The 57671-nt window shown below is 41.1% G+C and carries 54 protein-coding genes and 1 pseudogene (1 of these 55 only partly in view); 19 read left to right on the top strand and 36 right to left on the bottom strand.

Annotation, left to right across the window (positions count from 1 at the left end; translation table 11 throughout):
• From B9T33_RS08680 to B9T33_RS08715, 8 genes are all read right to left on the bottom strand, one after another.
• A protein-coding gene (locus B9T33_RS08680; RefSeq protein WP_086178637.1) for a hypothetical protein crosses the window boundary here: on the bottom strand, positions 1-1046 show its 5' portion. Its footprint begins 40 nt before the window's first position; only the first 1046 of its 1086 coding nucleotides appear in the window; the start codon lies at positions 1044-1046; the stop codon falls past the left edge of the window.
• A 141-nt stretch (positions 1047-1187) separates the two neighbouring features.
• On the bottom strand, positions 1188-1643 hold the full coding sequence (locus B9T33_RS08685) for a bacteriohemerythrin (protein WP_086178531.1): 456 nt from the start codon (positions 1641-1643) through the stop codon (positions 1188-1190).
• Positions 1644-1914: 271 nt separating this feature from the next.
• Positions 1915-2763, bottom strand: coding sequence for a class II glutamine amidotransferase (locus tag B9T33_RS08690; protein ID WP_086178532.1), 849 nt, complete (start codon positions 2761-2763; stop codon positions 1915-1917).
• Between the two features lie 200 nt (positions 2764-2963).
• On the bottom strand, positions 2964-3872 hold the full coding sequence (gene argB, locus B9T33_RS08695; protein ID WP_086178533.1) for an acetylglutamate kinase: 909 nt from the start codon (positions 3870-3872) through the stop codon (positions 2964-2966).
• 10 nt (positions 3873-3882) lie between these two features.
• Positions 3883-5307 carry a phosphomannomutase/phosphoglucomutase gene (locus tag B9T33_RS08700; RefSeq protein WP_086178534.1) on the bottom strand — a complete coding sequence of 475 codons (1425 nt, stop codon included), beginning with the start codon at positions 5305-5307 and terminating at the stop codon, positions 3883-3885.
• Positions 5308-5845: 538 nt separating this feature from the next.
• Entirely contained in the window at positions 5846-6298 is a 453-nt protein-coding gene (dut, locus tag B9T33_RS08705) for a dUTP diphosphatase (protein ID WP_086178535.1), read from the bottom strand.
• A 42-nt stretch (positions 6299-6340) separates the two neighbouring features.
• Positions 6341-8380, bottom strand: coding sequence for a UvrD-helicase domain-containing protein (locus B9T33_RS08710; protein ID WP_067766191.1), 2040 nt, complete (start codon positions 8378-8380; stop codon positions 6341-6343).
• A 138-nt stretch (positions 8381-8518) separates the two neighbouring features.
• Positions 8519-9151: an OmpA family protein gene (locus B9T33_RS08715; RefSeq protein WP_086178536.1), complete on the bottom strand. Its 633-nt coding sequence runs from the start codon at positions 9149-9151 to the stop codon at positions 8519-8521.
• 248 nt (positions 9152-9399) lie between these two features.
• Between B9T33_RS08715 and B9T33_RS08720 the strand changes: the two genes are divergently transcribed.
• The 6 genes from B9T33_RS08720 to B9T33_RS08745 all read left to right on the top strand — a co-directional run bounded on the left by B9T33_RS08720 (position 9400) and on the right by B9T33_RS08745 (position 13876).
• Positions 9400-10323, top strand: a complete 924-nt coding sequence (locus B9T33_RS08720) for an acyltransferase (RefSeq protein ID WP_086178537.1) — start codon at positions 9400-9402, stop codon at positions 10321-10323.
• Positions 10324-10339: 16 nt separating this feature from the next.
• Positions 10340-11404 (top strand): hypothetical protein, encoded by a 1065-nt coding sequence (locus B9T33_RS08725; RefSeq protein WP_086178538.1) that lies wholly within the window; start codon positions 10340-10342, stop codon positions 11402-11404.
• Positions 11405-11529: 125 nt separating this feature from the next.
• The gene (gene minC / locus B9T33_RS08730) at positions 11530-12249 is read left to right on the top strand and encodes a septum site-determining protein MinC (RefSeq protein WP_086178539.1); all 720 of its coding nucleotides are present in this window, start codon (positions 11530-11532) and stop codon (positions 12247-12249) included.
• A 65-nt stretch (positions 12250-12314) separates the two neighbouring features.
• Entirely contained in the window at positions 12315-13127 is an 813-nt protein-coding gene (gene minD, locus B9T33_RS08735; RefSeq protein ID WP_067670152.1) for a septum site-determining protein MinD, read from the top strand.
• A 2-nt stretch (positions 13128-13129) separates the two neighbouring features.
• On the top strand, positions 13130-13402 hold the full coding sequence (gene minE, locus B9T33_RS08740; RefSeq protein ID WP_086178540.1) for a cell division topological specificity factor MinE: 273 nt from the start codon (positions 13130-13132) through the stop codon (positions 13400-13402).
• A 186-nt stretch (positions 13403-13588) separates the two neighbouring features.
• Positions 13589-13876 (top strand): PA4642 family protein, encoded by a 288-nt coding sequence (locus tag B9T33_RS08745; RefSeq protein ID WP_086178541.1) that lies wholly within the window; start codon positions 13589-13591, stop codon positions 13874-13876.
• Between the two features lie 65 nt (positions 13877-13941).
• Here B9T33_RS08745 and B9T33_RS08750 read toward each other — a convergent pair whose 3' ends face one another.
• Positions 13942-14844, bottom strand: a complete 903-nt coding sequence (locus B9T33_RS08750; RefSeq protein ID WP_086178542.1) for an AEC family transporter — start codon at positions 14842-14844, stop codon at positions 13942-13944.
• Positions 14845-14948: 104 nt separating this feature from the next.
• Between B9T33_RS08750 and B9T33_RS08755 the strand changes: the two genes are divergently transcribed.
• The gene (locus tag B9T33_RS08755; protein ID WP_086178638.1) at positions 14949-15839 is read left to right on the top strand and encodes a LysR family transcriptional regulator; all 891 of its coding nucleotides are present in this window, start codon (positions 14949-14951) and stop codon (positions 15837-15839) included.
• 58 nt (positions 15840-15897) lie between these two features.
• Here the strand turns inward: B9T33_RS08755 and B9T33_RS08760 are convergent, their stop codons facing one another.
• Complete coding sequence (locus B9T33_RS08760) at positions 15898-18999, bottom strand: DNA translocase FtsK (protein WP_086178543.1); 3102 nt, start codon at positions 18997-18999, stop codon at positions 15898-15900.
• A gap of 253 nt (positions 19000-19252) precedes the next feature.
• Here B9T33_RS08760 and trxB point away from each other — a divergent pair, with 253 nt between their 5' ends.
• The 3 genes from trxB (at position 19253) to B9T33_RS08775 (ending at position 21888) form a co-directional block, all read left to right on the top strand.
• Entirely contained in the window at positions 19253-20206 is a 954-nt protein-coding gene (gene trxB / locus B9T33_RS08765) for a thioredoxin-disulfide reductase (RefSeq protein WP_086178544.1), read from the top strand.
• A gap of 113 nt (positions 20207-20319) precedes the next feature.
• Positions 20320-21051, top strand: a complete 732-nt coding sequence (gene aat, locus B9T33_RS08770; RefSeq protein ID WP_086178545.1) for a leucyl/phenylalanyl-tRNA--protein transferase — start codon at positions 20320-20322, stop codon at positions 21049-21051.
• Between the two features lie 21 nt (positions 21052-21072).
• Positions 21073-21888, top strand: coding sequence for an arginyltransferase (locus B9T33_RS08775; protein WP_086178546.1), 816 nt, complete (start codon positions 21073-21075; stop codon positions 21886-21888).
• Between the two features lie 55 nt (positions 21889-21943).
• On the opposite strand, the gene rimI is transcribed toward B9T33_RS08775, so the two are convergent.
• From rimI to B9T33_RS08810, 7 genes are all read right to left on the bottom strand, one after another.
• On the bottom strand, positions 21944-22402 hold the full coding sequence (gene rimI / locus B9T33_RS08780; protein ID WP_086178547.1) for a ribosomal protein S18-alanine N-acetyltransferase: 459 nt from the start codon (positions 22400-22402) through the stop codon (positions 21944-21946).
• A gap of 166 nt (positions 22403-22568) precedes the next feature.
• A complete protein-coding gene (locus tag B9T33_RS08785) occupies positions 22569-23450 on the bottom strand; it encodes a metal-dependent hydrolase (protein ID WP_086178548.1) in 882 nt (293 codons plus the stop codon).
• Between the two features lie 213 nt (positions 23451-23663).
• Positions 23664-24854, bottom strand: coding sequence for an elongation factor Tu (tuf, locus tag B9T33_RS08790; protein ID WP_086178549.1), 1191 nt, complete (start codon positions 24852-24854; stop codon positions 23664-23666).
• Positions 24855-24947: 93 nt separating this feature from the next.
• Positions 24948-27086 (bottom strand): elongation factor G, encoded by a 2139-nt coding sequence (gene fusA, locus B9T33_RS08795; RefSeq protein WP_086178550.1) that lies wholly within the window; start codon positions 27084-27086, stop codon positions 24948-24950.
• Between the two features lie 130 nt (positions 27087-27216).
• A complete protein-coding gene (rpsG, locus tag B9T33_RS08800) occupies positions 27217-27687 on the bottom strand; it encodes a 30S ribosomal protein S7 (protein WP_067728659.1) in 471 nt (156 codons plus the stop codon).
• Between the two features lie 179 nt (positions 27688-27866).
• Entirely contained in the window at positions 27867-28241 is a 375-nt protein-coding gene (gene rpsL / locus B9T33_RS08805; RefSeq protein WP_000246374.1) for a 30S ribosomal protein S12, read from the bottom strand.
• Positions 28242-28396: 155 nt separating this feature from the next.
• A complete protein-coding gene (locus B9T33_RS08810) occupies positions 28397-29842 on the bottom strand; it encodes an EcsC family protein (RefSeq protein WP_086178551.1) in 1446 nt (481 codons plus the stop codon).
• A gap of 273 nt (positions 29843-30115) precedes the next feature.
• Here B9T33_RS08810 and B9T33_RS08815 point away from each other — a divergent pair, with 273 nt between their 5' ends.
• Both B9T33_RS08815 and hemJ read left to right on the top strand, forming a co-directional pair.
• On the top strand, positions 30116-31345 hold the full coding sequence (locus B9T33_RS08815; RefSeq protein ID WP_086178552.1) for a beta-ketoacyl synthase N-terminal-like domain-containing protein: 1230 nt from the start codon (positions 30116-30118) through the stop codon (positions 31343-31345).
• Positions 31346-31413: 68 nt separating this feature from the next.
• Positions 31414-31866: a protoporphyrinogen oxidase HemJ gene (gene hemJ / locus B9T33_RS08820; RefSeq protein ID WP_086178553.1), complete on the top strand. Its 453-nt coding sequence runs from the start codon at positions 31414-31416 to the stop codon at positions 31864-31866.
• 67 nt (positions 31867-31933) lie between these two features.
• Here hemJ and B9T33_RS08825 read toward each other — a convergent pair whose 3' ends face one another.
• The 5 genes from B9T33_RS08825 to B9T33_RS08845 all read right to left on the bottom strand — a co-directional run bounded on the left by B9T33_RS08825 (position 31934) and on the right by B9T33_RS08845 (position 37797).
• On the bottom strand, positions 31934-33040 hold the full coding sequence (locus B9T33_RS08825; RefSeq protein ID WP_086178554.1) for an acyltransferase family protein: 1107 nt from the start codon (positions 33038-33040) through the stop codon (positions 31934-31936).
• Positions 33041-33267: 227 nt separating this feature from the next.
• A complete protein-coding gene (locus B9T33_RS08830; RefSeq protein ID WP_086178555.1) occupies positions 33268-34695 on the bottom strand; it encodes an amino acid permease in 1428 nt (475 codons plus the stop codon).
• 129 nt (positions 34696-34824) lie between these two features.
• Positions 34825-35187, bottom strand: coding sequence for a RidA family protein (locus tag B9T33_RS08835; RefSeq protein ID WP_086178556.1), 363 nt, complete (start codon positions 35185-35187; stop codon positions 34825-34827).
• Positions 35188-35300: 113 nt separating this feature from the next.
• Positions 35301-36452, bottom strand: coding sequence for an alanine racemase (alr, locus tag B9T33_RS08840; RefSeq protein ID WP_086178557.1), 1152 nt, complete (start codon positions 36450-36452; stop codon positions 35301-35303).
• 85 nt (positions 36453-36537) lie between these two features.
• Positions 36538-37797, bottom strand: a complete 1260-nt coding sequence (locus B9T33_RS08845; protein WP_086178558.1) for a D-amino acid dehydrogenase — start codon at positions 37795-37797, stop codon at positions 36538-36540.
• Between the two features lie 134 nt (positions 37798-37931).
• Between B9T33_RS08845 and B9T33_RS08850 the strand changes: the two genes are divergently transcribed.
• A complete protein-coding gene (locus tag B9T33_RS08850; RefSeq protein ID WP_086178559.1) occupies positions 37932-38399 on the top strand; it encodes an Lrp/AsnC ligand binding domain-containing protein in 468 nt (155 codons plus the stop codon).
• A 63-nt stretch (positions 38400-38462) separates the two neighbouring features.
• On the opposite strand, the gene lysM is transcribed toward B9T33_RS08850, so the two are convergent.
• From lysM to B9T33_RS08880, 6 genes are all read right to left on the bottom strand, one after another.
• Positions 38463-38936 carry a peptidoglycan-binding protein LysM gene (lysM, locus tag B9T33_RS08855; protein ID WP_086178560.1) on the bottom strand — a complete coding sequence of 158 codons (474 nt, stop codon included), beginning with the start codon at positions 38934-38936 and terminating at the stop codon, positions 38463-38465.
• Positions 38937-39149: 213 nt separating this feature from the next.
• Positions 39150-39386 (bottom strand): acyl carrier protein, encoded by a 237-nt coding sequence (gene acpP, locus B9T33_RS08860; protein ID WP_078190054.1) that lies wholly within the window; start codon positions 39384-39386, stop codon positions 39150-39152.
• Between the two features lie 85 nt (positions 39387-39471).
• Complete coding sequence (gene fabG, locus B9T33_RS08865; RefSeq protein ID WP_086178561.1) at positions 39472-40206, bottom strand: 3-oxoacyl-ACP reductase FabG; 735 nt, start codon at positions 40204-40206, stop codon at positions 39472-39474.
• Positions 40203-41183 (bottom strand): ACP S-malonyltransferase, encoded by a 981-nt coding sequence (fabD, locus tag B9T33_RS08870; RefSeq protein WP_086178562.1) that lies wholly within the window; start codon positions 41181-41183, stop codon positions 40203-40205. Before fabD ends, fabG begins: the two co-directional genes overlap by 4 nt.
• A 205-nt stretch (positions 41184-41388) precedes the next feature.
• Complete coding sequence (gene rpmF, locus B9T33_RS08875) at positions 41389-41571, bottom strand: 50S ribosomal protein L32 (protein ID WP_004279227.1); 183 nt, start codon at positions 41569-41571, stop codon at positions 41389-41391.
• A gap of 77 nt (positions 41572-41648) precedes the next feature.
• Positions 41649-42206 carry a YceD family protein gene (locus B9T33_RS08880; RefSeq protein WP_086178563.1) on the bottom strand — a complete coding sequence of 186 codons (558 nt, stop codon included), beginning with the start codon at positions 42204-42206 and terminating at the stop codon, positions 41649-41651.
• Between the two features lie 97 nt (positions 42207-42303).
• On the opposite strand from B9T33_RS08880, the gene B9T33_RS08885 reads away from it, so the two are divergent.
• The 3 genes from B9T33_RS08885 (at position 42304) to B9T33_RS08895 (ending at position 44028) form a co-directional block, all read left to right on the top strand.
• Positions 42304-42966 (top strand): elongation factor P hydroxylase, encoded by a 663-nt coding sequence (locus tag B9T33_RS08885; protein WP_086178564.1) that lies wholly within the window; start codon positions 42304-42306, stop codon positions 42964-42966.
• A gap of 86 nt (positions 42967-43052) precedes the next feature.
• Positions 43053-43670 carry an L-threonylcarbamoyladenylate synthase gene (locus B9T33_RS08890; protein WP_086178565.1) on the top strand — a complete coding sequence of 206 codons (618 nt, stop codon included), beginning with the start codon at positions 43053-43055 and terminating at the stop codon, positions 43668-43670.
• An 88-nt stretch (positions 43671-43758) separates the two neighbouring features.
• On the top strand, positions 43759-44028 hold the full coding sequence (locus B9T33_RS08895) for a hypothetical protein (protein WP_086178566.1): 270 nt from the start codon (positions 43759-43761) through the stop codon (positions 44026-44028).
• A 32-nt stretch (positions 44029-44060) separates the two neighbouring features.
• Here the strand turns inward: B9T33_RS08895 and B9T33_RS16660 are convergent, their stop codons facing one another.
• Together B9T33_RS16660 and B9T33_RS08900 are read right to left on the bottom strand one after the other, a co-directional pair.
• On the bottom strand, positions 44061-44222 hold the full coding sequence (locus B9T33_RS16660) for a GNAT family acetyltransferase (RefSeq protein WP_322853479.1): 162 nt from the start codon (positions 44220-44222) through the stop codon (positions 44061-44063).
• Positions 44223-44301: 79 nt separating this feature from the next.
• Positions 44302-44784, bottom strand: coding sequence for a hypothetical protein (locus tag B9T33_RS08900; protein WP_322853480.1), 483 nt, complete (start codon positions 44782-44784; stop codon positions 44302-44304).
• Between the two features lie 305 nt (positions 44785-45089).
• On the opposite strand from B9T33_RS08900, the gene B9T33_RS08905 reads away from it, so the two are divergent.
• From B9T33_RS08905 to rluB, 3 genes and pseudogenes are all read left to right on the top strand, one after another.
• Positions 45090-45884: a segregation and condensation protein A gene (locus B9T33_RS08905; protein WP_086178567.1), complete on the top strand. Its 795-nt coding sequence runs from the start codon at positions 45090-45092 to the stop codon at positions 45882-45884.
• Positions 45881-46471: an SMC-Scp complex subunit ScpB gene (gene scpB, locus B9T33_RS08910; RefSeq protein WP_086178568.1), complete on the top strand. Its 591-nt coding sequence runs from the start codon at positions 45881-45883 to the stop codon at positions 46469-46471. The genes B9T33_RS08905 and scpB overlap by 4 nt, the downstream gene beginning before the upstream one ends.
• Before the next feature lie 41 nt (positions 46472-46512).
• A pseudogene (rluB, locus tag B9T33_RS08915) lies at positions 46513-47463 on the top strand (23S rRNA pseudouridine(2605) synthase RluB); the annotation flags it as partial.
• Between the two features lie 295 nt (positions 47464-47758).
• Here rluB and B9T33_RS08920 read toward each other — a convergent pair.
• The 6 genes from B9T33_RS08920 to B9T33_RS08945 are packed head-to-tail and all read right to left on the bottom strand — an operon-like array spanning position 47759 to position 57233.
• Positions 47759-49498: an ABC transporter ATP-binding protein gene (locus B9T33_RS08920; protein ID WP_086178570.1), complete on the bottom strand. Its 1740-nt coding sequence runs from the start codon at positions 49496-49498 to the stop codon at positions 47759-47761.
• Positions 49499-49511: 13 nt separating this feature from the next.
• Positions 49512-50654: an ABC transporter permease gene (locus B9T33_RS08925; protein ID WP_086178571.1), complete on the bottom strand. Its 1143-nt coding sequence runs from the start codon at positions 50652-50654 to the stop codon at positions 49512-49514.
• Between the two features lie 7 nt (positions 50655-50661).
• Entirely contained in the window at positions 50662-51600 is a 939-nt protein-coding gene (locus B9T33_RS08930) for an ABC transporter permease (protein WP_086178572.1), read from the bottom strand.
• 10 nt (positions 51601-51610) lie between these two features.
• Positions 51611-53626 carry a M3 family metallopeptidase gene (locus B9T33_RS08935; protein ID WP_086178573.1) on the bottom strand — a complete coding sequence of 672 codons (2016 nt, stop codon included), beginning with the start codon at positions 53624-53626 and terminating at the stop codon, positions 51611-51613.
• A 24-nt stretch (positions 53627-53650) separates the two neighbouring features.
• The gene (locus B9T33_RS08940) at positions 53651-55459 is read right to left on the bottom strand and encodes an ABC transporter substrate-binding protein (protein WP_086178574.1); all 1809 of its coding nucleotides are present in this window, start codon (positions 55457-55459) and stop codon (positions 53651-53653) included.
• Between the two features lie 16 nt (positions 55460-55475).
• A complete protein-coding gene (locus B9T33_RS08945) occupies positions 55476-57233 on the bottom strand; it encodes an ABC transporter substrate-binding protein (RefSeq protein WP_416202592.1) in 1758 nt (585 codons plus the stop codon).
• Positions 57234-57671 lie beyond the last annotated feature (438 nt).

Below are 57671 nucleotides of genomic sequence, written 5' to 3' on the forward strand. Positions count from 1 at the left end.
ATGGATAAGGGCAAGACAATACGTACTGCAATACGCCAAATGTTATAAAACGCTTCATTACTAAAATTCATGGATTTGCGTAAATGGCTGATCTTCATAATCCAACCTGCGAAAATCGCATAAATTAAGCAAATCATCAGGCCCCAAATCAATAATGCAATATTGAACACTGGTACCATGACATGAGCTGCCCACACAAACACAGCAATCAACGTGATCAACCATTGCACCACAACCGCCAATTGGCGCTGTTGAAGCTGCTCACGGGCCATTTGAATCAATAATGCAGCACCTGTGACTAAACTCAGCGCTAAAGCCAATGCAGGCACTTGTGCTTTTGCAGCAAAGAAAGCAAAAGCTACAACCGCCAACAATTGTGCAATCCAAATTGGAAATACCGTCTTTGTCGCAATCTCTTGTTGCTTAACTGCCGCAATACTTGATTGCCAATACAAGCCCAGACCTAAGCCACTTGCCACCAATGCTAAAACCGTTGCATTTCCCCACTCGCTAAATTCGAGGGTGGTTATTTGCCATGCGGGTAAAGTTGTCCCCATGACATTGGCTAAAACCAATGCGGCAAGCACACCAACAGCAGTAATTAAAATTAAGACTTGTCGTGGAAGCAGTGAAAGTGCAAAAGCAACGACAGCAAGCACTGCCAAAATCACACTATAGGTAGTAGCACCATTAACAGCAAAGTTACCCACATATTGTGATGCAGCCGAAAGCATGCCACCTGCTAAAAAAGGAATAAATACGACTGCAAGCCAACCGACCAAACGCCATTTGGGTGAAGCATCGGCATCACGTGTCAGGGTTGAAAGGGCTTGAACAGCAGTAGTTTTAGAGCGCTTCGCTAATGCAATTTCTAGGTAACATACGGGTAAGGCTAAAATAAGCATTGTGCCTAGCCATAACAGCCAGAAATCAAGCTGACGTTCAATCTGAATACCTGTTACCGGTGCTAAAGTCGCAATAATGATAAAAGATACACAGAACGCCATCAGTGGCGATAACCATTTCGACATCGCATTGTCCTGCATGACAAATTCCTTTGAAAATTCTAGCGCTATTTTGCCTTGCTGAGCTTTGAAAATCAAAAACAAAAAGCAAATCACCTCGAGGGTGATTTGCTGCGCTAATTTTTTATAAGATTTTAATTCTTTTTATCTCGTTTTTCCGTGTTATGAAAAGAAACGAGCAAACCAGTTCTTACCTTTTTTCTTCTCTTTTTCTTTAATGATGCCCATCATATTTTCTTTCACAGCACCTACATAATCTGCATCATCGTGTTGAATATGGTTAATCAGCCATTTTGAAAGTACTTCATGTAATTCACTTTCAATCGCTTGACCTAATTCAAAACGGTCACGGTAAGATTCAATCTTTTTAATAAATAAATCATGTACGCGCTTATGGGGTACACGATATTTATAGCCCGCTTCTTCCTGAAGAGATTCTTCAAAAGTAAAATGCGACTGTGTGTAATCAATAATATTTTCTAAAATTTGTTTCACACGGTCACGTTCAGTAATTGCGTCAATGCCATCAATTTCGTTGATGTAGTCAAGAATCCGTTTGTGCTGATCGTCAATCACATCGATACCAGTATTATAATCTGGAACCCATTTCATTTTCATTACGACCACCTGTAAATATGAAAGACTTATCGCGTAAATTTGATCATATAATTAAAGGACTTAAATAAAAATCAAGTAAAAAGGTTGGTTTTATCCCCATTAATGATGTTTTGATTGTAGTTATTTGTTTTCATTATGTTAATTATTTTAAACCCGAGTATAAAACTCAGATATTATTTAACCAATTCAATATCTTATAAAAATACATATTGTGTATTTTTCAAACAAATTTATTTTAACGCATACTGAAAACTATCTGCCTTTTAACATTCTAGTATTGATCTGCACGGGATATACGCTTTAAGGATGGATCGAGTCGTTCTCGCTCTAAGCGTGCGACTTGAGTCATGGCGTGACGAATTGGACGACCATGTTGAAACAAAATCATTTCGCCTGGTTGGTAAGCTGTCCACACTTCATTTTGTGTTAATGGCTCAGTCGTGATGACTGCTACTCGGTCTTCAGCAGTAGTCACTTCGCTAAAATCGACTTCAACATCAATATCAATTAACTGTGCAGGTTTAAACGGATGCTCTCGCACTAACCAATGTAGTTTGGTAATCGCATAACTAAAGAGTGCCTGACCATTCGACAAACAAAAGTTAAAAGTACCGTGTTCCGCAATCTGAGGCGAGATTTCAAGCAAAACATCAAAGACCTGATCTAATGATGGCTCGGTATAACCAAAGCGTTTTACCAATTGCTCGAGTAAATAGCAAAATGCCAGTTCACTGTCGGTATTGCCTACTGGTGTAAATCGACCTGTGAGTTCAGGTTGAAAATCATGCAAGTCGCCATTATGTGCAAAAATCCATTGTCTCCCCCACAATTCACGACTAAATGGATGAGAATTTTCTAGATTGATTTTACCTTGAGTGGCTTTGCGTATATGCGCAATCACATTGCGTGATTTAATCGGATAATTCCGAATCAGTTCAGCAATGGGTGATTCAACTGCAGACTGATTATCAACAAAAAGACGGCATGCCTTGTCTTCAAAAAAAGCGATTCCAAAGCCATCGCAATGATCTGATGTGACGCCTGCTCGCTGTGAAAAGCCCCGAAATGAAAAAGTAATATCAGTGGGTGTCGCACAATTCATTCCGAGCAGCTGGCACATATCTATCATCAAGTCAGTAAATCTATGATTTCACTATTGTGCATGAGAGTTTTAGTTGTTGTAAATCGTTAAAATCATTGCTCAAAACATTTTTATGTTTTTTAGCTGGTATTGCTCTTTTGATTTTGAAACACAGCTATTTGATAAATAATAAAAAAGCCTCAAAAGAGACTTTTTTATATCAAAAAATGCTAAGCATCTCAGGCTTTTTTCACATTACTGCGGTTGGTAATAAGTGTTCCAACACCGTGATCGGTGAAAATTTCAAGCAATGTTGCATGAGGAACTCGACCATCCACAATATGCGCACTAATTACACCACCTTTTACGGCATCAAGTGCACAACCCACTTTGGGAATCATCCCACCATAAATCACACCTGTTTCAATCAAGCGATCAACTTCTTGCGTAGTTAAACCTGTCAGTAAGTTTTTATCTTCGTCCAATACACCCGTAATATTGGTCAACAAAATCAGTTTTTCTGCACCCAATGCTTCTGCGACTTTACCTGCAACAAGGTCAGCATTAATGTTGTAGGTATTGCCCTCTTCATCCACACCCAGTGGCGCAATAACAGGAATGAAGTCACTTTGGGTAAACATTTCAAGTACATCAGTTTTAACACCAACAACTTCACCAACAAGACCTAAATCAATTTCCTGCACAGAACCATCTTCTGCTGTTTTGTGCATCAATAATTTTTGCGCACGAATCAAATTGCCGTCTTTACCTGTTAAACCAATCGCACGTCCACCGTGTTTATTGATTAAGTTCACAATTGATTTATTGACGCTGCCGCCCAAGACCATCTCTACCACTTCCATGGTTGCAGGGTCAGTCACACGCATACCATCGATTCGGTCCGACTCACGACCAAGTTGTTTCAGGAATGAATCGACTTGTGGGCCGCCACCATGCACAACAATCGGATTTAAACCCACGGTTTTCAATAAAACGATGTCACGTGCAAATGAACTTTCAAGCTCAGGGTCGGTCATGGCATTGCCACCATACTTCACCACCAGCGTTTTACCCGAAAAACGTTGAATATACGGCAAAGCTTCCGTCAGGATTTGTGCTTTGTCGATGCCGGTGTGTTGATGTGACATTTACCTCTCCTTATTGAACATCTGGAATGTCTTGAGCAATGTCAGGATATTGCTCAATTAACATGGAAACAAACAGATCACGTATCTCTTTTAAACGCTTTGGCTGGTTAGCATCAAAACGTAAAGTAAAATACTCACCTGTATTCGATGCTCGAATGATGCCAAATCCATCATCAAAATCAAGGCGTATTCCATCGATTTTACTGATTTGTGCTGGAATCGCTTTAGATTTCACATCAACCCATTTTAAAACGTCCTTTGGATTGTGGTGATGCGTGTTCACATACAGATCTTCTGTACCGCAGCGCTCAGGATAACGTGACATCACTTGCGAAAGGCTTAAACCTTTCGCTTGCAGATATTCAATCACACGCAGTGCAGCATAGAGGCCATCATCATAACCCCCACCACGTCCATCATTAAACACATAATGCCCAGCATATTCGCCGCCAAATACAGCTTTACCTGCTGACTGTGAAATGTATTTACGTAAAAAACTACTGCCTGTACGAATCATCACAGGCTGACCATGCAACTGCTGTACAGTGTCCCGAATCATAGTCGAACACTTAACATCAAAAACCACTTCGGATTTTGGTTGTTGCTCAAGACAAATTTCTGCAAATAAGCACAATAATCGATCAGCAGAAACCACGTCACCCTTTTCATCAAGTAAAACTAAACGATCTCCGTCCCCATCTAATGCAATTCCAATATCTACGGCTTGGCCTTTCACCGCTTGTTGTAATTTTTGTAAATGCTGAAGTTGTGATGGATCGGGGGCATGATCAGGGAAATGTCCATCTGCTTGACACCGTAGTGCAATTACCTCGCAGCCCAATTTTTTTAGGAGCAATGCTGCACAATGACCCGCAGAACCATGCATACCATCAATGGCAACTTTTAAAGGATGCTGAATTTGAATATCATCTAAAATAAATTTCTGATATTGCAAACAATATTCAGGTTTTAATTCATGCGGTTCGAGTGCCGTCATGAGATGGGTGCGTTCAACTAAATAACTTTTTTGTGCATTCACCGCAACATGTTGAATCATTTCGGGACATGGTGGCTCACCTTGTACAATCCATTTAATACCATTGTCAGATTTAGGATTGTGACTTGCCGTCACCATAATGCCATTCCCGTCAAACTGACGTGCAATAAAATACAGCATGGGGCTCGAACAACAGCCGATGATTTCTGTATGAATACCTGATTCGCAACATACCTGCTGAATAATCTTGGCATACGTTGGACTGGTTAATCGCGCATCATAACCAATTACCAGTTTATTTTGGCCTGCTTCTAAATATTGTTTTACTAACCCACAAGCAATCGAATGCACCAAATCCGCATTTAAATGCGATATTTTTCCGCGAATATCATAAGCACGGAAAATGTGAATTGGAAACGTATTGAACAGTGAACCCATAGGATATTCTTCTAATCATCTAATGATTCATTGAATACTTGTAATTCTAAAAAGGAATGTAAAATATTCAATACAATGACAAAACCTTGAAAAAGGTATGGCTTTTTTATAACAATTTTACTTAAGAATCAATTCATAATATTTAACCAAATGATATAAAAACATTTTTTCAATGAGATTTGGCTTAATCAAAAATAATCATTTTTCTTAAAAAAATCTAAAATTTCAGATAATAGTATTCAAATATAAAAAGATTCAAAGAGCATTAAGTCACTGCTCGAATGCTTTATCTATTTGGTTTTAATTACAATATGTACAAATAAAGTAAATTCCAGCAAGATTGCACTTCTCATACATGCAAATAAAATTTAATTCAAAAAAATGAATCCCTAATAAGCATTTCTGATGAACTAAGACGATACATATTTTTGTATATGTGATCTTAACAAAGAAAAAAGCCATCAATTTGATGGCTTTTTTAAGCATGTCTTAACGCAAGAGTTTAATAGCAATCAGTTCATTCATTGCTCAGCAGCAATTAGTCTTTACCTGTATGACCAAAACCACCTGCACCACGTTCAGTAGCTTCAAACTCATTAACAATATCAAACTGCGCTTGTACAACTGGTACTAAGACATACTGAGCCAAACGCTCGCCCGGTTCTAAACTAAATGCAGTTTGACTACGGTTCCATACAGATACCATCAATTCACCTTGATAATCTGAATCAATCAAACCCACTAAGTTACCTAATACGATGCCATGCTTATGACCAAGACCTGAACGTGGCAAGATTAAACCTGCAAAGTTGGTATCTTCGATGTAAATCGATAAGCCTGTTTTTACCAGAACAGTTTGGCCGGGTTCAATGACTGTTGTTTCTTCTACACATGCGCGTAGATCTAGACCTGCTGAACCTGCTGTTGCATAGGTTGGCATTGGCCATTCTGAACCTAAACGTGTGTCGAGAACTTTAACTTGAACTTTCATGGTTCATTCCTGTTTCAATAAAACGAATTTCTAAATCAATGTTTAACGCTTAATCAGCGCACGTAAATTTTCTAAGTAATGCTGTGCTTGCTGTTTCGGGTCGATATCACCCGCCAACTTTTTCTTGCGCCCTAACCATTCAAGTTCATCTTGAGGTAGTTCATCTAAGAAACGGCTTGGCGTCATTTGGCGCATTTGACCACCAGCTTTACGTTGCTCTGCCAAAGTCATGGTCAAACCTTGTCGTGCACGGGTAATGCCCACGTACATCAAACGGCGTTCTTCCTCTACGGTATCTGCAGCAATTGAGTTCTTATGCGGCAGAATTTCTTCTTCCAGACCAATCAAATACACAAAAGGAAATTCCAAACCTTTTGATGCATGTAGCGTTAACAAGTTGACTTTATCGGTGTCTTCTTCTTCCTGCTGCTGCTCCAGCATATCGAGCAACACCATTTTACGAATCACGCTTTCAATGTTCTTTTCATCGACATCTTCAGCACGGTTTATCAAACTCTGAATACTGCTATACAGCACTTCAATATTATCCAGTTTGGTTTTTTCCTGTGCCGGTGTTGCCGCTGACTCTTTCACATAGTCGATATAACCTGCTTCAATCATCATGCGACGAATAATCGGCACTGGCTCATCGTCTTCTAACAACTCACGTGTAAAGGTTGAAATGAAGTCAGCAAACTCGGCCAATTGCGTGGTAGCTTTCTTTGGAATTGCCATACTCAAGCGTTGATCGCCTGCCGCACTGAGCAAAGATAAATTACTTTCTTGCGCAAAAAGTCCGAGTTTTTCTAAAGTCACAGGACCAATCGCACGTTTTGGCGTATTGATAATCCGTAAGAATGCACTGTCGTCTTCAGGGTTAATGATTAAGCGTAAATAGCTCATCAAATCCTTAATTTCTGCACGTGCGAAGAACGACTGACCACCCGATAATTTATACGGAATCTGCATTTGGCGGAGCTGTGTTTCCAGTGCGCGCGCTTGGAAATTACCACGGTATAGAATGGCGTAGTCTTTCCAATTTTTGCCGTTCATCAGCTTATGTGTGATCAAATCTTTCACCACGCGTTCAGATTCATCGTCATCATTACGACAGGTAATCACGCGGATCACTTCACCATGGCCTTTATCTGACCATAATTTTTTATCAAAAATATGTGGGTTATTGCCAATAACGGTATTCGCCGCTTTTAAAATACGACTGGTCGAGCGGTAGTTTTGCTCAAGCTTAATGACTTTTAAATTACGAAAATCTTCATTCAGCAAAGCCATGTTTTCAGGTTTTGCACCACGCCATGCATAGATGGATTGGTCATCATCACCTACTGCAGTGAATTGCCCCATGACTCCAACCAACAGCTTCACTAAAATATACTGCGCTGTATTGGTATCTTGATATTCGTCCACCAATAAATAGCGAATACGATTCTGCCAACGGTCACGAACTTCCGCATTTTCTTGTAAGAGTCGTGTCGGCATCACAATCAAGTCATCAAAATCCACTGCATTGTATGCACGTAAGTTACGCTCATACAGTTGATACAGATGTGCAAATTGAACGTCTTCAGCCGTTTCACACGTGGTGTGCGCTTGCTCAGGTGGAATCAGATCGTTTTTCCAATCTGAAATCATTTTCATGGCTTTGGCAATGAGCTCTTTACTCTCTGCACCCGATAAATTATCGCGGTGCATCAAATCCATCAAAATACGTTTGCAATCATCTGCATCTAAAATCGAAAAGTTATTTTTCAGTGGTGTGTTTTTCAATTCCAAACGGAGCATGTTTAGCCCGAAGTTATGGAAGGTAGAAACCGACAGTCCTTTTGCCTCTTCACGGCTCATCAACTTGGTCACACGCTCTTTCATTTCACGTGCAGCTTTGTTGGTAAATGTCATCGCGGTAATACGGTGAGCAGGAATACCACAATGCTTCACCAAATATGCAATTTTACGGGTAATGACCGATGTTTTACCTGAACCTGCCCCTGCAAGTACTAACAAGGGTCCTTGAGTATATTTCATTGCTTCAAGTTGCTTGTCGTTTAACTGACTTGCCAGTGACATAGTCTTTCCTCTTTTTAATCCGATGATGATTATAGTCATCTGAACCCATCTTGCCTAATGCAAAATGAGTTTTATCGGTCATTAAAAATCAGCATAAAAAAAGCCACCCGAAGGTGGCCTTTTAGCTACGCAACTAAATTATTTAGTTTCGTAAACTGAGATTTCTACGCGACGGTTTTGTTCACGACCTGCAGCAGTAGAGTTATCCGCTACTGGAGAAGTTGAACCATAACCACGTGCAGTAATACGAGTTGAAGAAATACCTTGAGAAGAAAGGTAGTTTTTCACAGAGTTTGCACGGTTTTGAGACAATGGGTTGTTGATTGCATCAGTACCTGTGTTATCAGTATGACCGTGTACAACGATTGCAAGTTTGTTTGCAGTACCATCTTCACGTAATACTTTAGCAACATCGTTCAACGCAGATTGGAATTGCGGTTGAATTGTAGAAGAGTTCGTAGCGAAAGTTACTGAAGGCATAACAAGGTTGATCGAACCATCTGGATTACGACCTACGTCAACACCAGTACCAGCCAATTCTTGTTTAAGACGTTGTTCTTTCTTATCAAGAAGAAGACCAGCACCCGCGCCAACGACTGCACCAATTGCTGCAGCTTGACCCATTTTATCTTTGTCAGCATTAGAATAAGCAATACCAGCGCCTAAAAGAGCACCTAAACCAGTACCGATCGCTGCTTTGTCATATTCCATGTTTTGACAACCAGTAAGTGCCATTGCCCCAACTACTGCCGAAATTACTAGTGCACGCATTGCATGCCTCCTTCTTTGTGTTTTGTTGTATGGTTGAAATGATGAAGTAAAACAAATGGATGAACCATTGATTTTTTGTTAATAATAAAACGTTTAGTTACAATTTGTAATATGAATAAGAGAAATAATTGTTAATTCCATCACAATTTCTTCACAGTTCAGCAGATGCCCTTTTTTATTTAATCAACTCGAACTATATTTGTCAGAATCAATCATTTATTTGGACAATTTCCGCTAGGGCTTTTTATATGTCATCTCAAACAAATAAGCAACCGACACTAAAAAAAATTAGCAAAGGTCTTACAGTCGGATCAGTTATGACAGGAAGCACATTTTTTCATGGCCCACCTGTTTTAGCTTTAGGTCTCACCAAACTATTTAAAAAATCTCGAAAAGTGGATGAAACCAACATTAAAATTACCAACAGTTGGCTCACCGTAAACAATTGGCTGATTGATCATGTATTACCAAATACCCAATGGGAAATCAGTATTGATGATGATCTAGATCTTAATATGCAAGGTCGTTATCTCATGACCTGCAACCATCAAAGTTGGGTCGATACAACGGTAAATCAATACTTTGGCTTAACACGTATGCCACTAACCCGTTTTTTCACGAAATGGGAACTGATCTTTATTCCATTTGTGGGACAAGCGTTTAAGATTTTAGGCTTCCCAATGATGAAACGTCATAGTAAGGAACAAATTGCCAAGAATCCTGAGCTGAAATATCGTGATATGGAAGAAGCACGAAAGTCGTGTGAACAGCTACTCAGCCAACCTTTTACTTTATTGAATTATTTAGAAGGTACACGCTTTAGCCCAGAAAAGCACGAACAGCAAAAGTCTCCATATAAACATCTACTCAAACCCAAGGCCGGTGGTTTAGCCTTGGCATTGAATATCTTGGGCGATCAAATTGACGCCCTCGTGGACATGACCATTGTTTATCCAAATGGTGCACCGGGTTATGGCGAATTTTGGTTAGGAGAAGTCCCACGTATTGCCGTTGACTTGCGTAAAATCGAAATTCCGACTTGGGTACATGGTGGAAACTATGAGGATGATCCCGAATTCCGTGAAAAATTCCAAAATTGGGTGGATGAGTTGTGGACTGAAAAAGACCAGCTTATTGACCAATTAAAAGCGAAATATACTGTCACTGAATAATTGAGAAGCATTTTATATGACGCAGAACTCTGAGCCACAAAACAAGAAATCTAAATATCAGCACCTTAACCCAAACAGTTGGTCATTTAAGCTGTTTTTGGTGTATGACATTTTCATGGTGTTTATTATTGTTTTTAACCTGTTCTGCCTCTGTATGAACTTCTTTTTAATGAGCAATTTGGGCAGTTGGTTCTTTAATAGTATTCATCTGTCCGACGTTTTAAGCTTCTATCGTGAGCAGTTACATCCGTGGGTGATTACAACTGAAGCTTGGTTCATTATCTTCTTAATTGTTGAGTTGCTCGTTCGCTGGGCAATTGCGATTATCAATAAACATCATCAACGCTGGTTTTTCTTTCCATTCATTCATTGGTATGAAATTTTAGCGATTATCCCTATTCTACGTTTTCTACGCTTATTTCGTGCAGGCATTATTGCTTATCGACTCTATGAAATGGGCTATCAAATCGTACCTTCTGCATGGCAGAAAAAGGCCTTATTCTACTATCGAGTCGTAATGGAAGAACTGTCAGATCGTGTTGTGCTTACTGTGTTAGATGGTGTTAAGCATGAGCTTAATACCAGTACAACCCATAAAGACCTGATCAGTAATCTTGTGCAGCATCACCGTGAGATGTTTACCCAAGTTTTAGCTGAGATTTTGCAGGAAAATTTAAGCAAAGAATTACGCGCAGATCGGGAAATGATTGCGAAAAATGTCGGTAAAATCGTCAGCCAAGCTGTTGAGGATACGCCTGAATTGACGCAGCTTCTTAGATTGGTTCCAATTGTGGGTAGCCGCATTGAACAGCAAATTCAAAGCATTGGTCAGCGCCTAGGGGAAAATATTACCCAAGGTTTAATTTCGCCTTTGGCCTACCCCTCTACATCAGAACCCAATAAACCGAATCTATATTTGGATATTTCAAGTCGAATTAGTCGCATAGAAATTGAAAATAATGCCCATTTAGATGCTTTGGTGAGTTCAGCGGTTTCTGAAAGTTTGGAAGCGATTCGTAAACAAGTGAAAGTAAAACAATGGCAACAAATTTTGCAGGAACGTGATCAAGCTACAGAATAAACATTCAGTCAAAAATAATTGCGCACATCGCTAGTGTATTGGCTGAAATTGTTCTAGGATTTGCTCTATTTACAACATAACTACTTCGGCACAAAAGTAATAGTTAGAAGTCTCAAGGATTCAATATGGCTGATATACGGATAAAAGGCAAAATGGTCAATGCGATACGCATTCACCTCGATACCAATGATCATGATGCGATCCGCCAGCAACTTACTCCAATGTTCCAAAAGGCTTTCCCGCCAGGCACGTTAGCCGTAATTGAAAGTACGGTTGACCAAGAACTTATTGCGTTAATTCAACTCTTAATTAGTTTGGAAATCCAGCCCATTGGTGTGACTGAAGGGCCTTTATCCGATCAAGCTCGTGCGATTCAATTTCCGGTAGTTCCTGCGGATCGAAATTTGCAACAAGTTAAACCGACACGTGAACAAGTGGTTGAAGCGCCTGTTGCAACTGAGCAAAGCACCGAAGATAAAGTAGCACCACTAGAGCCTGCAACGGTTCGTCATGCAACCTCATATCACAATGAAATTCTTCGCACGGGTCAATGTATCGTACAAGATCATGGCGATATTATTATTAATGCTGGCATCAACAGTGGTTCAGAAGCAATTGCTTCAGGAAATATACATATTTATGGCAGTGCTCGTGGTAGAGTCATTGCCGGAGCCGGTGGGAACAATGCTGCACGCATTTTTTGTCACTCATTAGAAGCTGAATTGGTTTCTATTTCAGGGACTTACTGTGTAGCAGATGACATTCCACCTCATGTGGTCAAACAGCCAGTACATATTTATTTAAATGACCAGCAAGAGCTAGTGTTTGAAGCTCTGCAATTTTAATGTATAAATAATCACCAAACCCCTATTCAAAAAAGGGGATTTAAACCATAACAGGAGTGGATTCGGTGGCGAAAATTGTTGTCGTAACATCAGGTAAAGGTGGCGTAGGTAAAACAACTACAAGCGCATCTTTTGCAACAGGTCTTGCCCTACGTGGCCACAAAACTGTTGTCATCGACTTTGATGTGGGTTTACGTAACCTTGACTTGATCATGGGCTGTGAACGCCGCGTTGTATATGACTTTGTAAATGTATTAAATAACGAAGCTCGATTACAGCAAGCGCTTATTCGCGATAAAGACATTGAAAATCTTTACATTTTACCTGCATCACAAACGCGCGATAAAGACGCGTTAACAGATGAAGGTGTTGCGCGTGTCATGGACGAACTTTCACAAGAATTCGATTACATCATCTGTGACTCACCTGCGGGGATCGAACGCGGTGCGATTTTAGCAATGTATCATGCAGATGAAGCGATTATTGTGACTAACCCTGAAATTTCTTCAGTACGTGACTCTGACCGTATCATTGGTATGCTAGATAGCAAAACCAAGAAAGTTGAACAAAACGAAGGTCGTATCCGTAAACATTTGTGTATTACACGCTTCAATCCAGAACGTGCTGATAAGCAAGAAATGTTGACGATTGATGACATTTCAAAAGATATTTTACGCGTACCAACACTTGGTGTAATTCCTGAATGTAAGAGCGTGCTTCAAGCATCAAACGAAGGTAAACCTGTTATTCTATTTACAGAAGAAGCAGCAGGCCAAGCTTATGATGACTTAGTGGCTCGCTTCTTAGGTGAAGAACGCCCTTACCGTCACATTACGGTAAAACCTAAAGGCTGGTTAGCACGTCTATTTGGAGCGTAATCATGGCAGGATTCTGGAGTAAACTTTTTAGCAACGACGAAAAACCATCGAGTGCACAAACTGCAAAAGATCGTTTAAAAGTAATCGTGGCTTCTGAAAATGGCTTGGGTAAACGCTTAAGCCAGGACAAAATTGACATGATGAAAAAAGAAATCATGCAGGTTGTTAACCGCTATGTTCGTGGTGTAGATGAACAACATATTCAAATGTCTGTTCGTTCAGAAGCAAATATTGAAATGCTTGAAATGAATATCAATTTGCCTGAAGAACGTTAATCTGAATTCTGATTAGTCAAGCAAATTGAATCAAGGCAAAATGTGAGAGTGGCAGAAATAGGATATTAGCTATATTCCGCCCACTTGAAGCACAGCTTCAAGTCTTGCGACTAGGCAAAGCACTGCTTTGCTCATCTAGTCTCATATTTTGTCTTTTTTTATGTATATACCAGCAAGGAGATTGCGATGGCATTATCTCAGCCAGCAACGTTCAATGAAGAATGGTCAGATGAGCGTGTATTTGCCTACTTAACTCAACTTCCTCCTGAAGGAGTGAATGGCGATTTTCACGTACTCTACCATGCATTCAAACATATGCGTCCAAATGACTACGAGCGTCTTTTGACTCAGTTTGTTGCCGATGGCCGTGATGTGAACGCAACGAATCCTGAAGGTCAGCGTATTCATGATGTGATTGCTCAATACCCACGTCAAAGTGAAGGTTTCTTAGAAGTATTGGCTAAATTCGCCTAAGCTTCTGCGACCTTGCAAAAAGCCTGCTAATTGCAGGCTTTTTTATTATTTTCGATCGCAAATTTTCATTTTAAAACGAGCATCAGAATAGGAAAAATCAGACCAAAGCCAATGGTTTGTAAACTAATGATGGCAGCCATCAGTTGTGAGTCACCCTGATAATATCTCGTCAAAATATAGGATGATGATGCTGTTGGTAATGCAAAAAATACCACAAGAATCATGCGTTCAAAATCAGTCAATCCAAGAGCACTACTGAGTAAATATGCCAACGTAGGCATTGCGACCAAACGTCCCAAAGTATTTAAACTTAAACGGGAAAGATCTAAACGCATTTGCTGAAACTGTAATGCCGCCCCTACTGATAATAATCCTAAGGGCAAACTCATTGCAGCCAAAATTTTCAACAGTTCAGGTAAGCCATTAAACAAGTTTAAACCAGATAAATTAAACAATACCCCAATAACACAACCCAAAATTAATGGATTCTTGGCAATCGAAATACAAGTTTGACCCAGTTGCTTTAAGCTTAAATTTGAAAAAGATAAAACAGAGATAATATTGACTAGGGGTACGGCAGCTGCAATCAACATCGCAAACATTTGCATGCCTTCAGAACCAAACAGCGCCCCCATTAAAGACAGACCAATATAGGTATTAAAGCGGATGTGGCTCTGGATATACACACCAAAGCGTTGCACTGAAATATGCGTAAATTGTTTAATTCCCCACAAAACTGCACTGGCGATAAGTGTGCCTGCAATCAGCACCGTAAGCATACGCGAGACGGTTGCCAAATCGAGTTGTACTGCTGATACATTCAAAAATAGCAACACGGGAAACATTATAAAATAATTTAGCTTTTCAGAATTTGCCCAGAATTCATCTTTGACAAACTGGGTTCGTTTAAACACATTGCCCATGGCAATCAATGCAACTAAGGGAAATAATGCCACCAAAATATTCATGCTGTATGCCTTGAAATAGCTTAACTATTTCATTGTCTGCTCGTATAAGTGCACAATATAATCCTCATCATTATTCATAACAAAATGAGTATAAGCTCATGGCAATGACCTTTACGCAGCTCGAAATTTTTGTCACCGTGGCAGAACATCATAGCTTTACCAATGCTGCTAAAAAATTGGGTATTACACAGTCTGCAGTGTCCCATGCATTAAAATGCTTAGAACAGCATTGGAAGGTTACGCTATTTAGCCGTGAACAAGGCGCTATTACTCTTACGCATATTGGTCAGCAACTCTTACTCCATGCCAAGGAAGTGCTCAATACCGCGCAAATCATGCAACAGGAAGTCAATGCCGCACATGGTATTCAGCAAGGAACCTTAAGAATTGGCTCTTTTGGCTCATCAAGCTCGATACACTTATTACCAAAACTATTACAAGCTTATCGTGAACGCTATCCACATATCGAAATTTATGTCGAAGAAGGTACAGATGCTGAAGTGTCGCAGTGGGTCGCTGAACGTCAAGTCGATGTTGGATTTGCCGTGTTACCTAAACCCCAACTAGTGACTTTCCCTTTAATCAAAGATATTTTTATTGCATTAATTCCCGACTCATATACGGTCGCGCAGCAGCCCAAACTGGATATTCAAAGCATTCAGGATTACCCCTTTATCATGACCCGTGCTGGTAGCCAATCGCATGTAGAAAAATTGCTAAAACAGCATCAAATACAACCCAAAATCACCTATCAAATGTCGCAGCTTCTCACCATTTTAAATATGGTCAATTTACAAGAAGGCATAGCCATTGTGGCGGATATGGCAATGCCCAAAAATTTACTTGCGTTACATCCGCACGTCGTTAAACGCCCGCTTTCGCCTAATACGCAGCGACAAATTGGACTCGCTGTTAAAAATCAGCAATTAATGAGCCCTGCCTGCAAAGCTTTTATTCAATTGGCGCAATCCATGTTTTATGATTCAAAGCCATAAATTAGCTCCATTTAAAAATAAAAAAACCTGCCGAAGCAGGTTTTTAAAGCTCAATGGTTTAGACCAAAATGTCACGCTTACCATTTGCGCCCATACTACTCACAATACCATTTTCTTCCATCTGATCGATGATACGTGCTGCACGGTTATACCCTAAGCTAAACTTACGTTGTAGCGACGAAGTTGAGGCTTTACGAGTTTCCAGTACGAACGATACACATTGATCATATAAGGCATCACGGTCTGAACCACCATCACCATCTTCAAAACCTCTAGACGTAGGCTCTTCATCATAAGGTGTCAAAATTTCGTCCACATAATTCGGTTCACCACGTTCACGCCAAGCGTCACAGATTCGGTTTACTTCATCATCGGAAATAAATGCACCATGCACACGTTCAGGTTCAATTTTACCCGGCCCAAGGAACAACATATCACCATGACCAAGTAAGTCCTCTGCACCACCCGCATCCAAAATGGTCCGTGAATCCAGTTTACTGTTTACACGCAAAGCTGCACGCGTTGGGATGTTGGCTTTAATCAACCCTGTCACTACATCTACGGTTGGGCGCTGTGTCGCCAACAGCAAATGAATCCCAGCTGCACGTGATTTTTGTGCAAGACGGGTAATCATTTCTTCTGCTTTTTTACCCACTTGCATGATCATGTCGGCAAATTCGTCGGCAACAATCACAATCAACGGCATCGTTTGTAAACGTGGTGCACGACTTTGTGTAGCAGAATCATCTGGCTTCCACGTTGGATCAATCAGATCTTCACCATTGGCAATCGCTTCTTCAATCTTACGGTTATAATCCGTCAGCTTACGCACTTTCATCAAAGACATTAGCTTATAACGACGCTCCATTTCATTGACACACCAATTCAATGCACTCACAGCATCTTTCATATCAGTAACCACTGGCGTCAACAAATGCGGAATATCGTTATAATTCGCAAGCTCAAGCTGTTTCGGGTCAATCATGATCAAACGTAGCTGTTCAGGCGTATATTTCAATAACATCGACAGCAACATTGCATTTACTGCAACTGATTTACCTGAACCTGTTGTACCTGCAACCAGCATATGCGGCGCTTTAGCCAAATCCGCCAAGACTGGATTACCGGAAATATCTTTACCCATCGCCATACTGAGTAAGGCATTTGGATCACGATAAGCAGGTGTTTCTAGTAGTTCAATGAGGCGAACCATTTCACGTGAGCTATTCGGTACTTCAATCCCGATATAAGGTTTACCCGGAATGACCTCAACCACACGCACAGAAGCCATAGACATTGAACGTGCCAAATCACGCGAAATATTGGTCACTTTAGAGGCTTTCACACCCGGTGCCAAATCAAGCTCAAATCGTGTCACGACAGGACCTGGCTGCGCTTCAACCACTTTGGCTTTGACATTAAATTCTTGTAATTTAATTTCTAAAAGTTCAGATAATCGTGCCAATTGTTCAGCGGTAAAATTCACTTTTTTATTTGGATCGACTTTATCTAGAATCTCAAGACCCGGCAAAGTTGGTAAATCCAAGCGTTTTTTCGCAACTTGCATGGCGCGTGACATCGGGCGACCTGCTGCATCCGTTAATGGTGCATCAAGATCAAAATCTTCTTCAAGATCAAATTCGTCAGGCTTACCCGCTGTTTCTTGCCATACTTCGCGGAAAACGTCTTTATTCGAGCTAATTAAGGCTTTTTCATCTTCAGTCACAAAAGTTTGAGGCTGAGTATTAATTTCCGCACGAACCAATGGCGTTGATTGCGCATAACTATTCGTCGTTCTAACAGGCTGTTCCATCGCTGGCTGTACAGCTGGAGTATTATCTACTTCCTCTTCAACCAACAAATCATCCAAGCCATCAAATTCAGTGTCTAAAGCTGTATTCTTTGGCATCGATGGATTAAATGTTACCGCTGGCGTCACTGCTGCGGCTACAGTCGAAGCCACAGGTGCTACAGCACTTGCAGAAGCAATTGCAGCTGATACATCGGTTTCAGGAGTATTGAAAGGACTATGTACATCCGTTGCTGTTTTACTATTTGGAACAGCAGCTAAAAGCTCATCAAAGATTTCATCATCATCCCAATCCAACGACTTTTTGGCAGCTACAGGTGCTTCATGTGCAGGTTCTGCATGAACGTCTGCAACATGTTGGAAATATTCATTTTGCGTAGATGCTTGATCTTCTTCGGCTGCTTTCAATAAAGCATCAATATCTTGTTTATGACGTTGATCTTCAGATGAATGTAATGCGCGCCAAACTTCGCCAGTGGCTACGACACGATGACTGTCTTTTTCTAATTGATGGGCTTTGGCAAGCGTCTGCTCAAATTCATCAATATCCTCAGGATCTTGTAATTCACTTACATCATGCGCTTTATGCTGGGCTTTGGATTCTTTATCTGCAATATCATCAAACAAACGCTCTGCAACACGATCACGTACCATCGGATCGACTTCGACTGCATGGTGTTCATCGGCAGGCGTAATGGCAGCAACAGATGATTTTGCTGTTGCTCCTGCTTTGTGCGGCTGAGGAACGGTACGATCGTAAGCCGTATCCCCTTCTGGAACATTGCGATAAAACAAATCTTGTAAATACGCGGGCGTTGCTTTTAAAGTTGCCCACGTTTTATTCCATTTTATGCCAAAGGCTAAAGTGAATAGCATGATCCAAAAAGCAAACAGGAAAATCGCTGCACCATAGACCGTGAGGATCTGCTGAAGACTTTCACCGAGTTCATAACCGATAATGCCACCCGATGCATTTTCCAGCGTATCTTCAGGTACATTCCAAAACAGGAACAATAAACTTGAAGTCGCCAATAAAATAAAGAATTGAGCTGCATAGCGGAATGGACGGTTTAAGAAACTACGTGGCCACCACACCTGAATCGCTTCAGCAAAAAGGTAAAGCGGTACAAGTAAACTTGCCCAACCTAAAAAACCAAAGAGAAGGTCAGCAATCCATGCACCTGCAACACCGCTGGCATTTGATACTTGCTGAGTATCACTGGATAAATGCATCCACCCTGGGTCAAATGGCGTATATGTCACTGTTGCGAGGAACAGATAGATGCCAAATGAAACCAGAAATAATGTCATTATTAAGCGCTGTGCATAAGCACCCGACACCGCTGTCATATACGATCCTGTAACCAATTCTTTGTGAATGTTCTTGTCATTACCCACAACAAATGTGGGCCAAATCTAAACCTGATATTATGCACCTGTTCCAAGAAAAAGATGCAAGATAATTTAAGTATAGTTGTTAACTCTCTTCTATATAGCTCAAAACGATTTGCATGATCAATAATATCGAATTTAATCTCACACAAACGCTTTAAACTTTGACGTATAATTCCACAAATTATCATATAAAAAAAGGATTCTACGGATGAGCGCTCGTCACTCACGTCTAATTATTTTAGGTTCTGGCCCAGCTGGCTACAGTGCTGCAGTTTATGCTGCGCGTGCGAACTTAAAACCGACACTCATCGCGGGCATTCAATTGGGTGGTCAGCTTACTACGACAACTGAAGTGGACAACTGGCCAGGCGGTGCAGAAGGCCTAACTGGTCCTGCCCTCATGGAGCAAATGCAAGCGCATGCTGAACGTTTCGGCACAGAAATTGTGTATGACCATATCAATGAAGTTGACTTAAATGTACGTCCATTTGTATTGAAAGGCGATATGGAAGAGTTTACTTGTGATGCACTGATTATCTGTACAGGTGCAACTGCGCAATATTTAGGTCTAGAATCTGAAGCTGCGTTCATGGGTCAAGGCGTAAGTGCATGTGCAACTTGTGATGGTTTCTTCTACAAAAACCAAAACGTGATGGTGGTCGGTGGTGGTAATACTGCTGTTGAAGAAGCACTATACCTGTCAAATATCGCATCACATGTAACTTTGGTTCACCGCCGTGACACATTACGCTCTGAGAAAATCCTTCAAGATCATCTTTTCGCCAAAGAAAAAGAAGGAAAAATCAGCATCATTTGGAATCATCAAGTGGACGAAGTGATTGGCGATAATACAGGTGTAACCTCTGTACGCATTAAATCAACCAAAGATGATTCAACTCAAAATGTTGATGTAACAGGTTTATTTGTTGCGATTGGTCATAAACCCAATAGCGGTATTTTCGAAGGTCAGTTGAACTTACGAGATGGCTATATCCAAGTTCAAAGTGGTACAGCAGGTAACGCAACTCAAACGTCTGTACAAGGTGTTTATGCTGCGGGCGATATTGCAGACAGTATTTACCGTCAAGCCATTACTTCAGCAGGTTCAGGCTGTATGGCTGCACTAGATGCTGAGAAATATCTTGATGCACTCGGTGAGTAAGTTCATGCAAATGCATGTACAGTCGCCTGTATAGTCTTTAGCACATTAAAGCCGACCTTATGGTCGGCTTTTTTATGTATGATAAAAATAAACCATCGTGACCAGTTATTCCCATGCAAATACTTCCCCCTTCGCAATATAGCTTTCCCGATCCGATTGAATTCGACCCTGAAGGTGAAGGTTTAATTTGTATAGGTGCAGACCTCTCCCCTTCCACACTTTTTGAAGCATACAGTACGGGGCTATTTCCTTGGTTTTCTGAAGGAGAACCCATTTGCTGGTGGAGCCCTGAACCTCGTTGCATCATCCGTCCGTATGATTATCTTCCAAGCAAATCCTTGCTCCGCAACATGAAAAAGATGGATTATAAAATTACCATCAATCATGCTTTTGAAACCGTTATTCGTTCTTGTTCACTGCCACGTAGTTATGCTGATGAAACATGGATTTCTGAAGATATTATTCAAGGCTATTGCGCGATGTTTGAAGCTGGCTATGGATACAGTGTAGAAGTTTGGGAAAATGATACGGTGGTGGGTGGTTTGTACGGCATTAGCATTGGACATGGCTGCTTTGGCGAATCTATGTTTAGCACGCGAACGGATGTTTCTAAAATGGCATTTTATACTTTAATGCTGATCGGACAGGAACATCATTTGCCATGGATTGATTGCCAATTGGTCAATGATCACCTATTAAGTTTGGGTGCATGTACACTTTCTCGCCAACAATATCTTAAATCGTTACAAGATGTTGTCAAACAACCACCTATTGATTGGAAAAAGTATCAGGACAGTGTATTTTCAAGTAAAACAATAGCGCAATGGGCTCAGCTCAGCGACTGAAAATAACAGAGGGATACTGAGATGAAATCATATCAACCGAAGTCCCTATTAAATGAATTACAGTACTACATCACGCCTCCGCATGATTGTAGCTACTTAGAAAATAAATCTGCTCGGATGGTCTTTTTGGACCCTGTCCATCGTATAGATGTGGTTACATTATCTGAACTTTCTCGTATGGGCTTTCGTCGTAGTGGTGATTTTGTCTATCGACCTGAATGCCATCTTTGTCGCCAATGCCTCTCTTCACGCGTACCTGTCAATGATTTCCAAATGAACAGCGTTCAAAAAAAGGCATGGAAGCGAAATACAGATCTGAGCATTAAAATTACTCGTCCTGAAGATGCCACTGAACTACACTATTCACTGTATGAACGTTATATCAATGAACGTCATGCAGATGGTGATATGTATCCGCCGAGCCAAGATCAATTTGAGAAATTTTTAATTCATAGCTGTACCGATAGTTTCTTTTTAGAGCTCTGGAAAGATGATCAATTAATTAGTGTTTCAACCTGTGATCCACTTGATGATGGAATATCTGCGGTTTATACCTTTTTTGATCCTGATGAAAGTAAGCGTTCTTTAGGTACTTTCGCGATTTTGAAACAAATCGAACATGCAAAGAAACTCGGACTACAATATATTTACTTAGGCTATTGGGTACCTGATTCTCATAAAATGAACTATAAATCGCAATATATTCCTCTGGAGTTATTATTGGATGGGCAATGGCGTCGCCTCAACCGCCCACTCACTCAAGAAGAGATTAGCCAGCTTGGCGATTCACTCATGACAACCTTGCCTTCAGGTTGGAATAACCCAATTATCAAATAAAAAAAGCATAGGCTCTAAATTAAGCAATATGCTTATATTTTTAAATCCTTAAATTTTATTTAAATAAGGCTGCAAAATCATCACTACATGCTTTCACCATAATGATTGCATGTTCTCGTGTCCCATCAGGTTTTGGGTAATAATTTTTACGTAAATCAATTTGATGAAAATCTGATTTTTCATACAACTTAATTGCGGCAGTATTTCCTTCACGTACTTCTAAAAAGATTTGTATTGGATTATTTTTCAGCATGGCAATAGATGCTTCTAGCAATTGATAGCCCAAGCCCTTTCCTTGCTGACTCGGATGTACCGCCATCAAGAGTAAATTCGCCTCATCTAATACAGGTTGTAAAATACAAAACCCCTGCACTTTCCCATTAAGCTCAATTACCGTACTTTGGTAGCTGCTCACAGCTTCTTCAAATTGTTTGGTACTCCACGGATGGCTTTGTACACGTCTTTCAATTTCAGCCACAGACATCACATCTGCTGCATTCATCAAACGAATCATCTTCGTTTATCTTTTTTCATAATAGGAATGAGGAATTATAGAAACTTTGCTAAAAAAATCGAGTAAAAAAAAGAGCGATTTTCACCGCTCAGGAGTTTAAACATTGAATAGCGCATTTCGATGCATTTGATTTAATGTATGCTTACAGCATCATTGAACGTCTTGATTAGAAACCAAGTTTCTCTTTCCACTGCATCAACAATTGATCTGTATCTAGGTCATTTGGATGGAAGCCTGGTCGGAAATATTCAACCATTTCTTTCCACATGCCTGTAATCACCCCTTTTGAAGGGCTATAAGCGTAGGTATAGATATCTTTTAAGCTTTCAAATGTCAGTTGTTTATCATCATGTAATAACCGAAGTACAAAATAACTTTGAACAAAAAAAAGCGTTACCATTGCCCCTACTAAGGAACCTGTGCGTAATGCATAAGCTTTAAGTCCTTTACCGAATACGCCCTCAAACACGTCATAAGCAACGGCCTTATGTTCATTTTCTTCAATTGCATGCCAAAGCCACATGGTTTTCATGGTTTCATCGGTCATCAGTTCTTGAATATGCTTATTCGTGAGTAATTGGGATGCAATGGTCGCAGTAAAATGTTCAAGTGCTGTCGTAGCCGTTAAATCCACCATTTCTTGGGTAATACCCACTGGTTTACCAATTAATGCAAATATCTTACGGGTACGCTGAATTACGCGATCTGTAATTCGATCTAATCGATCAACTTCATGACCAAACTTTTGTGCCGAAGCATTAAATCCTACATGCTCTTGTGTATGCATGGCTTCTTGCCCAATGAAAGCACTAATTTCTTTTTGCAATGCTTCATTATCTTTAATGGCAGGATGTTGACGTACTGCACGAACACTATCAATAAAGAACTTTTCACCTGCAGGAAATAATGCTGACAGACCCGTCATAAAATGGGTTAACCCTGCTGAGCCGTTCATCCAATATTCAGGTACTGCATCGAAATCGAAATTCATACGGCGAACTGGAAAACTTGCACCTGCGCGATTGGTAATTTTGACTTTAGCATTCATGCGAAAACTCCTATTGAGCAATCTCTCACTCAATTGTTTTATTTATTTTGTTGTTTTTATCTTAAGGTTTTCTGCTTTTATTATATTTTCACTTAAGGACAGTGAATTATCACTTAAGGACAGCTTTTGATTTTTTTGTCAGACAATCTTTTTAATCTTTTGAATTTGCATAAAAAAACGCCCCAATGGGGCGTTTTTTCACACATTTAGTGATTATGCAGTTACTTTAGCAACTACACCAGCACCAACTGTACGACCACCTTCACGGATCGCGAAGCGTAAGCCAGCGTCCATTGCGATTGGGTGGATTAATTCTACTGACATTTCTACGTTGTCACCAGGCATAACCATTTCAACGCCTTCTTTAAGTGCAATCGCACCAGTTACGTCAGTTGTACGGAAGTAGAACTGTGGACGGTAACCGTTAAGGAATGGAGTATGACGACCACCTTCTTCTTTAGAAAGTACGTATACTTCTGCGTCGAATTTAGTATGCGGTTTGATTGCACCTGGTTTAGCAAGTACTTGACCACGTTGAACGTCTTCACGTTTAGTACCACGTAGAAGAACACCACAGTTCTCGCCCGCACGACCTTCGTCAAGAAGTTTACGGAACATTTCTACGCCAGTTACAGTTGTTTTAACTGTATCTTTAATACCAACGATTTCAACTTCTTCGCCTACTTTAACGATACCAGTCTCAACACGGCCAGTTACTACTGTACCACGACCCGAGATTGAGAATACATCTTCGATTGGCATAAGGAATGGAAGATCGATAGCACGTTCTGGCTCTGGAATGTAAGAGTCAAGAGCTTCAACAAGAGCAACAACTGCTTCTTCGCCATATTGGCTAGCGTCGCCATTAAGTGCAAGAAGAGCTGAACCACGGATAACTGGAGTGTCATCGCCTGGGAAGTCATAAGTAGAAAGAAGTTCACGAACTTCCATTTCTACTAATTCAAGAAGTTCTTCATCATCAACAAGGTCGCATTTGTTTAAGAATACAACGATGTATGGAACACCTACTTGGCGAGAAAGAAGGATGTGTTCACGAGTTTGTGGCATTGGACCATCAGTCGCAGCACATACAAGGATCGCACCATCCATTTGCGCAGCACCAGTAATCATGTTTTTAACATAATCGGCGTGACCTGGGCAGTCTACGTGAGCGTAGTGACGAGTTGGAGAATCGTATTCTACGTGTGAAGTATTAATTGTAATACCACGTGCTTTTTCTTCTGGTGCAGAGTCGATAGCAGCGTAATCTTTCGCTTCACCACCGAATTTTTTTGCACATACAGTTGCAATCGCAGCTGTTAAAGTAGTTTTACCGTGGTCGACGTGACCAATTGTACCCACGTTAACGTGTGGCTTATTACGTTCGAACTTAGCCTTAGCCATGAGATCTTCCTTTTTAAACTACTCATGCAGGGTTACTGCATGAGCATTTGGTTTTTAACTATGAATTAGTTTGGGCTTATAGTAATCGAAAGATTACTCGTCGTCACCTTTTTTACCGCCAGATTGGAACTTAGTAATGATGCCTTCAGCCACGTTACGTGGAGTTTCAGCATATTTAGCAAATTCCATAGAGTAAGTCGCACGACCTTGAGACATAGAACGCATTTGAGTCGCGTAACCAAACATCTCAGCAAGTGGAACTTCAGCTTTAATTGCTTTAGTACCGCCAGGAAGATCGTCCATACCTTGAACCATACCACGACGACGGTTTAAGTCACCCATGATATCGCCCATGTAGTCTTCTGGAGTTTCTACTTCAACTTTCATGATCGGTTCAAGAAGGATAGGATCCGCTTTCATGAAACCATCACGGAATGCGTAAGAACCTGCCATTTTGAACGATAATTCATCAGAATCGACGTCATGGTAAGAACCGTCGAATAATGTCGCTTTAATGCCAACTACTGGGTAGCCAGCCAATACGCCATTCTTCATACGTTCTTGAATACCTTTGTCTACAGCGCCAAAGAATTCTTTAGGTACTACGCCGCCTACAACTTCTTCAGCGAATTCGTATTCTTTACCAGCTTCGTCAACGTCCATAGGTTCTAAACGAACATATACGTGACCGAATTTACCTTTACCACCTGTTTGACGTACGAACTTACCTTCTTGCTCAACAGATTTTTTAATCGTTTCGCGGTAAGCAACCATTGGTTTACCAATGTTCGCTTCAACGTTGAATTCACGTTTCATACGGTCAACAAGGATATCAAGGTGAAGCTCACCCATACCTGCGATGATTGTTTGACCAGATTCTTCGTCTGTGCGAACACGGAACGATGGATCTTCTTTAGCCAAACGACCTAAAGCGATAGACATTTTCTCTTGGTCAGCTTTTGTCTTAGGCTCTACAGCTAAAGAAATTACTGGCTCAGGGAATTCCATACGCTCTAAAGTAATGATGTTTTTCTCATCACAAAGTGTATCACCAGTTGTAACGTCTTTAAGACCTACACATGCAGCGATATCACCAGCGCGGATTTCTTCAACGTCTTGACGTTCGTTCGCGTGCATTTGCACGATACGGCCGATACGTTCACGTTTAGATTTAACTGGGTTGTATACTGGGTCGCCTTGTTTAAGAACACCAGAATAAACACGTACGAAAGTCAAGTTACCTACGAACTTATCGTTCATGATTTTGAACGCAAGTGCAGAGAACGGAGCTTCGTCAGATGCTTCACGAACAGCTTTAGTTTCAGCTTTGTCGTCAAGTACACCTTCAATTGCTTTAACTTCTGTAGGTGATGGTAAGAATTCAATCACAGCATCCAACATACGTTGAACACCTTTGTTTTTGAACGCAGAACCACAAAGCATTGGTTGAATTTCACAAGCCAAAGTTTGAGCACGAAGACCAGCAACGATTTGTTCTTTTGTCAAATCGCCATTGTTTAGGTATTCATCCATCAACTCTTCAGATGCTTCAGCCGCAGCTTCAACCATGTTAGTACGCCATTCTTCAGCAGTAGCAACTAGGTCAGCAGGGATATCGCCATATTCGAATTGCATACCTTGAGATGCTTCATCCCAAATGATTGCTTTCATTTCGATAAGGTCAACAACACCTTGGAAGTTATCTTCAGCACCAACTGGGATAACAACTGGTACAGGGTGTGCACCAAGACGAGTTTTCATTTGTTCAACAACACGGAAGAAGTTGGCACCTGTACGGTCCATCTTGTTCACGAATGCTAAACGAGGCACTTCGTATTTGTTTGCTTGACGCCATACAGTTTCTGACTGAGGTTGAACACCACCTACAGCACAGTAAACCATGCACGCACCGTCAAGAACACGCATAGAACGTTCAACTTCGATTGTGAAGTCTACGTGTCCCGGGGTGTCAATTACGTTGATACGGTGTTCTGGGAATTGTTTGCCCATACCAGACCAGAAACAAGTTGTAGCAGCTGAAGTGATTGTAATACCACGTTCTTGCTCTTGTTCCATCCAGTCCATTGTTGCTGCACCATCATGTACTTCACCTAGTTTGTGAGATACACCTGTGTAGAACAAAATACGTTCTGAAGTAGTCGTTTTACCAGCATCAATGTGAGCAGAGATACCAATGTTACGGTAACGAGAAATTGGGGTTTGACGAGCCATGATTTCTTGCATTCCTAAATTTTGTTGTTTAAAACAGGACGCTTTAAGTTGCTAGCAACTTAAAGCGCTTTGATGACAGTTTGGTGAAACCCAAACCATCACTGTCCTGATAAGGGCCTGTTTTATTTGCTTAGAAACGGTAGTGAGAGAAGGCTTTGTTGGCTTCAGCCATACGGTGCACATCTTCACGTTTTTTAACCGCTGCGCCTTTACCTTCAGCTGCATCAAGCAACTCACCAGCAAGACGTAAAGCCATAGTTTTTTCAGAACGCTTAGCAGCAGCGTCTACTAACCAACGCATAGCCAAGGCTGTACGACGGGATGGGCGTACTTCCATAGGCACTTGGTAAGTAGCACCGCCTACACGGCGTGCTTTAACTTCGACCATAGGGCGAACTTTTTCTAATGTAGCTTCGAAAAATTCAACTGGGTCTACTTTTGATTTTTCTTGAACGCGGTCTAAAGCACCGTAAACGATACTTTCAGCAATAGATTTTTTACCATCTTGCATTACGTGGTTCATGAATTTAGCGATTGTTTGGCTGCTGAACTTAGGATCCGGAAGGATTTCACGAGCAGCGACTACGCGACGTCTTGGCATTTTAATCTACCTAATAAATATGACACTTCAGGTTTATCCAGCATTAGTACAAAGTGTCATGTACCGTTCGCTGGCCTTACTATACGTCGCTTGAATTTCACAAATTAAATGCAGAAATCAGACAAGCGAGACGATAAAGGATTGCAGTTCTAATGAACTAAGAGCTTAATCTCGAAAGATTATTTCTTAGGACGTTTAGCACCGTATTTAGAACGAGACTGGTTACGATCTTTAACACCAGCGCAGTCTAAAGAACCACGAACAGTATGGTAACGTACACCTGGTAAGTCTTTAACACGACCACCACGGATAAGAACAACACTGTGCTCTTGTAGGTTATGGCCTTCACCACCGATATAGCTAGAAACTTCGAAACCTGAAGTTAAGCGAACACGGCAAACTTTACGCATTGCTGAGTTAGGTTTTTTAGGTGTAGTAGTGTAAACACGTGTACAAACACCACGACGTTGTGGACAAGCCTTCAACGCAGGAACTTTAGATTTTTCAACTAAAGTCGTACGACCCTTACGGATCAACTGATTTGTTGTTGCCATTTGGCAATTCTCCCGTTAATAAAAAGCCCCAAAAAATACTGCTTTTTGAGGGCATGCAATTGTAAGCGAAGACGCAAAATTGGTCAACATTCTACAATCAATGAAAACATACACAAATTGCAGAATGCACAAATTTTCCCCCACAAATAAACAGTTTATTTTTCTGTAGGTGCATCTGAATTTTTTGTAACCTTATTTACCGCTGTTGTTTTCGCCTTTCGGGGCTTTGTTTTAGTTGGCGCTTTCTGTTCAGCGATTGGATTTTCTTCATCTAAATCAAAAGACTCTATTTCTGTTAAAGCAGGCTTTTGTGCTTCAACAGGTTCATGTGGCGTAACGACTTTATTTGCCAGTGCATCTAAACCTTCTGAAACTTGCGCTTCTTTAGATTCAACTTTATTAGTAACCTCCACAGCATCCGCTTTTTTGATGACTTTCACCTGACGAATATTTTTATTCCCTTTGACTGGAACCTCTTGATCCAAGATAGGTTCAATGACTTCAGCATCTTTAGCGATAATACTTTCCAGAAGTTTTGGGGTTGCCTGCGCCAATAGTTCAATAGAACGCTCATAGGCATGTAATGGCGATAAACCAATATCTTGATGCTGAATAATGTATTGACGTGCATCCGAAAATACCTGTTGTGCTTTTTGGTTGACCTCATCAATTAAACGACGACTATAAACAGCACTTATACCTGCACTCGCCAATGGCGATAAACGTGATAGTTGATTAAGTACAGACACTTTTGGCAATTGATTGAGCCAAGCCCATTTAAATTGCCCGTTTTCATCCAATACATATTTTTTCAAGGCTTCAGCATCAGTGTCTGAACCCAACATCTGTTGCAATTGTTTGATATCACTATTTTGTAAAGTACTACTTAGTGCCTTAATTGCCATGAGCAAGGTTTGTTTTTCAGCGATTAAGCTCAAATCTACTTGTCTAAAAATAAATTGCACAATGTCTTGGTCGCTTTCTTTACTCAAATCAAAACCATAAGATCGTCCAACTTGATAAATGACACGCAAAGTCATAATGAGGGAAGCTGGAATATCAATTGTAGAGCCAATTACTCCCGTCGCCCCTGTCAAGGCACCTTGTATCGAGGCAATCCATTTATTTTGTTCACTCAATGCCTGACTAATTCGTTTTGAGCGATCCACATCTTGAGTCAACTCTTCTAAGTCACGTACACCTGCTTCATCCAGTACAGCATCGACTGAGGAAATTTCAGAACTGAAATGATTCAACTGATCAAAGATATAGTCAGAAATTTTATCGCTAAATTGCGGTGCGACGAAATTTGCCACATTATTGACCGTACTAAAATGTCGTCCTAAAAGTTGTCTCGATACATTGGGAACATGTTCACGTAAAAGCTGTTGTGGATTATCATATTTTTTAACATCAAAAATATTGCTGTCACGTGATGCGCCATCGAAAGTTTGGCCATTTTTTTGCGGTTGAATTACCTTCGTCACAGACTCGGGTGCCACATGATTGATAATCGACACACCTGTAGAACTGAGCTTTTTAGCCACTCCAAAGGCATTTGAGAGTAGACCACCAGTCGCTTTATTATTCGTTTTCGCCATTCTCTACCCCATACAGACTATTCTTGAAATTCTTGATAAATACTAGGTGTAGTCAAACTTTATCACAACTTGAATATGTATCTTTAAGTTAAGTTTATTACCGCATTGTCGCAAATTAGCCCAGTCAAAAATAGGCATAGGATTTGCCATAAGAATTCAAAAAGCTTTCTGCTATTATTATTCCCATCAAATTATATGAGTATGACTGCGAAGAAAGTTCTCTCCTTGGGCATTCCGCAGAAGACTCACACACTACCTATAAAGGATCTGTAGATGAAACGTGTTGTAATCACTGGCATGGGCATCAACTCATGCATTGGTAATACATTAGAAGATGTCACTCATTCTTTGCAAAACGGGATTTCAGGAACACGTTTTAATCCAACTTATGCTGAACTGAACTTTAAAAGCCATGTTAGTGCAGCTGCAGAACAAGATTTTGATGGTATTGACCGTCGTTTAAAACGCTTTATGGGCGTGTGCGCAATGTATGCCTACAACTCAGCACTTGCTGCGGTTGAACATGCAGGTTTGACTGCTGAACAAATTGGCGGTAATCCACGTTATGGTATTGCAGGCGGTTCAGGTGGTGGTTCTACAGCGTCTGTTATTGAAATGAAAGAATTGCTAGATAGCAAAGGCGCGCGTAAAGTTGGACCGTTCTTTGTTCCACGTAACATGACCAACACCATCACTGCAAACGTTGGCGTTGCTTTCAAAATGCAAGGTGTTGCACACACAATTACCAGCGCATGCGCAACATCTGCAGATGCAATTGGTTATGCATACAACCTGATTCAATTGGGCAAACAAGACTTAATGCTTGCTGGTGGTGGTGAGGAAGATCATTGGTCTCAAAGCTTATTGTTTGATGCAATGGGTGCGCTTTGCTCGAAATACAATGACACACCTGAAACAGCTTCACGCCCTTACTCTGCTGACCGTGATGGTTTCGTAATTGCTGGCGGCGGCGGTTTCGTGGTGCTTGAATCTCTTGAACACGCTCAAGCACGTGGCGCAAACATTATTGCCGAAGTCGTTGGCTATGCTGCAAACTCTGATGGTGCAGACATGGTTGCTCCAAGTGGTGAAGGCGCAACACGTTGTATCTTGATGGCACTAGAAGAAGCGAAACAACATGGTGTTGAGTCAATCGACTATGTAAATACACACGGTACATCGACTCCTGCTGGTGACGTGACTGAGCTTAAAGCAATGGAGCGTGCATTTGGTGAAGGTCAAGTTCCTCCACTCAGCTCGACCAAGTCAATGACTGGTCACAGCTTAGGTGCTGCAGGCGTACAAGAAGCAATTTATTCTGTACTCATGATGCAAAATGACTTTATTGCTCCAAACATCAACGTGACTGAACTTGATGAAGGCGCAAAACCATTTGATATCGTGCTTGAAAAACGTAACGCAAAATTGAATACTGTGATGAGTAACAGTTTCGGTTTCGGCGGTGTAAACGCTTGTCTCATTTTCAAAAAATGGGAAGGCTAATTTAAAGTCGGCTGATTTGGCGCTTCTGCGCCAATAAGCACACTCACCGCCCTTTTAAGGGTCGCTTTATGGATGCTCCATCAGATGCTTTCCTCTGGGTTAAAGCATTACATATCATCGCAGTTGTTTGCTGGTTTGCAGCACTTTTCTATCTTCCCCGCCTTTTTGTTTACCACGCCATGAGTGATGATGCTGTTAGCCATCAGCACTTTGAAGTGATGGAACGTAAGCTGTACCGCGGCATTATGTGGCCTGCAATGGTCGGCACACTGATCACGGCTCATTTTTTAGTAGATTGGGGCGATGCAACGCGGCACTACCATGAAGCTTTATGGTTTTATCTTAAAGTTGGCTTAGTTGGCTTGCTGGTGATTTACCATTTTGTTTGCGGCTATTACCGTAAAAAGCTGATTGGCAATGCACATTATAAATCACACAAGTTCTGGCGCTTCTTTAATGAAATGCCAACGTTGATTTTATTTGCAGTGGTGATTTTGGTGGTGGTAAAGCCAACGTTCTAAAAGCGCAAAATAAATAAGTTATAAAAAAGCCCTAATTCATTTAGGGCTTTTTACGTTTGGCAAAGTTTTAAGATTTAATCCATTTATTTCGAATCATGCGATTTAAAGGCGTGGAATAATATTTCTCTATCGCCCAACTCATTAAAAAAACCGCAATAAAATAAATGGGCAGCAGCATCAACTTTTCAGTTGGCAACGTTTCTTTAGGGAAATACACCACTTTCATCAAACCCAAAATAATTAAATGAAACAAATACATTTCATAACTACGCTGTCCAATCCAGACCAATGCTCTCGACCCGAAAGACTGTGCCTGCGTTTGCGGATCTTGCGCAAAACAAAAAATCAGTACTGCCGTCAGCATCGCAAAAGCGCTAATGCTCCAAGTACTCACCTCCTTAATTGGCGCATACAAATACAGCCCGCACATCAATAGCGCTGTTACAGTCATGATGAGCTTCGAGTGCTGTAACGCACCTTTAAAATGTTGCGTATATAGCGCTGTTAAACAACCAATCGCTATTCCATCAAAGCTAGAGAAATAATGATAAAGATAAGCCCCGCTTTCTTCGCCAAAATGCAGGCTACGGAAGTACGGCGCATAGGCAATAATTAACAACAGAAAAACAATAAATCCTTTACCGCGTCCTAAACCCACACAAAGTAAAGGAAATACCACATAAAAGACTTCTTCTACAGATAGCGACCACAGTACGCCAAGCGCATAGTTGACCCAGCCATATTCAATGATTAACAAGTTCATCCAAAAACTAAAAGCAGACAGCACGGTTAAACCATACGATACTTCAACACCATTGGGCGCTTGGTTCAAAAACGGCTTTAATCCTATGGCACCTAACAAAGTCACCATAGCAACAAGTAGGACTAGACAGGGAATAATTCGAGCAATACGGCGTACATAAAAATCTTTCAGCTTAATTTCCGCTAAAGATCCACTACGTTGCAATGTGTGCCGGGTGATCAAAAATCCCGAAATCACAAAGAATATGGTCACGCCATAATTGCCATTACGTGCAATTAAGGTACTTAGGCTCTCACCAAAAATATGCACACCTAAAAAAGTATCATGCAATTTATAAGGAATATTAAAATGGTGCAGCAGCACCAGAAGTATTGAAATACCGCGAAGAATATCTATTTTTTCATTACGCATAAAATGCTGAATCTATTATTAAATTTTTACCGAGACATTAAAGGCTATATTTCAGAAAAATTCAGTTTTTAATTATTACAAATCATGTATGCCGCTTTAAAGTAGCAGCTCCAATATAAAGTAATTCTACTCTTGCATCTAGAAATAGAGTCAACAAATGAATAAATACCTACCCAAAACTAAGCCCGCAGTATGCGGGCTAGTCTTAGAGTATATCTGTCATGCAATCAGAGTTGTTCCAGCATCTGTCGTTTCACACGCGGCAAATACAGGACACGATAAGTGACCGCCAAAATCACCAGCCAAAGCGGACTGATCATCAGTGCTTTAAGCGTATCCGGCTCTAAACTTAAAATAACTAGAGCAAAGAATAGAAAGGCTAAAACGATATAGCTCATCCACACGCCGCCCGGCATTTTAAAGGTCGATTTAGCATGATTCTCCGGCTGCTGTTTACGATAGCCTAAATAACACACCATGATCAGCGCCCAAATGCTGATAAATAAAATCACGCAAAGTGAGCTGGCCAAAGTGAACGCTTCAATGGTATTCGGCACAAAGTACTGCAAACCCGCACCTGCCATAATAAAGAAGCAAGAGAAAATTAAGCCTTGCGCAGGGACAGCACGTTTAGATAATCGTGCCAAGGCTTGCGGTGCTTGTCCGCCTCGCGCCAAACCAAACAGCATGCGTGAAGTTGAGAATACGCCACTGTTCATTGATGACATCACCGACGACAGCACCACCAAGTTCATAATGATGGCTGAAACTGGAATACCCGCATGTAGGAACAGCGATACAAATGGACTTTGATCCGCTGGAATTTTATCCCACGGTGTTACCGACATCACCACAAACAAAGACAGCACATAAAACAGGATAATTCGGGTTGGAATCGCATTTACAGCTTTCGGTAAGTTCTTTTCAGGATCTTTGGTTTCAGCCGCCATGGTGCCTAAAAGCTCAACCCCAACAAAGGCAAAGAGCGCAATTTGGAAGCCTGCAAGGAAACCGTCTGAGCCTTTGGGGAACATGCCGCCATGTGACCAGACATTCGTAAAGCTGGATGCAGTGCCATCTGGCGAATGGAAGTGACTGAACACCATAAAACCACCAATCACAATCAGGCCTAAAATGGCCAAAATTTTGATTAAGGCAAACCAAAACTCAACTTCACCAAACAGCTTAACCGTCAGCAAATTCAAACCTAGAACCAGCAGCACACAACCCACACTAATCAGTGCCTGCCCCATGGGGGTAAAGCCGACATCTGGCGGCAACCAAAAGCCTAAATAGTTAATAATGGCGGCCAAATCTGCAATACCAACTAAAACCCAGCCGAGCCAATAAGACCAGCCGATATAATAGCCTGCGCCTGGTCCAATGAGATCATGCGCCATATCGATAAAGGATTTGTAGTGCAAATTCGACAGCAGGATTTCGCCCAGCGCGCGCATCAAAAAGAAAAACATCAGACCAATAATCATGTAAATGAACAGAATGGATGGTCCAGCCAAGGAGATAGTTTTGCCTGAGCCCATAAATAGGCCCGTGCCGATAGCGCCGCCAATAGCGATCAGCTGTAAATGACGGTTGGACAGCTTGCGCTGCAGTTCATGAGGCGACGATTGCACGTCATCTTGATGTGTAGCCATAGTTGATGTCCTTATAATGCTTGCAACGGCGCAGTTCTTGATTAACGCTAACTGCCCTGCTCAATGTCCTATTGAGCTAAAACTGCCGAAGCAAGCATTGAAGATTCAAAAATAAAAAAACTGCACAACTTAAGGTTGTGCGGCAGTAACCGCAATTTCAATCAGCCAGTCTGGATTCACCAGCTCCGCTTGAATGGTGGCGCGCGCAGGTTTTGGTGAGTCTTTCAGCCATTCTGCCCACAGCGCATTCACAGCTTTAAAATCTGAAAGATTTTTCAGAAAAAGCTGCGCAGATAACATTTTAGATTTGTCGCTGCCCGCCTGAGCTAGCAATTGATCAATCGTATTCAACACATCCAAAGTCTGCGCTTCAATCCCTGCTTCCGGATTTTTCGGCACTTGTCCAGAGAGGTAAACTACTTGATTAAACACTGTGACTGCACACATAAAATCGTTGCTGCCAAATCGTTGAATAGGGTCTGACATGGTCATGCTTCCTTGTATATTTTCATCTTTAGACACTAAGACAGTGCCTGCTATAGACTGGTAAAATTAAAACTATTCGACTGAATTTTCAGTCTTTGAATTCGCTATTAAATCGATAATTAGGCCGCAGACTCAGCTGGAATACGCCTTGCATCGACAATAAAAGGAACGCGCTGAGTCACAGCGCACATCAGTTCATAACCGACTGTGCCTGAGGCTTTTGCAACATCATCAATCGGCAGTACTGCACCATTTGAGGCCTTGCCCCACAGCACCACTTCCGAACCAATATCACTGTCAGGCAAATGGGTTAAATCCACCGCTAGCATATCCATACTGACGCGGCCAATCAGACCGGATGTCTGACCATCAATCAGCACCTGCGTACCTGTTGGCGAGACACGCTGATAACCATCGGCATAGCCGCAGGCTGCAATACCAATACGCATGGTTTTTTCTGCCAAAAAGTTTGAGCCATAGCCCACGCTTTGCCCTGCCTGCAAGGTCTGCACACCAATAATTTCAGTACGTAGCGTCATCGTTGGCTGCAGCTGCCAGTCGTGAATCGTATGCTGCGGATAATCAGGAGAACTGCCATAAAGCATGATGCCGCTGCGGGCAATATTGGACTGCAACACTGTTGAATGGCGCAAAATTGCAGCACTGTTACTGACGGTGACTGGCGCAGGAAACTGCTGAACCATATGCTGGAAACATTGGTATTGATATTGAATACCTGATTCGCCAAAACGCTCACCATCGGCATCTGAAAAATGCATCATGTGTGTCAGGCTGCGTACAATACTCAATTTTTGCAGTTCGACCCATGCTTCGGCATAGGCTTCAGGAATAAAACCCAAACGGTTCATACCTGAATTCATTTTGACAAAGACATCAAACTGCGCTTGAGGATAGCTGTATTGAAATTGGCGCAACCAGTCAATTTGATGTGCGCTATGTATGCTAAAACTTAATTTAAGCTGATGGCAGTCCAATAAATCCTGCAGGCTGAAAATGCCTTCCAGCATTAAAATATCCCCTTGCCACCCCAAAGCGCGCAGGCGTTTAGCTTCTGCAATATCCAGCAAGGCAAAACCATCCGCCTGTTTAAATGCTTCATAGACGCGCTCTATGCCATGACCATAAGCATTGGCTTTAACCACCGCATAAACGTGCGCATCAGACACATTTTGTCTGGCAGATTGCTTTGCCACCTGCAAATTATGCGCTAAGGCATCTAAATGAATAACTGCTTGTATCGGCCGTGACATTTTATTCTTCCCTAAAACGCGTCCTTGAATCTGTAAATAACAAAAATGCGGTTTGCCGAGCTATTCACCCTGCAAACCGCATTCTTTATGCTGCATGCGTGTAACGCTGCAGCGATAAGCCTTCTGTGCTGATCTCGGCCTGTTGCCCCAGTACAAGATCACTAATCAATTTTCCTGAACCGCACGCCATGGTCCAACCCAATGTGCCATGACCGGTATTCAAGAATAGATTGTTGTACTTTGTACGCCCAATAATTGGTGTGCTATCCGGCGTCATCGGACGTAAGCCTGTCCAGAACGAGGCTTTTTCCAAATCGCCACCTGGGAACAAGTCGCGAGTCACCATTTCCAATGTGCCGCGGCGGTCCTGATTCAAGCCTAAATTAAAGCCGCTTAATTCCGCCATACCACCTACGCGGATACGGTTGTCAAAACGGGTAATGGCGATTTTATAGGTTTCATCCAATACGGTAGATTGCGGTGCATAGCTTGGGTCCACAATCGGCACGGTTAATGAATAACCTTTCACTGGATAAACTGGCAAATCTAAATCCAGCGGTTTTAAGAAATCACGTGAATAGCTACCAAAAGCCAAAACATAGCGGTCTGCAGTCAGAACTTTGCCATTAACCAACACACCTTTAATTTCGCCGCCTTCTACAATCAGTTTTTCAACATTTTGATTAAACTGAAAATCAACACCAAGTGTTTTAGCTTGTTCAGCCAAAGCATTGGTAAATAGGTAGCAATCACCAGTTTCATCATTTGGTAGGTGCAGACCACCAACCAATTTATCTTTGGCTTCTGCCAATGCAGGCTCAACTTTGCTTAAACCATCACGATCCAGCAATTCAAACTCAACACCTGTTTCTTTTAATACTTCGATATCACGCTGCACAGCTTCCAACTGCGAATCTTTACGGAACAGCTGCAAAGTACCTTTTGAACGGTTTTCATAGCTGATACCCGTTTCATCACGCAAAGTACGTAAGCAATCACGGCTATATTCCGCAACACGCACCATACGTTCTTTATTGATCGCATATTGGTCCGCACCGCAGTTTTTCAGCATTTGCATCATCCACTGCAATTGCCACATGCTGCCGTCCAGCTGCACTGCCAATGGTGCATGATGCTGGAACATCCACTTCACTGCTTTAAAAGGAATACCCGGGGCCGCCCATGGAGTCGAATAGCCCGGAGAGATTTGGCCAGCATTACCAAAACTGGTTTCTTCTGCAGGTCCAGACTGGCGATCCAATACTGTGACTTGAGCACCTTGTTTTGCCAAATAATAAGCACTGGTAACACCAATCACACCGCTGCCCAAAACAATTACACGCATAGTCTTGATCTTATCCCTAGTTTATTTAACTAGTATATTTTGGGTTAAATAGTTAATCTTGCTATTTTAAAGACTTTATTTCAGTTGATTCACATGTTTTGTCGTGTAATTACAAAAAAGACAGGGAAAAATAAATGCGTAAATTAGACCGTATTGACCGCATGATTTTAGACATTCTGCAAAAGAATGGGCGCATCGCGATCAGCGAGTTGGCATCCCAAGTCAACCTCTCAACAACACCCTGTTCAGAGCGGGTCAAACGGTTGGAGCGCGACGGCATTATCATGGGCTACTATGCACGACTGAATCCTGAGTTAGTCGATAAACGCTTGCTGGTTTTTTTGGAGATTAAACTCTCAGCAAAATCAGGCGACGTTTTTGAACAAGTCGCACGAGATTTATCTGAGATTCCTGAAGTACTGGAATGCCACCTTATTTCAGGAGACTTTGACTATTTAGTTAAAGCGCGTTTAAAAGAAATGAGTACCTACCGTAAACTTTTAGGTAACCTTTTGAAAAAGCTGCCGGCATCGGCATCTTCACATAGCTATGTGGTGATGGAGGAAGTGAAAGAAGGCTTATATTTAGATCTAGACACTTAAAATATTTTCAACACATAAAAAAAACCACTGCAATGCAGCGGTTTTTTTATACGTAGCATTCAACTAAGCAGGAATGCGTAACACCTGCCCCGGGAAAATATCATCGGCATTTTTTAGCAATGGGCGGTTTGCTTCAAAAATTTTGTTGTATTGATTGGCATCACCATAAAATTCTTTGGAAATTTTAGACAAGTTATCACCAGACTTAACCGTATAAAACTTACTTTCCGCTTCTGGCGTTGCTACCGTTAATTGATCATCTACTTGTGCAACATGGTCAATATTACCCACTGCTAAAATAATTTTTTCACGATCGGCTTGGCTTTGCACCTGCCCTTTCACTGTCGCCAAGTCAGATGTCGCGTTATAGCTGACAGATAAGCCTGTCACAGGCAAACCTAAGCTTTTGACATGACCTAGTAGCTTATTCGCAATTTCTTGAGCAGATGGCTCAGCAGGCGTTGCTGGTGCAGCTTGTGGCTCTGCAGGTGCTGTATTTTTCTTACCAATACCTTTTACAAAATCAAAAAGACCCATGTTATTCTCCATTATTTTACTGTTTTATAGATTGTGTAATTTTCGACAAACTCTATTTTTATAGCTAAAAAATAACCTGATTTTCGTATCCTTTGGTAAAAGAAACGTAAGCTAATGTAAATAAATCAAATAATTGCTGCAGCAGAAACACATAGGCATAAAAAAAGCCACCAAATGGTGGCTTTTTAATATCAGCATCGCTGAAATCTAAAATTAACCTAGTTTCTTAGAAACGTAGTCAATTGCAGATTGTACAGTAGTGATTTCGTTTGAATCTTCATCAGGAATAGTGATGTCGAAATCGTTTTCGAAAGACATTACTAATTCAACTAGGTCTAGAGAGTCTGCACCTAAGTCGTCCATGAAAGAAGCTTCGTTTTTGATCTCGTCTGCTTTAAGACCAAGTTGCTCAGCTACTGCTTGTTTTACGCGTTGTTCGATATCGCTCACAGGAATTCTCCTCATTGCTTGTGGCGTTTTTAATGCCGTTAGTTTAATTGAATCTAAATCGTTTTGAAAGTTTATACTTAAGCACTTAGCTCATGTATAAACCACCATTTACATGTAATACAGTTCCGGTAATGTAACTTGCCTTTTCAGAAGCAAGAAAACTCACGGCATTTGCGATATCTTGCGGCTCACCTAAACGGTTTAATGCCACTTGATCGCTCATTTTTTTACGAATTTCTTCGCTTAACTGTTCTGTCATTTCTGTTGCAATAAAGCCCGGAGCCACCGCATTTACAGTGATTTGGCGGCTTCCCATCTCTTTTGCAAGACTGCGACCAAAGGCCTCAATCCCTGCTTTTGCAGCAGAATAATTTGCTTGTCCTGGGTTAGCAAAATGTGCAACCACAGAACTGATATTAATAATTCGGCCAAAACGTGCTTTGGTCATACCCTTTAAAACACGTTTTGAAAGTCGATAAACGGCTTTCAAATGGATGTTTAGGATGTCATCCCAATCATCTTCTGACATACGTAGTAACAAATTATCTTTGGTAATGCCTGCGTTATTTACTAACACAAGGACTGAACCATAACTTTGTTCGATTTCAGACACCAATGCATCAATTGCAGTCGCATCACGCACATCTAAAACCTTACCGGCACCATTTTCAGCAAAAGTTGCAGATAATGTTTCTGCACCCGCCTCAGATGTCGCAGTACCTACAACAAAATAACCGTCTTGAATCAATTGCTGAGCAATTGCTGCTCCAATCCCTCGGCTCGCACCTGTTACTAAAGCAACTTTGCGTTCTTGTGTCATGCAATTTTCCCTTCTGCCACTAAAATGGCATTCAGTGCATCTTCCATACGACCTTTGCTGTCGAGTGGGAATGCTTTCTCAATATTTGGCAAACGTTTTGCGAGATTCGCAAGGACATTTCCTGGACCACATTCAGCAATGTACTGAATACCTTGGTCTTGCAAGTACTGCATGGTCTTTGTCCACTGTACAGATTCATAAAGCTGTGCAGTTAACGCCTGACGTAATTGCGCCACATCTGTCGCGATTTCAGCGCCTACATTTTGTATTACAGGTAGCATAGGCAGCTCAATGGCAGTTTGTTCCAATGCTGTTGCGAACTGTTCAGCAGCAGGTTTCATCAATGAACAATGCGATGGTACAGAAACTGGCAGTGCAATCGCTTTACCGCCATTTTCTTTCGCTGTAGCCATCACCGCTTCAACCATGGCTTTATCACCCGCAATCACCACTTGACCTTGTGCATTATAGTTTGCAGCTTCTACCGAGCCTTCACCCTCAGCTTGCGCACATAATTCAAGAACTTTGGCATCATCCAGACCCAAAATTGCAGCCATTGCACCTTTACCTTCAGGTACAGCGCTTTGCATCAGTTGACCACGTAAATGCACCAACTTCACTGCATCGCCTAAACTCATTGCACCTGCAGCAACCAATGCGCTGTATTCGCCCAATGAATGCCCTGCAAGGTATTTTGGCGCAACACCACCGAGCTCCAACCACACACGCCATAATGCGATACTTGCAGTCAACAACACAGGTTGCGTAAATTCTGTTTGATTTAAACCTTCGCCGCTTTGCGCAATGTGCCAAAGATCAAAACCTACGGCGTCAGATGCTTCCGCAAAAGTTTCTTGCACACTACTAAACTGTTCTGCAAGTTCAGCAAGCATGCCGACTTTTTGTGAACCCTGCCCCGGAAACACGAATGCAGTTTTAGTAGCTTGAGCTGCTTGCTCGAGTTGTTTAGCAGACATAAAAAAATCCTTTATTAAGATAGGTAAATTGATGCCGTTTGGACATTAATTCAACACAATCCCATGTAAGCTTATTTCAGGGACGGAAATTTAACACTAAATTTTTGACTTGGTAATTGCCAAATGCAACAAAAACACGATACAAAAAAAGGGAGCTTAACGCTCCCATTTTTTCTACTAAGCTTGACGCTTAATACATCATCAATTATTCAGCAGATGCTTTAGCGAATAATTGACGACCACGGTAGATACCATCTTTAGATACGTGGTGACGACGATGAGTTTCACCAGTAGCTTGGTCTACAGTTAATGCATTCTCAGTTAAAGCGTCATGTGAACGGCGCATGTCACGGCGAGAGCGACTTTTACGGTTTTGCTGAACGGCCATGATGGCTCCTTACAAATATCGAAAAAATGGATCAGAACAAATTCGATTGTCTTATACTTAAGAGTATAACACAAAAATTAGTTAAGTTTACCCTTCAAACCTGCCAAAACATCAAACGGGTTATCCCGTTTTTCTTCAACAAGCTCTTCTACGGCAGGTTGATGCTTATGTTCACAAGCGTCATGCTTAGGTGACAACGGCATCAACAATAACAATTCATCCTCTATCAGTGAGAGTAAATCAGCAGTCGCAGGTGCATCATATGAACCTTTGGTTGTTGCTTCACTTTCACCTAAAACGATGAAATCAGCATCCTCATCCAAGCGCTCTATCAGTGACTCATCATCTACAAGAGCTAGATGAAAACTTGAAACAAGTGGGATCTCAACGGTATCCAGACAACGCTGGCATTCCATTGGAACCTTCGTCTCAACATGACCATCCAGCCATACAATGCGATGATAGGCATCCATTGATAGCTTACAGTCTATGTTAATCAATTGATCATCAATTGATCCAACAGCTTCACGAGCAATACGAACAAAGCGAGATAATGGCAGTGTTCCTGACCATTTAAAGCCCTGTTCAGCCCATTTAAACGGCTCAATCTGTGCCGGAAAGGTATTTGCTGACATAATTAAGGCGGCAATTCTACAAATTCATCAGTACTCTGTCAAAGATTAAGATACAATTTTGCACTTATTTAGACAGACCATTTGGGTAACTTAAGTTATGCATCTGTTGCAGCCGCAAACAGAAGTGACTATTTCATCACTTATGAGCACAATTTCAACTTTCGATTCTGACATTTCAGCCGACCAAGTGCAACTCTCGGAATGGGAGAAACTTTCAACAGAAGCGGAACAAGTTGATTGGCTCATCTTACACTTTAATCACTGGTTTTCCCACCTGAATGTAAACTTAGTCAAAGGCGACTTTGAACCTGAGTATTTTCCAGCGGGTGAAAACACCCCAGCGCGTATTCAATTTGCACACGGCTTCTTTAATAGTGCCTTGCATGAAATCAGCCATTGGACCATTGCTGGAGATAAACGCCGTCTATTGCCAGATTTAGGTTATTGGTATGCACCAGATGGTCGTTCGCAAGAACAACAAGCCCTATTTGAGCAAGTCGAAATTAAACCTCAAGCGATTGAATGGTTATTTGCCAAAGCCTTTGGGCGTAAGTTTCGTGTATCACTGGATAATTTAACGGGTGAAGGCGGAAATGGTGCTGTATTTAAAGATAACGTATTTGCCCAATTACAGGCTTATTTTAGTGGCGAAGCTACGCTTCCACGGGATGCTCAGCGCTTCATTTCCTGCATTTGTCACTGCACTCGTGCTGGCAAAATATTACAGGCGAATGAATTTCAGCGTGAAATGCTTGATTAAATTATACAAATTCAATGTATTTCAGATTGCACAATACAAATTGGCATGGCAATAATGAGATGCAAGCCCTATAAGAGGAATACGATATGTTGCATTTAAGAATACATCCGGAAAATCCTCAACCGCGCTTAATTACCCAAGCGGTCGAACGCATTCGTGCAGGTGATGTGGTGGTTTACCCAACCGATGCTGCGTATGCCATTGGCTGCCAAATTGGGAATAAAAATGCCATGGAGCGTATTGCTCAGATTCGTCAGCTTGATGCTAAACATCAATATGCCATCATTTGTGCTGACTTATCAGATATTGCCACTTATGCCAAAGTAGACAATGCAATGTATCGTCTGCTCAAAAATAATACCCCTGCGGTTACCACCTTTATTTTACCTGCGACCAGCGAAGTGCCACGTCGTTTAATGCATCCGAAAAAGAAAACCATTGGTTTGCGTATTCCAAGCAATCCGATTTGCCAGTTATTACTCAAAGAACTGGGTGAACCCCTACTAACTTCGACTCTGATCTTGCCTGGTCAACATGAACCGATTGATGATCCTTTTGAGATAGAACTTCAAATTGGCAAACGGATTGATGTACTGATCGATGGTGGTTTGGGTACTTTAAATACCACCAGCGTGGTGAATTTATCAGGTGATTACCCTGAAGTGATTCGTCGTGGTGTGGGTGATGTAAGTGCTTTTGAATAAAATCGCATCAGACACCAAACTTTTTTGTATTTAAGCTTTCTTATAAAAACTAATCAAATTGGTCTATGGAACTACTCGAGTCTGCCATATGAATTTGTTTCAGATTTTACTCAATCTCGATGATTTTCCTAATCATTACACCATATATGCAATGGAGCCTTGGACACTAGAGTCCGAGGCTCAAGTTGTACTAGAGCCATCAGAAGGTTTAATTCAACTCGCCTACAATAATGAAATATTTGAATATTTTTTAGAAATTACCTCAGCAAAAGCGTTGTTACTACAGCTTGGGTCGCAAAATCTATGCACCCAAGTTCAGTGTCAGCGCGTCATTGAATATGCTATTGCCAATTCTTAACTAACATTGAAACGAACAAACCACAGGTTTTATTAGGCTGAATAAAGTTGGATAAAATCTTTTAAATGAACTTTTTGCAGACCTTGCTGATCAAAGTTATCTGCTTTTAACCACGCTTCATAGGCTAAAGAAAGTGTTGACCATTCTTGATCCAACATCGCATACCAAGCAGTATCACGATTACGCCCTTTCACAATAACATGCTGACGAAATAGACCTTCATGTGTAAAACCAAAGCGTAATGCGGCTTTTTTTGAAGGCGCATTTAAATCATCACATTTCCACTCGACCCGTCGATAGCCTGCTGCAAAACAAGTACGTAGCAATAAATAAATAAATGGTTTCAGTCGCCGCAGTCGATTGTTTCATTGCTTGTGAAAAGTACACATTGCCAATTTCAATGACTGCATGTGTTGGTCGTATATTTAAAAGTCCAACCCACCCCACAAACTGTTCTCCCACTTGAATGGCATAATGGAACGCACCTGCAAAATGGAACGCATTTTGAAAATACGTGGTTAACTCTGCTTCATCTAGGATCGGAGGATAAGGTAAATATGTCCAGCAACGCGCATCGGGCTCTTGTTGAATGCTTTGCCAGAGACTCTGAATCATTTTTGGATCAATCTGTTCAGGATAAATTGGAATTAGTTGAACACTATGACCTTTCTCTACGTTGAACGGAAGCTGACACGCTTGGAAAGATTCAAGCAGTACGCCAACAGGTTGCGCAAATTTGTTCAGTATCGGTCTCATGATATTTTTCTTTTGAAAGTGTATAAATAGCTCTGCTAGAAAACATTAAAAAATATCAACATACAAGTCTTTTTATATATCCTCGTTATGTGATGCGAATCACATGTATAAAAGTGCAATGATCAAACGCACAAGTATTCCCTATTTATTTTAAGTTTTTTGAGCAATTCAACCTTTGAGCAATTTCTTTAAAGGCAATTTTCCATTACACTATTCCCTATAAACTTTGTGCTTTTACTTTCGATGCGAGATCGAAGTCGAAGCGGTCTGCATGCCTTTGAAAATTCGCGTGGCTTATAATTGCAATGAACCAAATTGTCCATAATTCTATGGAAGATGCTCCACACATTCGCGTTTTGGATGAGTGGCAACAAGCTATTCCAGATGATTTGTACATCCCACCTGCCGCATTTGAAATTCTATTAGAGCATTTCGAAGGACCACTCGACTTTCTAATTTATTTGATTCAAAAAAATGGCTTCGACTTATTACAAGTCGATATTGCACCCATCGCCGCTCAGTATCTGTCTTATATGGATGCCATGAAGTCACTCGATATTGAATTGACTGCGGACTATATGGTGATGGCAGCACTCCTTGCAGATTTAAAATCACGTTTATTATTACCAAAACCAAAATCGCTTTCTGCTACAGAGCAGGATCCGAAACAAGAATTAATTGACCGTTTAGAAACCTATTTACGTATTAAGCAAGCTGCTGAACGTTTAGGGCAAATGTCGGTACTTGATCGCGATACTTTTGAGACCAATGTCAGCCTTGGAACAATCATTGAAAGCAATGATGGCTATGACATAAACTTACTTCGCGATGCGATGTTCTGTGTGTTTAATCGCCCAGAACCTGTTACTCACCAAATTCAACAAGAGCCTGTTTTACTCGAAGAGCGTATTGCTTATATTGAAAGTATGCTTGAATCGGGTGAAATTTTAGATTTTTCCGACCTGCTCAAACCGAGCCAAGGTCATATGGGTGTTGTGGTCACATTTATGGCAATTTTAGAACTGACGCGTCAGCAAAAAGTTCAAATTGTGGCATCTGGTGTTGAAGCACCGCTTGCAATTCAGGGAGCACGTGCATGAATACCGAAGTAACTACGCCAACGACACCTACCGAAGATCTGCATGAAATTTTGATGCAGCTTGAAGCCATTATTTTTGCCAGTGAAACGGCTGTGAGTATTGCCCGTTTAAAAGAGGCTTTCCACGATCGTTTCACAAAAACTGAATTACGCCAATATTTGCAGCAATTGTCGATGCTGCAACATGGCAGATCAATTGAACTTGTTGAAACCGCTCAAGGTTTCCGTTTTCAAGTACGTGCAAAATATCGTAATATTATTGCACAAACATGGCCTGAGCGTCCGACGCGTTTATCGCCTTCCTTGCTCGAAACACTTTCTGTTATTGCTTACCATCAACCGGTAACCCGCGCAGACATTGAGCAAATTCGAGGAGTGACCAACAATAGTCAAATATTACGTACCTTATTTGACTGGAACTGGATTAAAGAATCTGGTTTTCGTGAACTCCCTGGACGCCCTGCGTTGTTAGTTACAACGCCTCAATTTTTAAATGCTTTTGGTCTAACCACTTTGGGCCAATTGCCTCCCCTGCAGGATGCCAAGGAAGCTTTTATGGCGCTCGATGCGAATGCACCGAAGTCATAAATAGGTGAACTGTTGATGATAATTTCTAAGGTTATGCTGTCATGAGTGAAAAATTGCAAAAGGTGCTTGCACGTGTTGGTTTGGGTTCTCGCCGTTATATGGAAGAAGTCATTGCCGCTGGTCGTGTAAGTGTCAATGGGCAAGTTGCCCAAGTGGGTGAACGTATTGAACCAGGTGATGAGCTTCGCATCGATGGTCGTAAAGTTCAATTCCAAATTGAAGACGAAATTCGTCGTCGTGTGTTGATTTACTATAAACCTGAAGGTGAAATTTGCTCACGCAACGACCCTGAAAACCGCCCAACTGTATTTGAACAGTTGCCACAAATTACTGGCGACCGTTGGGTCATGGTTGGTCGTCTTGACATTAACTCAACAGGTCTTTTGCTATTCACTAACGATGGTGAATTGGCTAACCGTTTAATGCACCCATCAAGCGAAATTGAGCGTGAATACGCAGTTCGTGTTATGGGTGAAGTGACACCTCAACTTAAAAACAACATGTTGAATGGTGTTGTTTTAGATGATGGTCCTGCAAAATTTGAATCATTCTCTGAAATTGGTGGTGATGGTATTAACCGTTGGTACCAAGTTGTCGTGAAAGAAGGTCGTAACCGTGAAGTTCGTCGTATTTTCGAATCTCAAGGTCTAAAAGTAAGTCGTCTATTACGTACCCGTTATGGTTCAGTGATTTTACCACGCGAACTTCGTACTGGTCGTTGGATTGAACTTGATAAACAAGACATCGACAACTTAACGAAATCTGTAGAGCTTAAACCACGTCAAGGTACAGGCTTATTTGGTATGGCAAAACGTCGTACTGAACGTATGCAAGACAAGCCTATGGCAGCACGTCGTGGTGGTTATTTGCGTCAACAACGTCGTGATAGTGATGAAAACCAAGCACCGCAAAACACAGGTTATCAAAACAACCGTGGCGAACGTCGCAGCGAAGGTTTCCAAGGTAATTCTGCGAATCGTGGCGAACGCCGCAGCGAAGGTTTCCAAGGCAATTCTGCGAACCGTGGTGAACGTCGTAGCGAAGGCTTCCAAGGCAATTCTGCAAACCGTGGCGATCGTCGTAATGACCGTTTCCAAGGCAACTCAGATAACCGTGGTGAGCGTCGTAATGATAACTTCGGTAATCGTGAACGTCGCAATGATTCTGTGCCTAGCCGTGCATTTAATGGAAATAACAAAGGCTTCAAGAAATTTTAATTTCATGCCAATAAAAAAACCGCTCTGATGAGCGGTTTTTTATGCTTTTGGTTTAGATGTGCACATACAATTAAGTGAAATGTTCGGTAGTTTGAGGAATCGCATTTAACAAGCGCTTTGTATAGTCATGCTGTGGTGATGCATACAACACATCAGAATTGGCAATTTCCACAATATCACCATGGTTCATTACCATAATTTGGTCAGAAATATATTTCACTACAGATAAATCATGCGAAATAAAAATATAGCTCAGTCCAAATTCATCCTGTAAATCCTGCAATAAATTCAATACTTGCGCTTGTACAGACACATCTAGTGCAGAGACAGATTCATCACAAATCAAAATTTCTGGCTTTAAAGTTAAACAGCGTGCAATCGCAATTCGTTGGCGCTGTCCCCCTGAAAATTCATGCGGATAACGATAAAACGATTGTGCAGGCAAACTCACACGTTCCAACAGATCAAATGCCATCTGCTCGCGTTCAGCATCATTTTGACCAATTTTATGTACCTGCATCGGTTCCATCAAAATCTGCCCGATGGTAAAGCGTGGATTCAATGATGCATAAGGGTTTTGGAAAATAATTTGGATTTTGCGTTGATACTGGGTAAATTCTTTGTCGCTCATGGCTAAAATATCTTTACCTTCAAACAGCGCCTGACCACTTGTCGCTTCTTGCAAACGCATGAGTAATAGTCCAATGGTGGTTTTACCCGAACCAGACTCCCCCACTAGACCAAGGGTTTTACCTTTAGCCAACTGAAAAGACACACTTTTTACAGCTTGATACTCCTCTTTCGAGAACAATCCTTTACGACTATAAAATGATTTTTTTAAATCTTTTACATCTAAAATAATGTCTTCATTTCCAGTCAGACCACGTGTACGTTGGCGCTTGGTTTCCTCTGTTAAGCGCACATCCTCGATCAGCTCATCACCATTTTGTCGCATAAAATCACTAATCATCGGCAACTTATAAGGACGTTCTGACATTTGCGGACGGCACTGTAATAAGGCACGTGTGTAGATATCTTTTGGATGTTCTAACACTTGTGTAACCAGGCCTTGCTCACGAATTTCACCACTACGCATGACGATCACTTGATCCGCAATTTCACTCACTAAAGCCAAATCATGGGTAATGAACAGCATCGACATTTCACGCTTTTTTTGCAGACTTTCGAGCAAATCTAAGATTTGCTTTTGTATTGTCACATCCAACGCTGTTGTGGGTTCATCGGCAATAAGAAGTTTAGGCTCACAAGCAATGGCCATCGCAATCATGACACGCTGTTGTTGACCACCCGACATTTGGCTTGGGTAGGCATCAATTTTTATTTCAGGGGCAGGAATACCCACTTCTTTTAACAATTCGAGTGTACGTGCGCGCGCTTGTTTACGTCCCATCCCTAAATGAATACGTAACACTTCAGAGATTTGATCGCCCACAGTAAAAACTGGATTCAATGAAGACATCGGTTCTTGGAAAATCATCGCAATGTCTTTACCGCAGATTTTGCGCATTTCTCGTGGAGATAAACTGAGTAAGTCTTTCCCCTCAAAAATAATTTTACTACTTGAATCAATTCGACTTTGTTCAGCAGGTAACAGCCCCATTGCAGCTAAAGAAGTTACGGATTTACCACTGCCTGACTCACCCACCAAAGCGACTGTCGTATTGGCAGGAATATCAAATGACACCCCTTTTACCGTTTCTATATAGGTTTTATTTTCTGCCTTAAAGCTCACTTTAAGATTTTGAACGCTAAGGAGCGTTGGTTGAACAGATTGATTGATCTCAGTCATTCCTCTACTCCTATTATTTCAATTTTGGATCTAATGCATCACGTAACGCATCTGTGAACATTGAAAATGCGGTGACTAATACAGCCATTGCAACGGATGCAGCAATCAGTTGCCACCATTTACCAAGGATTAACTCACTTTGTGCTTCGTTCAGCATACTGCCCCATGAAACCACACCGACAGGTACACCAAAGCCCAAGAAGCTTAAAATGACTTCAGACTTAATAAATGCCACAACCAAAATTGAAATTTGCACCAATGCAATATGACTGACATTTGGGAAAATATGCACAAAGATGCGTCTCAAATGGCTTACCCCAATTGCTTTTGCCGCAAGCACATATTCACGTGAGGTGTGCTTCATATATTCCGCACGAACCAACCGATACACACCTGTCCATCCAGTCAACCCTAAAATCAGCACAATCGACATAATGCCTTTTTGTTGTAGTACCGCAGCAATAGCAAGCACAAGTAGCAGATAAGGAATTGAAGTAAAAATGTTATAGAACCAGTTTAAGATATCATCGACCCAACCGCCAAAATATCCTGAAATTGCCCCTAAAATAGTCCCTATTACCACAGCTAAAACCGCAGCGACGACACCCACGATAATTGATGTTTCAGCACCTTTAATAGTTTTTTGCAGTACATCTTGCCCCCATTTATCTGCACCAAACGGGAGCGTTTGTTTTAACTCACTTTGCTGATCCAATAAATGTCCACCAAGCTGTTGATCAATGGCTTTCATATCTTCAGCAAGTGGGTCGGTTACACCATAATAATCAATGGCAGCTGTTGCTCCCTGTTCTGCCGCAATCTCAGCATTTAATTCTTGGATTACATCTTTTAATGGATCGACCGGATTTTCAGGCAGCGCCAAAGATTCAGCGGCTGCTTTTTGTTCGGTAGAAACTTCCGTTTTATCTGTGCCCATGAAAGTCGGTGGCGCATAACTCACCGCTACTTCTTTATTCCAATTGGAAGCCACCAACCCTGACATGGACAGGATTAACACCACGAAATAACACAGCACCACAAAGAGCGATACCATCGCGATGCGGTCTGCTTTGAGACGGCGCATTGCCAACTTCCATAGCCCAGTTGACGTCGGTTTTTTGGTCGCTGCTGTTTTATTGATTAATGTTTCTTGCATAGACCACCTACTTCAACTGTACGCGTGGATCGACGAGTTTATAAATCAAATCCGCGATTAAGTTAAAAATCATGGTTGCCGCTGCAACATAGACCGTAATGGCTTTAATCACTGGGAAATCGCTTCGTTCAACAGCAATAATCACTTCACGACCAATACCCGGAATACCAAAGAAACGCTCAATCAGGAATGCACCAATCAATAATGCTGGTAGGCTCGACATGACGTCAGTAATAATTGGAATTGAAGCATTACGCAAAACATGGACACCCAGAATCCGGCTTTCACCCACACCTTTAGCACGTGCTGTACGCACATAGTCTTGATTGACTTCATCTAAGACAAAGCTGCGGTATAAGCGCAGTGTTGGCGCAATACTCACCACCAACATGATTAAAATTGGCAGCAGTCCATATTTAAATAAGTTTTCACTAAATTGATCACTCCAACCTTGTACTGGAAACCAACTCAGTTGATATGCAAAAACATATTGGAAGACAATGATATAAACCAAAATGCTGATCGACATACCAATCGTACACAACATCATAATCATGCGATCAGTCAGCGTGCCACGCACAGAAGCAACAGCCAGAGCCAAACCAATTGAAATGATTGTCTGTAAAATGGTCAGTGGGATCAAAATCGTGAGCGATGGACCAAGTCTAGTCATAATAATCTCAGAGACTGACTCGCCCGTACTCCAACTTAGTCCGTAGTCGAAGGTTAATATTTGTTTGATAAAAATCCACAATTGAACGTAATACGGCTGGTCCACACCCAATTGTTGACGAATATTTTCAATTTGCTCTGGGTTCGACATTTTGCCTGCCAAAATATATGCAGGATCACCACCCACCCAGTTAAACAGGAAGAATATGAGCAGAACGACCCCGAGCATCGTCGGGATCATCTGCCATATACGCCGTATAATATATGCCAGCATAAAGACCTACCTACTTAACACGTTGACCGGTAATTTCGTCGAAAAATGCTTTATTGTCAGGTTTACGACCTAAGAAATCATGCACCAATTTTTCAGCTTCATATTGACCACCTTGTGCCAAAATACTTTGACGGTAGCGCTGCCCAACTTCTGGGTTGTTTAAGTGATCGCCAAAAGCTGACAACATATCGAGTGCCATAACTTCAGACCACATATAACCGTAATAACCAACTTGGTATCCGCCCATAATGTGGTTGAATTGCCCAGGGAATTCAGTTGTTGGTACATAACCTAATGCAGTTTCGCCTTCCATTTTTTTCCATACATCTAGCGGTTGAACACTTAATGCATCGGATGAATGTAGTGCCATATCATATTTTGCATATAGCGTTTGGCGTGCATAGTGCAAACCACGACCATAGCTATGTACCGCATTTAATTTGGCAATAAGCGCATCATCTACACGTGGACAATCTGGTTTGCAGTAATTTGCAAGTGTCGATAGTGTTTCTTTACGACGCGCCCACTCTTCATACATTTGAGAAGGTGCTTCAACAAAATCGCGCTCGACTGAAGTACCTGATTGCGATGCATAACGGGTATGCGACAAAATGCCATGCAATGCATGCCCGAACTCATGAACAAAAGTTTCAAGCTCGTCACTGTTTAAACCTTTACGGTTAAAGTTCGTCACCAAAGCTGAAATAGGCTTACGACCTGTGAGTGTGCTTCCGCCTTTCACACCCCATACGGCAGCATGACCATATTTGCCTTTACGTGGGAATTTATCGATATATAAACCACCCAGTAATTCGCCTGTTTTCTTATCAGTTACATCGTAATATTCAACTTCATCCTGCCAAACATCCACTTTTGCAGGTTTAAAATCAATACCGTAAAGGTCTGATGAAATGGCAAATAACCATTCTTGAGAGGCTTGGGTTGGGAAATAATCACGTAATTTTTCTTGATCGATTTGATATTTTTCTTTACGTAATTTTTCGCTCCAATAGCTTTCACTCCAGCGATTTATTTCAGCTTTTTCTACTGGAATATTTAAGGTTTTGGCCTTGAATTCACGTAAGGTTTGTACTTCCTTTTTCTCTAAAGGTGCAACGGTATCGTATACTTCTCCAAGGAATTTATTTACCGTTTCAGGGTCTTTCGCCATACGATGTTGCAGCACCCATTCTGCATAGCTTTTCTTGTCAAATAATTGTGCAATTTCATAACGCAAATCCATTGCTTGCTTTAACAAGCTTAGATTTTTTTCTGTACCACGACGTGTGAAAGCGATTTGATAGCGTTTGCGTGCAGCATCATTTTCCGCAAGTTCCATAAATGGGCGGTATTCAGGATACTCAAATCCAAGTAAATAATTGCCTTTTTCATTTTTCTTTAAGCCTGAAATATAGCTTTCAGGTAATCCTTTAAGTTCCGCAGGCGTAAATTCTAGTTTTTCGGTGTTATCACGTACATTACGAGCATATTCTTGCTCAATTTTCGTAAGTTCATCAAAAATGGCTTTTAAACGTGCCCGTTTTTCTGGCGTAAATTGCACACCCGTATTTTCAAATCCATCTAAAATGTCTTGACGCATTTTTTTATCAATATCGTCATTGGTTTTTAGCTTTTTAATTTGTTCGTATAATTTAGGATTTTGAAAAACTGAAGTTTGGAATTCGCTGATTTTAATTTCACAGTCTTCAGCAGCTTTACGTAATGCTTCATCTGGATCGACATTACTATACAGTCCAATCGGCCCATAGAAATCTTCAAACTTGGCAAAAATTTGATCCCACTCTGCAAGTACTGGCGCAGCTTTGGCATTTTTCTTAATGGATTTTTTTTCAAATGCATTTAGCTCAGTCTGCACTTGTTGAATTTTAGCATCACACAGCGCAGGAATATCTTGAGCTTTAAACTTTGGCAAAGTACTACGTGTCGAGTCTTCTGCTTGAGCAATTTGACTTCCCCCCATCATGAGCATAGTCAGTGTCGTCAATTTTAATGCTTGGTTTTTCATAATTTCTCCAGTTTTTATTCCATTTTATTTCTTTGGGTCTATATCGATATACATCCATTCAGCAGCCAAAATCGGATGCTTCTTATAACCAATCACACGCGGTTGTGATAACACTGTTCGATAACGGGCATAGTTCACCTGTACGGGCATATATACTTCTAAAATGCGCGACATTTTTCGATATAGAGCATCACGTTCAGGGCCGGGTTTCATTCGCTGAGTTTGTTCATACAAACGGTCATACTCAGGAATTTTTGAACAACCATTGTTCGTAACATTAATATTTTTGCCATAAAACAACTGCATGAAATTATCCGCATCTGGATAGTCAGCAATCCATGCCGATGCTTTAAACATGGTTTTACATTGTTTCTCTGCTTTTAACGCTTCAGCGAATGGCATCGACTTAGTCGTCATCTTAATTTTGATGCTATCTAAGGTTTTCTTCCAAAACTCTGCACTTTGTTGTGAACGTGCTGTATTGCCCGAGAGTGTTAATTCAATCGTTAAAGGTTTACCATTCGGCAGCGTCCGCCAGCCATCCGCACCGACATTGTATTTATAACGATCAAGTAATAAATTTGCAGCTTTTACGGAGTAAGGAATACTGCTTTTATAATTAGGGTCATAACCTGCAACACCCATTGGAATCGGACTTTGCAGTTTCTGTGCATCACCATTCATTAATATTTTGATTTGATTATCTGCGGAATACGCCATCGCCATTGCACGACGCAAGGCAATTTTTTCCTTACTAAAACCACCCACAATGGGGTTTTGCATGTTCCAGTAATGATAATCAAGCGATGGATCTGCGATGCGCGACATTTGAATGCCCTTTTTCGCTAATTCAGGCTTTAGTGCACCATCTTTTAAGGCTTGTACCGATAAATCACCGTCCAATACCAAAAGATCCGCCTCATCTTTGACAAAACTTAGCCAGCGAGATTGTGACTCTTCCATCACTTGAATGTCGACCACGCCCACTTGTGGCATATTTTTGCCTTTCATTGCATCGACAATTTTTTGGTCTTCAGCAGAAGATGGCTTAAAGTCCCAAACAAAACCACGGTAATTTGGATTGGCTTTAAGCACAATACGTGAGCCCGGAGTCCAGCGGGTTAAAATGTAGGGTCCTGTACCAATCGGCCTTCCCATGACAAAACCTGCTTTATCGCGATATTTTTCAATCACCTCGCGAGCCATAGCAGAAGCCGGTTGGTGTGCAAGGAGCATTGGAAAGTTTTGATCTGGAGCAGTTAAACGAAGTACCAAGGTATAACGGTCAGGTGTTTGAATGCCAGCAATATGAGCATCGTAATTGAATTTTCCAGTTTTTTTTGCTTGCTCAAGAACAGCATCCATACCCAAAATTCGACCATCTAACAACCAACTATTCGGTGAACGTAAGCTCGGATCGAGTAAACGCTTAAACGAATAAGCATAATCTGCTGCGGTTAACTCTCTTTTCTTGCCCTTAAAAACAGGATCATCAGCAAAATAAATGCCTTTTTGTACTTTGATGGTATAAGTCAAACCATCAGCACTGACCTCAGGCAAAGCTGCCGCAGTTTTTGGTACAAGTTTGGCCGGTGAGGCTAAATAGTCATAGGTATACAAGGTTTCAAAAATAGATGTATTGACATGTGCTGAATACAAATCATGCACGCCTACAGGGTCGAAACCAGTTTCCGCAACAGGGAATATATAACGTAGAACTTTGTTCGGATCTGCTGGGTTTTTGGCATATACATAATTTGCTGAAAGTAACATTCCCCCCAACACAAAAGCCGCACCAAATTTCTTTAAACAATGATTCTGTTTTTGTTTCATGATGATCCCAAATCAATTATTTTTTGCTTGGTTGTATATCCAAATATTGCCAAGCCGTATTCATCATAGGATGTGTTTTATAACCCTGAATTTCAGGATGAATGAGCCAATTACGTATCCGTGTTGAATGCAATATCCAAGGATTATCAGCCTCAATTTGACGATTCATTTTTTCATAAAAAACTTCACGATCTTTCGGTTGCAACACGATCGCCTGCTTATACAAATTGTCATAAGCTTTCGATTGATAACAACTTAAATTCCCCTGACCTGAATTTGGGCCATAAAGTAATTGAGCAAAATTTTCACCTTCTGGATAATCTGCAATCCATGCGCCACCCCACATCATGTATTTACATTGCATCGCTTCTTTAAGGTTGTCTGCAAAGTTACTGACCTTAAACTCAACCCGCACCCCAATGGCATCTAAATTCTTTTTCCATAGTTCTGACTGTATCACTGATTTTGAACTATTTTCTGTATTGATTTTTAAAGTTAAGGGTTTTCCATTAGGCAGATTTCGATAGCCATCCGCACCTTTTTTATAACCAAAACGATCGAGTAATTTGTTGGCTAAAAGCGGGTTATAACCGATACTGCTACGATATTTTGGGTCAAAACCACTCACCCCTTCTGGAAGCAGCATTTCTGCTTTAACGGCTTGACCTTGATAAAGCTGTTTGATTGACTCCGCTTGGTTATACGACATACTAATTGCACGGCGTAGGGCAATTTTATCTAGGCTAAATCCACCCACAGTTGGATCTTGCATGTTAAACATCGTGTAGGTAATTTCGGCATCTTTGTTTGGGTAGAGTTTAATGCCCTGTTTTAGCAAATCAGGCTTGAGCCTATTGCCGTCTAAGGCTTGCGTTACTGCATTTGAGGTTAATTTATCAAAGTTCAACTGACCTGTTTTAAATGCAAGCCATCTAGACTGTTCCTCCTCAATAATACTGACCGACACCTTGCCAATTTGTGGCATCTGCTTACCGTTCATTTCTTTAACCAATTGGTTGTCCCATGCAGTGCCAGTAGACTTAAAGTTCCAAACAAATCCACGATAGTTCGGGTTTGCTGTCAATTCAATTTTACTGCGTGGAACATATTTACTGAGTTGATACGGACCAGTGCCAACAGGATGCTGCGCAAGTTTTGTGCCATAAAAGTCAACAACTTCTTTGGCAATTGCACCAAAAGTGACATAGGCGAGGATGTATTGGAAGTTATAGTCAGGACGCGTGAGTGTAATTTGCAAGGTATAGGGATCAAGTGCTTTTAAGCCTGCAATCGGTGCATTGTAGTCAAATTTGCCCGTTTTCTTTGCTTGGGCAACCGACTCATCTCCCCCTATGATTTTTCCATCAATAAATGAATAGGTCGGTGAACGGTTGGCAGGATCTAAAATTCTTTGAATTGCAAAAATATAGTCTTGTGCGACCAATTCACGCTTTTTGCCCTTAAACGCGGCATCATTTGAATAATAAATGCCTCGCTTAATTTTGAAAGTATAGACTTTGCCCTCTTGCTCAATTTTAGGCATGGCTTCCACTGTGTTTGGTACCAATACTACTGGACGTGCGAGATAATCATATTTCAGTAAGGGTTCAAAAATTGCTTCTGCAATATTGCCACTATAATAATTATAGGTTTTGACCATATCAAAACCATCATCTGGCGCTTCAAAAGCAATATTTAAAACTTTATTGGTTTGAGCCGAAGCCTGTAATTCTGTAAACACCCCAGTAGATATAAATAATGCGATGGCAGTAATTTTAAGTTTATCAGTTTTCAAATTTATACCTTTATGTTGATTTTAGATAATACAAATCCATAAACAGACTTTATATAAAGCTGCCATTATTAAACTTAATAATTTAAATTTTAAACTGTGTATTAAACCAAGGCTTAAAACAGTTTAATGAATATAAGCGAATTTCATGCCACTTCTCCATGTTTGAAACTTATCTGAATTAAATATCCATTTAAATTCATTTTTTAAGATAAATTTATACTAATGTATTCTTTATTGCTGAACCTTCTTTTGATCAAAAGTTCAATTTCTTATCCTTCACACTTCGCGTGTGATTTGCACAAATATAATACACTCCTGACTCATATTGGATCACCCCTAGCAAAAAAATATGTAAAATAACGACTAACATATTGTTTTTATTATTAATAAATATTTTTTAATTACATATTTAATCAA

It is taken from the genome of Acinetobacter sp. ANC 5054 (assembly GCF_002135295.1).
Taxonomy (GTDB): domain Bacteria; phylum Pseudomonadota; class Gammaproteobacteria; order Pseudomonadales; family Moraxellaceae; genus Acinetobacter.

Bases quoted from the DNA above. Each gene is read 5' to 3' on its own strand.
- rimI (WP_086178547.1), bottom strand. From the start codon at position 22,402: ATGATTCGTTTGATGAATGCAGCAGATGTGATGTCTGTGGCTGAAATT.
- minE (WP_086178540.1), top strand. From the start codon at position 13,130: ATGGCAGGATTCTGGAGTAAACTTTTTAGCAACGACGAAAAACCATCG.
- B9T33_RS08760 (WP_086178543.1), bottom strand. From the start codon at position 18,999: ATGACAGCGGTGTCGGGTGCTTATGCACAGCGCTTAATAATGACATTA.
- B9T33_RS08930 (WP_086178572.1), bottom strand. From the start codon at position 51,600: ATGCTGGCATATATTATACGGCGTATATGGCAGATGATCCCGACGATG.
- B9T33_RS08920 (WP_086178570.1), bottom strand. From the start codon at position 49,498: ATGACTGAGATCAATCAATCTGTTCAACCAACGCTCCTTAGCGTTCAA.
- B9T33_RS08895 (WP_086178566.1), top strand. From the start codon at position 43,759: ATGAATTTGTTTCAGATTTTACTCAATCTCGATGATTTTCCTAATCAT.
- B9T33_RS08810 (WP_086178551.1), bottom strand. From the start codon at position 29,842: ATGGCGAAAACGAATAATAAAGCGACTGGTGGTCTACTCTCAAATGCC.
- hemJ (WP_086178553.1), top strand. From the start codon at position 31,414: ATGGATGCTCCATCAGATGCTTTCCTCTGGGTTAAAGCATTACATATC.
- B9T33_RS08715 (WP_086178536.1), bottom strand. From the start codon at position 9,151: ATGCGTGCACTAGTAATTTCGGCAGTAGTTGGGGCAATGGCACTTACT.
- B9T33_RS08835 (WP_086178556.1), bottom strand. From the start codon at position 35,187: ATGACCATGTCAGACCCTATTCAACGATTTGGCAGCAACGATTTTATG.
- B9T33_RS08885 (WP_086178564.1), top strand. From the start codon at position 42,304: ATGCATCTGTTGCAGCCGCAAACAGAAGTGACTATTTCATCACTTATG.
- argB (WP_086178533.1), bottom strand. From the start codon at position 3,872: ATGTCACATCAACACACCGGCATCGACAAAGCACAAATCCTGACGGAA.
- B9T33_RS08850 (WP_086178559.1), top strand. From the start codon at position 37,932: ATGCGTAAATTAGACCGTATTGACCGCATGATTTTAGACATTCTGCAA.
- rpmF (WP_004279227.1), bottom strand. From the start codon at position 41,571: ATGGCCGTTCAGCAAAACCGTAAAAGTCGCTCTCGCCGTGACATGCGC.
- B9T33_RS08685 (WP_086178531.1), bottom strand. From the start codon at position 1,643: ATGAAAATGAAATGGGTTCCAGATTATAATACTGGTATCGATGTGATT.
- rpsL (WP_000246374.1), bottom strand. From the start codon at position 28,241: ATGGCAACAACAAATCAGTTGATCCGTAAGGGTCGTACGACTTTAGTT.
- B9T33_RS08830 (WP_086178555.1), bottom strand. From the start codon at position 34,695: ATGGCTACACATCAAGATGACGTGCAATCGTCGCCTCATGAACTGCAG.
- B9T33_RS08785 (WP_086178548.1), bottom strand. From the start codon at position 23,450: ATGAATGCTAAAGTCAAAATTACCAATCGCGCAGGTGCAAGTTTTCCA.
- lysM (WP_086178560.1), bottom strand. From the start codon at position 38,936: ATGGGTCTTTTTGATTTTGTAAAAGGTATTGGTAAGAAAAATACAGCA.
- minC (WP_086178539.1), top strand. From the start codon at position 11,530: ATGGCTGATATACGGATAAAAGGCAAAATGGTCAATGCGATACGCATT.
- B9T33_RS08845 (WP_086178558.1), bottom strand. From the start codon at position 37,797: ATGCGTGTAATTGTTTTGGGCAGCGGTGTGATTGGTGTTACCAGTGCT.
- fabG (WP_086178561.1), bottom strand. From the start codon at position 40,206: ATGACACAAGAACGCAAAGTTGCTTTAGTAACAGGTGCGAGCCGAGGG.
- B9T33_RS08745 (WP_086178541.1), top strand. From the start codon at position 13,589: ATGGCATTATCTCAGCCAGCAACGTTCAATGAAGAATGGTCAGATGAG.
- B9T33_RS08925 (WP_086178571.1), bottom strand. From the start codon at position 50,654: ATGCAAGAAACATTAATCAATAAAACAGCAGCGACCAAAAAACCGACG.
- B9T33_RS08880 (WP_086178563.1), bottom strand. From the start codon at position 42,206: ATGTCAGCAAATACCTTTCCGGCACAGATTGAGCCGTTTAAATGGGCT.
- tuf (WP_086178549.1), bottom strand. From the start codon at position 24,854: ATGGCTAAGGCTAAGTTCGAACGTAATAAGCCACACGTTAACGTGGGT.
- B9T33_RS08935 (WP_086178573.1), bottom strand. From the start codon at position 53,626: ATGAAAAACCAAGCATTAAAATTGACGACACTGACTATGCTCATGATG.
- B9T33_RS08755 (WP_086178638.1), top strand. From the start codon at position 14,949: ATGACCTTTACGCAGCTCGAAATTTTTGTCACCGTGGCAGAACATCAT.
- B9T33_RS08710 (WP_067766191.1), bottom strand. From the start codon at position 8,380: ATGTCACTGGCAAGTCAGTTAAACGACAAGCAACTTGAAGCAATGAAA.
- trxB (WP_086178544.1), top strand. From the start codon at position 19,253: ATGAGCGCTCGTCACTCACGTCTAATTATTTTAGGTTCTGGCCCAGCT.
- fusA (WP_086178550.1), bottom strand. From the start codon at position 27,086: ATGGCTCGTCAAACCCCAATTTCTCGTTACCGTAACATTGGTATCTCT.
- B9T33_RS08825 (WP_086178554.1), bottom strand. From the start codon at position 33,040: ATGCGTAATGAAAAAATAGATATTCTTCGCGGTATTTCAATACTTCTG.
- rpsG (WP_067728659.1), bottom strand. From the start codon at position 27,687: ATGCCAAGACGTCGCGTAGTCGCTGCTCGTGAAATCCTTCCGGATCCT.
- B9T33_RS08750 (WP_086178542.1), bottom strand. From the start codon at position 14,844: ATGAATATTTTGGTGGCATTATTTCCCTTAGTTGCATTGATTGCCATG.
- scpB (WP_086178568.1), top strand. From the start codon at position 45,881: ATGAATACCGAAGTAACTACGCCAACGACACCTACCGAAGATCTGCAT.
- B9T33_RS08900 (WP_322853480.1), bottom strand. From the start codon at position 44,784: ATGAGACCGATACTGAACAAATTTGCGCAACCTGTTGGCGTACTGCTT.
- aat (WP_086178545.1), top strand. From the start codon at position 20,320: ATGCAAATACTTCCCCCTTCGCAATATAGCTTTCCCGATCCGATTGAA.
- B9T33_RS08775 (WP_086178546.1), top strand. From the start codon at position 21,073: ATGAAATCATATCAACCGAAGTCCCTATTAAATGAATTACAGTACTAC.
- B9T33_RS08940 (WP_086178574.1), bottom strand. From the start codon at position 55,459: ATGAAACAAAAACAGAATCATTGTTTAAAGAAATTTGGTGCGGCTTTT.
- alr (WP_086178557.1), bottom strand. From the start codon at position 36,452: ATGTCACGGCCGATACAAGCAGTTATTCATTTAGATGCCTTAGCGCAT.
- B9T33_RS08905 (WP_086178567.1), top strand. From the start codon at position 45,090: ATGAACCAAATTGTCCATAATTCTATGGAAGATGCTCCACACATTCGC.
- B9T33_RS08690 (WP_086178532.1), bottom strand. From the start codon at position 2,763: ATGTGCCAGCTGCTCGGAATGAATTGTGCGACACCCACTGATATTACT.
- B9T33_RS08725 (WP_086178538.1), top strand. From the start codon at position 10,340: ATGACGCAGAACTCTGAGCCACAAAACAAGAAATCTAAATATCAGCAC.
- B9T33_RS08700 (WP_086178534.1), bottom strand. From the start codon at position 5,307: ATGGGTTCACTGTTCAATACGTTTCCAATTCACATTTTCCGTGCTTAT.
- B9T33_RS08815 (WP_086178552.1), top strand. From the start codon at position 30,116: ATGAAACGTGTTGTAATCACTGGCATGGGCATCAACTCATGCATTGGT.
- B9T33_RS08720 (WP_086178537.1), top strand. From the start codon at position 9,400: ATGTCATCTCAAACAAATAAGCAACCGACACTAAAAAAAATTAGCAAA.
- B9T33_RS08890 (WP_086178565.1), top strand. From the start codon at position 43,053: ATGTTGCATTTAAGAATACATCCGGAAAATCCTCAACCGCGCTTAATT.
- dut (WP_086178535.1), bottom strand. From the start codon at position 6,298: ATGAAAGTTCAAGTTAAAGTTCTCGACACACGTTTAGGTTCAGAATGG.
- fabD (WP_086178562.1), bottom strand. From the start codon at position 41,183: ATGTCTGCTAAACAACTCGAGCAAGCAGCTCAAGCTACTAAAACTGCA.